Genomic DNA, 55,934 nt, shown 5'->3' with positions numbered 1-55,934 from the left:
GAGTTTGAGCAGGTTCATAAAATGCTCAACCGGAAAATCTACAATTTGGATCGTTTTTGTAAGTGACCCTAAAATACGGAATCAGTATTTACAATGCTTTGGGAGGTTTTTTGTTGCATATTGCGCATTTTTGAGGTTAAAAAACAGCCCCATATTAACCTATCAATGAAAGGAGGAAGAGATGAGTGCAAAAAGAATTATCGCAGCTGGATCAGTTCTGCTTTGGGTACTATTCATTTCTGTAAGCAGTGTTTCGCGTCTTGCTGCTCAGGTGCCAAAGTCAGAAAAGGAGATACCAGTTTTTCCCGGCGCAGTCCGTGATACGGACAAAGAGTCTGCCTTGAAGAGCGAACAGGGTGGGGAGATCAGTCCGAATGTGCGAAGCGGTGTGTTGAAGGTGTACAAAACGAGCGCATCGCCGGAGGAAGTGTTCCGTTTCTATCTTCAGAAGATTGGCGCAAAAGAGGGGGCGCCAGATATAGACCCAAGAGGACTCGAACGAGGTGCAATATCACCAGTAGTGCATCGAATTGACTACTATACGGATGAGGATTTTGACGACGCTAACTATGAACCCGAGGGATGTTTCTCCGGATCTGGATTAACCCAACATACAGGCACCTGGATGAAACAGAGCCTGATGAAAAATCGGAAACCGCGCGCACCCGGGAAATGGATCGAAGCCGGCTGGATTAGTTGGTATCAGAAGGAGAGCAACAATGATCTCACCACCTTTTACATAAATATCATGGACGAGAGTTTGGTGCTGGCGCCGAAGAAATATGCGACGGCCACAAGCATCCGGATTACCGCCACGACTGAAAAGTCGGAGGAGGCAGTGCGGGAAGAGACCGAGGTGCAAATGGACAAGGAGGTCGAGGAACGAGCTAAGTCTCTAAAAAGTAAGCCACCAACTGCAAAGGACCTTGGCGCTCCTGTGTATCCCGGCGCTAAATTTAACGCAGACGCTTCTGCCGGCATGTCGGCCGGCAACGATTATGCAATGTATTTGTATCTCACAACGGATCCACCGTCCAAAGTCGCCGCCTTCTATGGACAAAAGCTGAAGATCAAGCCGGCCGCTCAGGGGGGCCGATACATGATTCCGCTCAAAGGAAAACTGCCTATGCCCGATGAGGGTATCGTTATCGAACCAAACACCATGTTCGGCGGCAGCGCAAAAACCGTCATCACCATACAGAAAATGACTGGAAAGAGAGAAGAGTGAGGGAAGTCTAAGAGCTTACAGGTAGAGCTTTCCAGTGTATGAATATTCATTCCGACATGCGTAAAGCCTCAATGAAGAATTAAGAATAATAATATATAGGAAAGCGGCACGGTAGCTCAGGCGGTAGGGCGCCCCGATAAATCGGGGGCGTCGGCAGTTAAAATGAATGAATATTTTGTATACGTGCTTCGGAGCCTGAAGGATAAAAGATTTTACATAGGCAGCACAGCGTGTTTGCAAGTAAGGCTTTTAAATCTGGCGGCGTTATAGCCACAAGATATCGCAGGCCTTTGGAGATAGTATATACTGAAACATTTTCGGACAAGTCGGCTGCTCTTTTAAGGGGAAAATATTTAAAATCCTTAAAAAGCCATGAGGCCGTTCAAGAAATAATAGATAGTTGGCACGGTAGCTCAGGCGGTAGAGCGAGGGACTGAAAATCCCTGCGTCGGCAGTTCAACTCTGTCCCGTGCCACCATTTAAGACCAGGCGAAAGTCTGGTCTTTTTGTTTGGATTCCATGGGCCATAAAGGCCTGGCAAGTCTTTTTATTTTCATATTTGGAGTTGACAGATAAAGGCTATTATAGTATAATAAAAGGAAATATTTGCTAACAACAACCATCAATTTTATCAGGAGCCCGACATGAAAAAGACTCTATTATTAGTTCTTATTCTGGCTGCCGCCCTAGGCACCGGTTTTGCCCAGGTCCTGCCCGGGGCCGTCAATGACAGCACTTCCAGCTTCACCGGAGGCCTGGGCTTCACCATGATCGACGGAAAACCCTATTTTACCCTGCAGCTGGCGCCGGAGCTGAGGTTCTCCAAGCTGGGGGTGGGCCTGGACGTAACTTTGCTGATAGACAAAGACGGCAACCTGCGTAAGAATGAATGGAAGCCGGCCAGCAAGATGGCGCGGTTAGTCCGCTATATCAGCTGGGGCAGCAAGCCGGACAAGTTCTACACCCGGGTGGGAGCATTGGATGCCACCACTCTGGGCAACGGCTTTTTAATGAACAACTACAACAACCGGGCCGACGATCTAAACCGCAAGATCGGGATGGAGCTTAATCTGAAGTTTCCTTGGGGAGATGCCCCGACCATGTTCGGCTTCCAGTCCATGATCTCCAACTTCGGGCGGTCCGAGCTTTACGGTTTCCGGGGCTTCGTCTGCCCCCTGGCCAACACCGGAATCCCCATCGCCAAAGGGTTTGAATTAGGCGGAACGGTGGTCAGCGACGTTGACCCCGACCAGGACAAGGCCAACAAGGATGGTGTGACTGCCTTCGGCGCCGACTTGGGGCTGCCCATCATCAATATCAGCATCCTGGCCAGCCGGATCTATTACGATTTCGGCCAGATAAAAGAGTTCGGACATGGCAGTGCGGTTGGCATTTCGGCCCTAATTTCTTTCCCCGGCAACGCAGTAACCTTGGGAGCCAAACTGGAGCAACGCTTCCTGGGACAGAGATTCCTCCCTCAGTATTTTGACATGTTCTACGAAGTGGACCGCTTCCGGGTGGTGGATTCCATTCCAACATGGAAGAGCGCATCGATAAACGAGGTCACCGAGGCCAGGAACGGCACCTACGGCGAGATCTCGGGCAACGTCATAGGCAAAGTCCGGATCATGGGCAGCGGTTACAAGACCCGGGGAGCGGACAGCACCGGCATCCTGCACATCGAGGCCAACGCCCCGGACCTGATTCCCAAGGGCGATGTCCGGGCCTATTACGACCAGAAGAATATCCAAAGCCTGTCAGACCTGTTCGCCAAAAAAGAGAACATGCTGGTAACAACCGATATCGGCTACCAGGCTTATTGGAAGCTGTGGATGTATCTTACGTATCAAGTCGCTTATGAAAAACAGGACGACGACAGCTATCTGACCAGGAAGAAGTTTTCCACCAGGCTGGCTTTAAAATTTAACTTTTAACTCCGGCTGAAAACAGAGAGAAGGGAAGGCGAGAAAAGATTCTTGCTTTCCCTTTGTTTTTAACCTGACTTCACTTTTTTAAAAACGTATAATAACTCAACCCCTTTCATTCCCCTTCTCTGGAAAGAGAAGGGGGCAGGGGATGAGTTCAAACAGTCCAGCGTAGCTTCGATCGCCAGATGCTCAAATCACTATTTCACAGCCTGCTGAATTTCATCTTTCCCCCGTTCTGCGCTTCCTGCCACAAGAATATGCTGCAGCAAAAGAGCGGATTGATCTGCGATACCTGCTGGGATTCCCTGGAAAGATGGGAAGCCCAAAGTTGCCAGCGCTGCGGGATGCAGGTGCCGTCGGTATCTGAAGATCAAGCTCCCCTGCTTTGCCCCAAGTGCAGGGTCCCGGACTGGGCCTGCGCCGACATTCGGGTCATCGGGCCTTTCAAGGCGCCGCTGGCCGATGCGATCCATCTCCTGAAATACTCGGACCGCCGTTCGGTGGTAAAGAAGTTTTCCGGTTACATGGAACAGTTATTGGCCGGGGCGGGCCATTACCAAACGGCCGATCTGATACTGGCGGTGCCGCTGCATCCGGCCCGCAAAAGGGAGCGGGGCTACAACCAGGCCCAGCTTCTGGCTCAGGCTTTGGGAAAGCTTTTGAACAAGCCCTGCCCCGAAAAAATAATTTTCAGAGCCAGGCATAACCGGACCCAGACCAAGCTTAACAAACAGCAGCGGCTGGAAAATGTCAGGGATATTTTTACCGTCAAGAAGCCGGAATTAGTCAAGGGCAAGCGCATAATTTTGATAGACGACGTGCTGACCACCGGAGCCACCATAGGATCATGCGCCTCGTCTCTTCTGGCTGCCGGTGCCTCGCAGGTGCTGGCCCTGACCGCGGCCGCGGCTCCTCTGGATTGAATACGCTTTTCGTCCACAGATTAACGCAGGTTATAACAATTATATTTCCGTTAAACTAGTTGAATTAACGTGGGTAAATCGTGATAATCTGTGAAAATCTGCGGATTATAATTTCCCAGGTGGTCATTCAAATTTGTTACCGATTTTTATTGACATAAACCTTTGGTAGTGTTAAACTAAAAGGTTGTTAAAATCGTCATTTCTTCCATAAAAATAGGAGAACCAATGTCAGAAATCTCCGTTTTACAAAAACACCGGGCTGGTTACCGGCCCAAACTTCCGAAGATCTTCATCCAGAACGGTCCCCGGCTGAGGGCTGTCGAAACGGGCAAACAGGCCTCCCAGAACGAGATCATTTCCAGGGCTTTTCCCAAGAGCGTGGCCTTCAAACCGGTGCTGTTTGAGCCAGATCAAAAGCGGCAGTACAAGCCGCTGAATGTGGGGGTGATCTTTTCCGGAGGTCAGGCTCCGGGCGGGCACAACGTGATCGCCGGATTGTTTGATTTCCTAACCACCGCCAACCCCCAAAGCAAACTATACGGTTTTCTGGGGGGCGGCGGGGGTTTGGTGGACAATAAATATCAATTGTTGACCTCCGGCCTGATTGACGAATACCGCAATACCGGGGGATTTGACCTGATCCGCACCGGGCGCACCAAGTTGGACCAGGAGGAGCAGTTCGTCAAAGTGGCCCAAAACTGCCGGGACTTAGGGATCACCGGGCTGGCGATAGTGGGCGGCGACGACTCCAACACCAACGCCTGTCTCTTGGCCGAATATTTTCTCCGGCACGAAGCCGAGATCAACGTAATCGGCTGCCCCAAGACCATAGACGGCGACCTGAAGAACGGGCAGATCGAGATATCCTTCGGCTTTGACACCGCCACTAAGGTCTACACCGAGTTGCTGGGCAACATCCTCAGAGATTGCAACTCGGCCCAGAAATACTGGCATTTTGTGCGGGTGATGGGCCGTTCTGCCTCGCACATCGCCCTGGAATGCGCCCTGCAGTGCCACCCCAACCTGACCATAATCTCCGAGGAAGTGGCGGCCCAAAACCTAAGCCTAAAGCAGATAGTAGAGCAGATCGCCGGCCTGGTAAGGGACCGGGCCGAGGAAAGAATGAATTTCGGGGTGGTGGTGGTGCCGGAAGGCCTGATCGAGTTCATCCCCGAGATCAAAGTCCTGATAACCGAGCTCAACGAGATCCTTTCGGGACATCACGAATATTTCAACTTCCTGCCCACCACCAAGGACAAACACCAGTTCCTGAACAGCAAGCTGTCGGCGGCCTCGGCCCAGGCCTACGGCCAGCTGCCCGACGAACTGCAGTGGGAGCTGTTGGAGGACCGCGACCCCCACGGCAACGTCCAGGTCTCCAAGATCGAGACCGAGAAACTGTTGATAGACATGGTGGGCGATCTTTTAAGGGAATGGAAGGCCGAGGGGAAATACCGGGGGAAATACGCGGCCCAAAACCATTTCTTCGGCTACGAGGGACGGTGCGCCGCGCCATCCAACTTCGACGCCGATTACGCCTACAGCCTGGGTTACACCGCCGGGGCTCTGCTGGGAGCGGAGAAGACCGGCTACATCGCTATGGTCAAAAATCTGATGAAACCGTCTTCCGAGTGGGTCCCGGGCGGGCAGTCCCTGGCCTCAATGATGGCGGTGGAGCGCCGCCACGGCCAGGACGTGCCGGTGATCAAAAAGGCCCTGGTGGAACTGGAAGGAGAGCCGTTTAAGGTCTTCGCCAGGCAGCAGGACAAATGGATGTTGTCGGCGGACTATATTTATCCCGGCCCTATCCAGTATTTCGGCCCGGACGAGGTCTGCGACCGGACCACCATGACCCTGGTGCTGGAACAGGGCGAGGAGATACTGCACGCTCTGTCCACCGTTAATGCCCTGAAGGACAGCGACTTTTTTGGCCGGCTGGCCCCGGATTCGCTGACCAAGCTGTTGGGCATGGTCCAGTATCTTTCGGTGAGGCCCGGGCAGGTGGTGATCCGCCGAGGCGAGATCGGGCAGTGTTTTTACGTGGTGATGGAAGGCGAGCTGGAAGTGCTGGGCGGCGATGATTCCTCCGTGGTGGCCACATTGAAAAAAGGCGACCCCTTCGGCGAGATCGCCCTGCTGGCCGATGTGCCCCGCACCGCCACGGTGGCGGCCAGGACCGAGGGAGACCTGATATTCATCAACAATTATGATTTCAAGGATTTTCTGGCCGAGCACCCGGAGCTGGAAAAAAATTTGTCGGAACTGAGCCAGGCCAGGCTGGCGGAGTTGAAGGAGAAAGGGAACTGATTTCCCCTTTGGACAAATATCGTAAGGGCAATTGCCCCTACAGGTAAAACCGAAACATAGAAGGAGGCACCAAGGTTAGAAAGGTTCTGACCAAGGTTATAAGTTATAACCTTGGTCAGAAGGGTTATTACCAAGGTCAGAATGATTCTTACCTGGGGGAGAATGGTTCTTACCAAGGTTAGGAAACATCTGACCTGGGTTGGCAAGGCTGTAACCTATGTTAGAAGGTCTGCAACCAAGGTCAGGAAAGATATAACCGGGGTTGCCAAAGATATTACCAGGGTTAAGTACCCTCTAACCGGAATTCAGTAAAAAACAATGGCCGGCGTTTGCCGGTCGTTGTTTTTTTATGGCGTTTTAAAATTGACATGGGTTTATTTTATGGTATAATGTAACCAACAAGATTGAATGCCATGCCTCAAATCTCCTTAGTCAAATGCCAATCATACAACCAACCAGAGGTTGACGCCGCGGTAAAAAAGGCCGTGGATTTTTTGGGCGGCATATCCGCCTTTGTCAAGCCCGGCCAGAAGGTGCTGCTTAAGCCGAACCTCCTTTCGGCCCAACCCCCCAACCAGGCCATCACCACCCACCCGGCGGTGGTGGAAGCGGTCATCATCCTGGTAAAAGGGGCCGGGGGGATTCCTTTGGTGGGCGACAGCCCGGCCGGGGCTTTCAAAAGCCTGGATGAATTCTGGAGCATTACCGGGATGCTGGATGTTTGCCGCAGGCATCAAGTGGAATTGGTCAGTTTCGAGAAATCCGGGGTCAGTCAAAAGGAGTTTAACGGCAAAAAATACCACATCGCCAAACCGGTGCTGGACGCCGATGTCGTCATCAACCTGCCTAAATTAAAGACCCACAGCCTGACCTTGATGACCGGGGCGGTTAAGAACATGTATGGAGTGATCCCCGGCCTTAAAAAATCCATGTACCACAAGCAGGCCCCCAAACCGTGGGATTTTTCCAAACTCGTGGCGGATATATACGCCCTGGCCCGGCCGCATTTAAACATCGTGGATGCCGTGACCGGCCTGGAGGGGTTCGGCCCTTCGGCCGGTAAGCCGCGCCAGTTGGGCATGATCCTGGCCGGATCCGACGGGGTGGCAGTGGATGCCCTGGCGGCGCATCTGTTGGGCAAAAAACCGCTGGACATCCCCACTACAAAAATCGCTTACCGCCAAAACCTGGGGGAGGCCGATCTGAAGAATGTAGAGGTTTTAGGGGACCGTTACGATCCGCTCAAGGACTTCATCTGGCCGCCCAACTGGTTCTACTCGTTCATTCCCGGTTTTCTGGCCAAATACGCAGCTAAATTGTTCTGGGTGCGGCCGGCCATCGATCCAACAATGTGCATCAACTGCGGTTACTGCGTGGAGAGCTGCCCGGTCAGCGCTTTGGCCTCGGTTGGCCCGGTGCCCGAATTCAACTATAAACTGTGCATCAATTGCCTGTGCTGCAGCGAGGTTTGCCCCCGGCACGCCGTCTATCAGAAACGCAGCCCGGTGGCCAAGCTGCTGGGACGGTGAAACCGAATGGGACGCGCTTACGCCCCGGGGGCTGCAGCGCGCAGGCGCGGATTGACGCAGATACGCGCTGATTTTATACCACTTTCTAAATTGGGAATTAAGTTGTTTTATAATGACTCATGTCATTCCCGAGACATCGGGAATCCAGGAAATATTAATGAAAAACATCGGCTACATACTGCAATACTGGCTGCTGATCTTTCTGGGTTGGTGGGTAAACCTTCTGCCTGAGAAAACAGCTTTGAGTGTCGGCGCTACCTTGGGCAAAATGGCCCTTGCCCTGAGAGTGCGGCGTAAAATGGCCCTGGATAATTTAGCGCGGGCTTTTCCCGGTAACAACCATGCTGAAAATCTCCGGATAACGATCAGCCTTTACCAAAATCTGGGAAAGAATTTGGTGGAGTTGTTGCGTTTTAAAAAGTCTGACTGTCAAAGAATTAAGGATAAAGTAGAACTTAGAAATACCGAATATTTTGATCAGGTTGTAAAAAACGGCCGGGGAGGGATATTAATAAGCGGGCATTTTGGCAATTGGGAAGCGCATGCCGCCGCTATCGCTAACAGCGGTTATCATTTTTCGGTAGTGGTCTATCCCCAGCATAATAAATATGTTGACGAGGCGCTCAATTCCCTGCGCCAGTCAAAAAACGTCAATATCATCTTCAAAAAAGACGCTGTCCGGGAAGTGCTGACCGCTTTGCGGCAAAACCATTTCGTGGCCATGCTTTCGGACCAGGATGCCGGACAGGACGGAGTTTTCGTCGATTTTCTGGGGCAAAAAGCCTCCACCACCAGGGGCCCGGCCGTCTTTGCCCTTAAGACCGGCGCGGCTCTCATCACCGGGGCCATCGTCCGGCAGGAAGGAGGAAGGCATATTGGGTATCTTAATCCGCCTTTTTACGCCGATACCAAAAACGAAAAACAGGCGGAGATACTGCGCCTGACAAAACATTTCACTTCCCAGCTGGAACAATTTGTGATCAGCCATCCCGACCACTGGTACTGGGTGCATAAAAGATGGAAGACGAAACAGCCGGCGGCCTGAAAGTAGATACCCACAGGCGGAAGCCCGTGGCACTTGACCTAATTTACCCGCCTACGGCGGGATTACACGTCCTCGGTAAACAACAATTTTATACCGATAATTCACGACACGCATTCATCCATGGGTAGCACCCGGGGTCTGCTACGCCTTTGATAAAATATCAAGGCTTATAGACGAGAGATAAAATGAAAGACCTGAAAAATCCCTTATCGCCTGAAACCTATATCCAACGGCTTAAGGCCCGGGAAGAGGATATCCGGGGGCCCTATTTCCGGGACCAGACGGCCATCATCCATTCCATGCCGTTCCGCCGGCTAAAACACAAGACCCAGGTCTTCTTCTCGCCCGATAACGACCACGTCTGCACCCGGATGGAGCACACTCTGCACGTGGCCACCATCGCCGCCGCCATCTGCCGGGTGCTGGGGTTGGATGTGGACCTGGCTCAGGCCATCTCGCTGGGGCACGATCTGGGCCATGCGCCGTTCGGCCACCGGGGCGAGGAAGTGCTGGACGATTTGCTTAAAACTTACGGCGGGTTCAATCACGAGCTTTACGCCCTGCGGGTGGTGGACAAGCTGGCCAACGACGGGGCCGGTCTAAATTTAACCTACGGTGTCCGGGACGGGATCATCTGCCACTGCGGAGAAAAATACGAAAAGCAGATCCATCCCCGCCAAGAGCAGGTCGATCTGAGAACCATCAAAAAGTTGGGCATTTATCCCAGCACTTACGAAGGCTGCATCGTGCGGATGTCCGACAAGATCAGCTATCTGGGCCGGGACATCGAGGACGGCATCCGAGCAGGGATCATCAACGAGGACGAAGTTCCGGCAAATATCAAGGAAATACTGGGCCGCAAGAACGGCGAGATCATAGACACATTAGTCAACGACATCATCGCCGAATCGCAAAAGACCGGGGCCATCTCCTTCTCCGGCCGCCACCGCCCGCTGATGCGGGCCCTGTATGATTTCAACCTGAAGAACATCTACACCTCGGCCCCGTTGGAGGAGTACGGGATGTTCTGCGAAAAAATATTGAGGACCCTGTTTGATGAACTCAACCAGGCATATCAGAAATACGGCCGGGATTACCCGGAATACGATGCCGACCCGGTGCCGCTGTTCCGCCGCTTCGGACGCCACGTCCAGAAGCTGGCCGACGTTTACGACGAGGAGCAGCCCCCGGTCGCAGTGATCGTCAGCGATTACATCGCCGGGATGACAGATAACTACGCCCTGGCCTGCGTGCACGAGGTATTCATTCCCGAACCAATTAAATTTGACCTGCCCCGGTCCTCCAACTGATCAATATTTAACGAGAATGATATGACCGTTTCAACTCACCTTACCCTGGAACAGGTGGCCCAGATGCTGCTTAAATGCGGCCGGATTACTCCTGACCAGCACCGGGAGATACTGGTAAAGGCCCCGGCCCAGTGGGCCAAGCTGCAGAAATACCAGGAATCGGCGTACAGCCGCAGGCTGCACCAGGCCGCTAACATTATCACTCCGGCCGAGGTCATCTCCTCGCTCAATATCCAGGTCCCGGGGCAGCCGGGCAGGTATCTGACCGAGGATATGATTACCCAGGCCGTGGCCCAGGAACTGAACATTCCCTACCGCAAGATAGACCCGCTGAAACTGCAGTTAGACGTGGTCACTTCGCACGTGGCCCGGCCCTATGCCATCCGTCATCTGATAGTGCCCCTGGAAGAGGAGGGCGGCACGGTGACCATGGCGGTGGCCGACCCTTCCAATATGGAGATAGTGGAAAGCCTGCAGAACGCCCGGGGCATCAAGATAAAAATCGTGCTCAGTTCCAAGACCGACATCCTGAAGATCGTCCGCGAATTCTACGGCTTCAGGGCCTCGGTGCGGGCGGCCGAGAACGACCGGATCATTTCGGACGAGTTCAACAACCTGGAACAGTTCGTAAAGCTGAAGGGGCAGGAGGATTATCGAAGCCAACGATCAGCACGTCACCAGCGCGGTGGAATACCTGCTGCATTACGCCTTTGAACAGCGGGCCAGCGACATCCACATCGAGCCCAAACGGGACAAATCATACCTCCGGCTCCGGATCGACGGGATGCTGCATTACATTTACACCATCCCCCGCAACCTCCATGCCCCGATCATTTCCCGGATAAAGATCATGTCCCGGATGAACATCGCCGACAAACGAAGGCCCCAGGACGGCCGGATCAAGACCAACTATGCCGGCAAGGACATCGAGCTGAGGATTTCCACCGTCCCGGTGACCTTCGGAGAAAAAATGGTAATCAGGATCTTCGACCCCCGAGATACTGATGCAGGACCTGGACCAGCTGGGTTTTTATCCCCGGGAATACCAGACCTACAGCGCCTTCATCCGGAGGCCTAATGGAATAATTTTGGTGACCGGCCCCACCGGTTCTGGCAAGACCACTACTTTGTACTCCTTGCTAAAAGCCCTATCCTCGCCCGAGGTCAACATCATCTCGGTGGAGGACCCCATTGAAATGGTGATCGAGGAGTTCAACCAGATCGGGGTCCAGCCGGCGGCCGGGGTAACATTTTCCACCATTCTTCCCAGCATCCTGCGCCAGGACCCCGACATCATCATGGTGGGCGAGATCCGCGACCGGGAAACCGCCGAACACGCCATTCAGGCGGCCTTGACCGGACATCTGGTGCTTTCCACTTTACATACCAACGACGCTCCTTCGGCCATGGTCCGTCTTTTGGATATAGGCATACCCTATTATCTGATCTCCTCGACCGTGGTGGGCGTGATGGCCCAACGTTTAGTACGCCGGATCTGCCCTAATTGCCGCCGGGAGCGGACAGCCAATCCCGAAGATTTCGAGGGCTTTTCTGCCGGGGAGCATCCGGCCAAGATTTACTACGGCGAGGGCTGCGTGGACTGCCGGGGAACGGGCTACAAGGGCCGGATCGGGATATTTGAAGTGATGGAGATGACCGACAATTTGAAATCGGTGCTGACCTCTGATAACACCAGCCTTAACGAGATATACAAGACGGCCGCCGCCGCCGGCATGGTTCCCCTTAAACAAGTGGCTTTGCAGAAAATGATGGAAGGTTTGACCACCTACGAGGAAGTGATTTCGGTAAGCGGCTGAGAACAGAAAATCATAATGGACAACAATAAAAATCTGATCGATGACAAGGGATGTTTTGCCTGCGGGAGAAAAAATCCCGACGGCCTGCAACTGAAGTTCAACTATCCTCAGCCGGGAACCTGCCGGGCAGCGTTTGTCCCGGAGCAGAAATACCAGGGCTGGCAGGGGATATTGCACGGCGGCATTGTTTCCACCCTGCTGGACGAGGCCCTGGCTCACGCCGTGGGCGGTTCCGAGGGCGGAGGCGGGGCTTCCGGCGCGGTGACCGCCGAGCTGACGGTCAGGTTCAAGCGTCCGGTAAAGATCGGTCAGGAGGTAATTTTAAAAGGGCAGGTTATCCAAGACAAGGGCCGGGTAGTCGAAGCCTATTCCGAGATAACCAGCCGGCAGGGAGACATACTGGCATTTGCCAGCGGGAAATTGGTGAGGCCGCCTAAATGAGCATCTCTAATGGTCTTGAATTCATCACCGACGGACAGATATACCAAAAGGTCATTTTAGAGCAAATACCCAAGGCCCAAAAATACCTGTGGCTGGCCACTTCGGACCTTAAGGACCTTTATGTAGCGGAAGGCAAACGGATGGCGCCTTTTTTGAAAATATTGTCAGAACTTTGCCAAAGGGGGGTGGAACTAAGACTGATCCATGCCAAGGAGCCGGGGCCGAACTTCCGGAAAGATTTTGACCGCTATCCCGACCTAATAGAAGGATTGGAGAGGTTGCTTTGCCCCAGGGTCCATTTTAAAGCGGTCATTGTAGACGGCAGTTTTGCCTACTCTGGCAGCGCCAACCTGACCGGGGCCGGGATGGGGGCCAAATCAGACGATAGAAGGAATTTCGAATCGGGCTTCATTACTTCGGATAAATATCTGGTTGACAAAATCATGAAGCAATACGACGAATTATGGATGGGGAAGCATTGTGAATCCTGCCAACGCAAAAGATATTGCGCCGAATACAAGGACATCCTTGATCAATGATTAACTATGAGTAATTCTGCCAGGCCATTGTATAGCCGCAAGGCATATCTAGTTTCACTTGGCTGTTCCAAGAACCGGGTGGATACCGAGGCTATGATCGGCCAACTCTTTCAGGCCGGGTATCAAGTAACCAGCGACCTTTCTCGGGCCGACGCAGCCATTATTAACACCTGCGGTTTTTTGCGGGAATCCGTCAGCGAGGCTTTATCCGAAATTGCTATCATAGCCCGGCATAAGGGAAAAATCGGTTTTCGTTTAGTGGTCACCGGCTGTCTGGTGCAACGAATGGGCAAAAAACTGTTGCGCGAAATTCCGGAGATTGACTCACTGGTCGGAGTGCACGGCTACAATGACATCGTTTCAGCCGTGGCCGGCACCAAAAAACTGTCTGTCTCCAAAACCAGCTGCGATTATTCAGGCCAATTCTATCACAATCGCGTTTTGACTACCGGGCCGGGTTGGGCCTATCTCCGCCTAGCCGACGGCTGTGATAACAATTGTTCCTATTGCCTCATTCCAAAAATTAGGGGAAGATTCCGCAGCCGGCCGATGAAAGATCTCGTAGCTGAGGCCAGAATACTGACATCCCAAGGCGTCAAAGAAATCAACCTGATCGCCCAAGATACCACCAACTACGGACTGGACCTGTACGGGGAAAGAAAATTAGGGGATCTGCTGTCACGGCTGGATAAGATCAAAGGCCTGGAATGGGTCCGACTGTTGTACACCCATCCGGCCCATTATGACCAAAAACTGATCAGGTCACTCAAGAATAGTTTGAAAGCCGTTAAATATCTGGACATCCCGATGCAGCACAGCGAAGGCCCGATTTTAAAAGCCATGAATCGCAGAACGGATAGCGAAAAATTGGAATCATTGATGTCTAAGTTGCGGAGCGAACTGCCCGGCCTGGCAGTAAGAACGGCCTTTATGACCGGCTTTCCCGGCGAAACCAAAAACGAATTTGAGAAACTGCTGGATTTTGTTTCCCGGCAGAAATTTGAAAGGCTGGGGGCCTTTGCCTTTTCTGCCGAACCAGGTACGAGGGCCTGCAATTTTAAAAAACAAGTGGCATTGTCCCTCAGGCAAAATCGGCGCGATGAACTGATGGGCCTGCAACAGAAAATATCTTATCGCTGTAATAACATCAGAGTTCGCAAAATATTCCAGGTGTTGGTGGAAGGGACGGTTGAAAAAAACTCGGTCGTTCCGTTTAAAAAAGGCTACAGTTATTATGGCCGCAGTTATGCCGAGGCTCCCGAGGTGGACGGCAAGATATATATCCAAACAAATAAGGTGCTTACCCCGGGGAACTTTGCTGAAGTTAGGATAGACCGGGCCTGGGATTACGATCTTGGCGGGATCATCGTTCCACAATAAATAACGGAAGTTAAAACTCATGGCAATTACATTAATATTTTTTTTATTCGGGCTGATTTTCGGCTCCTTTGCCAATGTCTGCATCTGGCGGATACCACGACGGGAGGGGGTGGTGGTCAAACCTTCGCATTGTCCGGACTGCGGCGCAGCCATCAAATGGCACCAGAATATTCCGGTTATCAGCTATCTGATCTTACGGGGCAAATGCAGCCAGTGTCAAAAGAGGATCTCCGTACAATATTCGTTAGTAGAGCTGTCGGGAGGGCTGCTTTTTGCCGCCGCTTATTTAAAATTCGGCCTTGACTGGAGGCTGGCCGGTTACCTGCCGTTCTTGTGGGCATTGCTGGTGATCTCGGCCATAGACATCCGGCATTACATCATTCCGGATATCTTGAGCTTTCCTGGTATTAGCCTGGGTCTGGCTTTCGGGATGGCAGGGACATTCTATCCTGCTCTTAACCTTTCTCTTTTCGGTTTTGACGATCCCTTCGGTTTCTGGCCCTGGCTCGACAGCCTGACGGGTATTTTGGTGGGAGGCGGGCTGATCTGGCTTTCGGCTTGGGGCGGGGAAAAGATATTCAAACAGGAGGCCATGGGCGGGGGCGATATCAAACTGGCGGCCTTCATCGGTGCTTTTGTGGGCTGGCAGGCTGTGCTGATGGTCTTGTTCCTATCATTTCTGCTGGGCACTTTGGCCGGAGTTCCCCTGATGTTGCTAGGAAAGCTTAAAAAGACCTCCGAAGTATTTGATGTCCAAAATCAAAGCCAGCCTGCCAAAGCCATGGTTCCTTTCGGTCCGTTTTTGGCAATGGGGGCTGTTATTGCTCTGCTGGCCAGGAAAATAATTTGGGGATTTTACGCTAATTTGTTGATGCGATAACAGAAAAAATAATCGCCACAAACTTAAAGTCAGACCCTTGACAAACCGCCTGTTTTAGGTTATAGTTATCATGTTAACAAAAGAAACCATAAAGAGATATTTGTATTAGAGCCGTTCAATGTCAGGGATTAAACAGGGATTTAAAATTTATAGAATCGCCTTTTTACCGTACCCTGATATCGGCTCGGCAGTATCTCTTTTTAGGCAACGAATTTTGCCTTATTTAGCCGGTATCAATCAACTGATGCCGGCTTTTAATTTTTATCTTTTATGACCAAAAAACAAATCATAATCATCTGTACCATTGGGTTTATGTCCGTTCCGGCCCTGGCCCAAATAAAGCTTTTGAAGTCAGGCGACAGCGAAGCTTTGATCTCCTGCCATTTTGCCCCAGTCAGCTTTACACTAAACGACCTGGGACAGACCAGACCATCAATATCCGGCTGTCAAACTGAAGGGGAGCCGGGCCAGCCTATCAGTTTGTATCGGCAAGTGATGGTAGGAATTCCCCAGAACGCCCGGGTTGAAGTCAAAATGCTTTCCGGTGAGTATGACGAATATTCCGGCATAGATCTGGCCCCGGTCCCATTCTTAGAGGCAAAGGGGCAAAACGATTTGGGCAGTTATGTTTATCGCAAAAACGATAACTACTATCAAAGCAAGGGGTTATTTCCGCAAACTCCAGTACTGCTTCATTTCGTGGACATGCTAAGGCGTCACCGGGTGGCTTGGGTAAAAGTTTATCCCACCCAATATGACCCGGTCTCAAAAAAGTTAAGGATTTATCGCAGTATTCAGGTGCAGGTAACCTGGGATATTCCCGGCCGCCCCAGTGTGATCAGTGATGATGAAGTCTACGGGCCGATCCTGGCCGATCAAATAATCAATTACTCCCAATCCAAAAGCTGGCTGGCAGAATATTCCAAGTCCGGAGCCAAAGCTGACGATCCTTTTGCCGCTGCTCCCGTTTGGTACAAACTGTCTGTGGTCAGTCAGGGAATTTACCGGATGGATTACAATTACCTAAAACGGAACGGCATCAATCCGGACATCATAGATCCCCGGACCATAAAAATATACAACGGCGGATCGCGGGCCTTTTCAAAGTCATACATTCCGCCGACTGCTGACAGCCTGAAGCAGATGAGCATCATGGTAAAAGGAGAGCAGGATGGCAAGTTTGATGCCGGCGACCAGATAGTTTTTTTCGGCCAAAGCCTGGCCGGATGGGATAAAAACAGCGCCTTGCTCAACGGCCATTTTTATAATCCTTACGGCGAGACCAACAGCTACTGGCTTTGCTGGGGAGGTACCGCCGGCTTAAGGATGGCTGAGCGCGATTGCCGCCCGATTTCCTTAAATTACATCGCTCCTCAAAGTTTCAACGACACCCTGCACTTTGAACAGGATGCTTTCAATCCCTTCAATTCCGGAGAACTGTGGTACTGGTTAAGTTTGAAGCGGATGACCGGGGAAGCTTACCACGACTACAGCCTGCCGTTTGATTTATCTTATGCCATGCCGGGTTCGGCAAGGATAAAAATAGATTACAGGTCTGGTACTAATGGCAATCATCATTTAAACTGGGGTGTTAACGGAATACTTTACAATGGAAAAAAGTGGACCGCCGGTCCTGACTCAGGTCCCTTTTCCGATTCTTTAATTCTACCAGATATACCTGCTTCTAATAATACAATTAATCTGCAGTTGGACCGAGACGCTGCCGATACAATGGATATAGTATATTTGAACTGGTTCGAAGTTTATTACCGCCGCAATTATCAAGCCTTTAATTACAATCTGAAATTTCGGGCCGATTCACTGGCCGGACAGCCTTATCGATTCCGCCTGACCGGCTTTGCCAGCGACAGCTTGACAATTCTGGATATCAGCAATCCCGAAAAACCGGTCAACATTAAGAGTGATCGCATCTATCAATCATATTCTGAGTTTGAAGATGTCTGGCGGAAAGGCCGCTTTTATTGGGCGGCCGCAAGTCCTGGCTGGCAGAGGCCGGTTAAAATCGAGCCTTATGCGTCTCAAAATTTAAGGCAGAAGTACTTAACCGTTAATTATCTGGTGATCACAGCCGATGAATTCTGGCCCCAAGTCCAGGCCTTGCTGAACTTGCATGCCGGCGAATCCCGCCTACAGCCAATGGCGGCTGTCAAACTCTCTTGGATTTACAATGAATTCAGCTTCGGCTTAAAAGATCCCTCGGCCATCCGTAAGTTTCTGGATCATATTTATTTGAACTCCAACGGCCCCAATCCCAAAAGATGCCTGTTGTTCGGGGACGGCAGTTACGATTACCGGGAAATAGACAAAACCTGGGGCCGGCATAATTTTATTCCCACTCACCAGGAAGATGGATTAAGACTGGAGTTGGGTGAATACCTCTTTGATACATTCGACGACTGGTATGTGCGCTTGAACGGCTTAAACCTGCCGCAGCTTATATTGGCCCGGATACCTGCCAAGAACGCCGATGAAGCCTGGACGGTTGTGAATAAAGTTTTCCGTTACAAATCAGCATCCGGGGATATGCAATGGCGCAACCGGGCTATTTTGGTGGCCGATGATGAGTTTGTATCCGGCGGCTCCTACAGCGGTGAAACAATTCATACTACCGATTCGGAATCTTTGGCTCAATACAGTCTGCCGGACAGTTACGACATAGAAAAGGTATATGGGGTAATGCGGGAATATCCTATGGATTCGGATAAACATAAATCGGATGCTCGCAATGCCCTGATCAGCAATTGGAATATAGGGGCCGGGATTATCAACTTTTTTGGCCACGGGGCATATTGGGTCTGGGGTCATGAATGGTATTTCCGGGATACAGATGTGGCCAACCTGGCCAACGGCGACAAATTGCCTTTGGTGGTCATGGGAACCTGCGGAACTTCCCGGTTTGACATGAACCGTTACGAATCCATCGGCACCTCCCTGGTGGTCAAAAGCGGCGGGGGAGCCATTGCTACCGTAGGCGCTACTCGGGGGACTGGTTCTAATGGCAATTTTAATTTGGCCAAAGGTATTTATGACAGCTTATTCAAACGTCCATATGATATAGGACAGGCTGTTTACAATGGCAAGTTAGCCTCAGGGGGTAATCATCTCTACATTTTAATGGGGGATCCGGCTTTGTATTTGGCCAAACCGGCCGGAGTTTGCAGTCTGGTTTTAAATGATGATACCTTGAAAAGCCGGGGGCTTTATTCGGTAAAAGGCAAAATAAGCGGGTTGACAAGCTCCTTTAACGGTCAAGCCCTGCTTACTCTTTACGATGCCGTCCGGACGGACAGTTCTTTATATACTCACTCGCTAAAGTTCAAAATTCCAGGTCAGCCGTTAGTCAAGTTTGGAGCCATGGTCCAAAACGACAGTTTAAGCGCAAGTTTTATCCTGCCAAATATTTCTTCTCTAAGGTCCGAGACTCTGTCCGGCGCAAGGCTTGGTGTTTATGCCTGGGGTTCAAATGCCGACGTCAGCGGCGTTTTGGGCGGCGACCTCTGGATCGGCGGAACCGACACTGCTGCTTTGTCCGACACCGTCAAACCAAACATAGAATTGTGGGCCAATGATGTAAAGCTGATCAACGGAGATCCGGTGGGAACATCCTCCCGGCTGGCCGTAAAAGTAAGAGACGACGCGGGACTTAATGTAATTCCTTTTTCGGCATCTCAGACCGACCAGGTGCAATTGCTGATAAATGACAAGGAATTAAAAAATCTCAGCGATGATTTTATCTTTGATATAGGCAGCACCAATTCCGGGCAAGCCTTGTGGACTGTTCCTGAAAATTTTAAAATTGGGAGCAATAAATTAAGGTTGTCGGCCTGCGATCTAGCTTCCAATAAAGGCGTTTTGGAGATTAACTTGAATGTCCTGGCTTCATCCGGAGAAAATAAGATTGACGGGGTTTACAACTATCCCAACCCGTTCAGGCAGAGCACCTGCTTTACTTTTAATCTGTATCAGGAAGGCGATGTTACCATAAAAATTTATACCATCGGCGGCCGGATGATCAAAACCCTGGCTCAAAACGGCAGAAGTTTTGGCTATCATCAAATATACTGGGACGGACGCGATGCCGACGGAAGCCTTTTAGCCAATGGCGTCTATTTTTACAAAATCACGGTCAAGGGACAATCGGGGGAAGCTAGTGCCATCGGCAAAATGGTTGTAATGAAATAATAAATTTAATAATTAACGGGAGAAAAGGAAATGCTAACCACAAAAATCAAACTTTTCCTGACTACGGCGATAATATTGTCGTCGACAGCGCCGGCTTGGGCCATATCGGAGGGCGGGGCCATATTTTTGCTGATCCGGCCCGGCGCCCGTCCCAGCGGCATGGGCAGCGCCTTCTGCGCCATTGCCGACGATGCCACCGCCACCTATTATAATCCGGCGGGCCTGGCTTTTTTAAAAAGAAACGATCCCCGGTTGAACTCTCATGACATCAGGGATTGGAACAGGTTCTTGAACAGCTTTAAGAATTTGCCGGAGAGAAATGTTTTTTCCCGGGATGATTTTAAAGATCCCGAAGGAATGGTAATAAAACTTTCAGGAACCCCATTATTATGTATATCCGACATCGCCGACTGGAATAAACTAATTGCCGCGCTGGCCGACACCGCGGGTCTGGCCGGTAAAAACATATTGCCTTTGTTAAACGAAGACGCCAGAGCCATCATCACCGGGCATCAGGCGGGCGATTCCTTGGACAGCCAGGCCAAGGCAAATTTGGCGTATGCGTTGAATAAACAAATCAACGGCCGGGCTGTTTATAAAACAATTAGCTGGGGTGATATCGCCATCCCGGAACAGGCGACAGAAGTATTGGCCAAATACCGTATGCGCCCGGATAGTCTGGGCTTTGCGGTTTCAAATATAGTTGATCCTCAGGTATTGGCCCAGAAAATCAAAGGCCGGGCCAATCCGGTTTCCCAGTATATTTACGGCCAGATGACGGGAAAAGCCAAAATCTTTTTATCCCGAAAATACCAGGACAGCCATGCGGACAGCCTGAAGTCAATTTTAGCCGCTGCCCTGAACAATGTCTGCCGGCAGTCTGATTTTTACAAGGAACAAAGATTTAAAAATGTAGCCTTAAAACCAGAAACCTCAGTTCTGGCCGACAAAAGTCTCAAAGGCGGAGCGCTTTACTCTTGGAATCAGGATCTCTTGCTCCAAGCCTATCCAGATTTACTTAAACTCCAGACTGCCGAACTTTCGCAGGAAGACATGCGACTGCTTAACCGGGTAGCGATGGAATCCTTGTTGAATAGAACCATAATATTGAATGAAACCATAACGCCATATAAAGCATTTGACATGGGAGATTCTCTGGCCGCTTATATTCAGGCAAGAACAAAAGAAACCATCGGTCAGATATTTTTACAGTATGCCGGCGAAGGCCCCCTGGCCGAAGCAGAACAAAGGCTTTGGTTGGATGAGATTAACAACAATGTCCTCTCCGATTCACAGCTCGTCCGCCAACCGGCCCCGGGCGGCCGCAACCCAAGCCAACATCTGCAAAACCTTATGGGACTGGGTTCCTCAGGAAATACCGCCGTTCTAAACCGGGCTCTGCTTGCCGAATATTATCCGGAATGGTTCGTGGCCTCCCAAAAGAAATCCAATCCTTTTCAGTATCTTAAAGGCCTGATGGGGCCAAAAGCTTTGGCCGAGTTAGACAATCATTTTAATGGCCAGGGAGTACCCATCGAAGGCCGGCAGTTATTGCTGGCCGAAATTAACCTAAGCCTATCCCGGACTGATTTTTACCAGCAGGAACAGTGGGCAAATAATCCGTTCCCGGTCGAAGCCCAGGAACTTTTGGCAGAAGGCCCCGGGAATCTGAGCCAGAATGATTTGCGCAAATTGAACCGGATGTTATTGGAAGCATTATATCCCTCAGATCTGGTGAAAATCGGAAAGGATAAGAGCTATGCTTCTTTGATGCATTCCCCCTGGCTTTCCGATATCTGGGCCGATGTGGGCGATATGTATTATGAGTACATCTCCTATGTCCAGCCCTACAAGGACTGGGGCGTGTTTGGTGGCAACGTCATCTTTATCTCCGAAGGCACCAGTCAGCATACCGGTCCCAATAGCGAAAACTACGGCGAGTTTTCCAGTTATGAATTTTCCCCCAGTCTTTCTTACGGCAACGAGATATTCAAAGACCTGGCTGGCGGAGTAAATTTAAAATTGATCCATTCCCATCTGGCGCCGTTCGGGGCACCGGGAGAGGAGGGCACGGGTGTGGCCACCACCTGGGCTTTGGATTTTGGATTACTGTACCGGGGGCCATTTAAGGGACTGTCTTTCGGAGCCAATCTTCAAAATATCGGTCCCAAGCTGGAATACATTGACGCCGAGCAGGCCGACCCCCTTTCCCGCAATCTCCGGGTCGGCACTGCCTATAAGATCCTGGACGGCCGCTGGGCCAAACTGACAGCCGCTTATGATATCACCAAGATGCTGGTGGTTAACGACCGGCCTTGGAGGGAAGAACTGGAAGAGACTGTAAGTCATCTGGGTTTTGAATACAGCTATATGGGCGCCGCTTCATTATCTCTGCGTTATGGTTTGGTTTATGACAGAATTGGCCGCATCGGTACCGACGATAAAGGGAATTTCGATTTAGGCCCGGCCAATACTTTTGGCGCCGGAGTGGGGTATAGAAATATAACATTCGATTTTTCCCTGGAGCCCGGCGGTGAATTACAGAAATACAATAAAAAATTCTCACTTTCAGTCGAGTTATAATATGATCGCCATATTTAACCGGCGTTGGCTGAGATTGCCGTGGCTGTTGTTCCTCATGGCATGTACCGTAGCCGGCGCCGGAGACCTGCAAGATTTAAAACAGCAGTGGAAAACCTCTCGTCCGATTTTGGATAAAATCAAACAGCAGCCCCGCCAGTACAAGGATGCCGTATCCAAAATGAACCTGCTGGGCCGGGTCAGGGAAGTTTCCAAAAGCAAAGGCCGGAGCAAGGCGGCAAATGTGGACACCATTCATGTTCTGGCTATCAAGGCCCAGTTCCAATTGGATGATGATTCCAACACAACTGGCAACGGGCATTTTGACTACGCGGGAAACGGCCAACCGATGTATATCGATAACAACTACCTTAACGGCCATAATCTGGATTATGAGCCGCCTCACGACAGCCTATACATCCATAATCAGATGCTGGCCTTGCGCAATTACTACTGGGCGGTATCCGACAGTCAGTTGTGGATAGAATTTGAGCAATGGCCCAAGGCCGATACCGCCGCCTATACTTTGCCCCATCAGATGTCCTTTTACAGCGATTTTTACAACGGGGGAGCAAACTGGGGGGCCGGGTTGTATGTTCTGCTGCGGGATGCCGTGGATGCCGCCGGCAATGATTCCGGTAACTGCAGTTTTAGCACCGGAAGCGGGTCCACAAAAGTCCCAAAAGCCGTGATGGTGTTCCATGCCGGTTCCTGCTGGCAGACCGACCCCTACGGCGCCGACATTCCATCAGTATTTTTGCAGATGGACAGCTCAAGTCCAATCATAATCAAGGCCGGAGCCGATACAATTTATGAAGGGATAATCGCTGCCGAGACCCAAAGCCAGGACGGGATGGTGCTGGGTTCACAGGGCGAGATAGCCCACGAGTTCGGCCACCAGCTGGGTTTGCCGGATCTTTATGATTATTCCATGTATTCGGTGGGTTTGGGCGAATGGGAGTTGATGTCCTGGGGATCGTGGAACATGAACGCCTTTGTGCCGCCGCATCTTTCGGCCTGGTGCAAGGTTTTTCTGGGCTGGTCGCAGCCCTTGACTCTAAAGCCTGGCGATAACAACCAGATCGCTTTTGACTGGGTAGCCAAAACCCCGGATGCCATCGTTAAAATACCGATCAATTCACACGAGTATTACCTGATTGAAAACCGCCGGGCTTGGGTGGACCCTAACAGCGCCATAATTGATTCTATTACGGCAGATTGCAATGGGGCCAGGGAATGGCGCAACGGAGTCCTGGTGAAAGTAAACGACTACGATATGTCGCTGCCCTTTGAACTGGATGCCGGAGGGCTTTTGGTTTACCATGTGGACGAAAATCTTATCAGCCAAAGGTGGTTTGACAACAGCCTGGAAACCGGTGACATCAAAGCCATTTATCTGTTGGAGGCTGATCACGTCCAGGATCTGCAGCGCTGGGGCGGCTCGCCTTATTCCACTTTTGCCAGTCCTTACGACGCCTACTATGCCGGCAACAATGACAGGTTAGATGACGGCAGCGATCCGCCCACCACGGCCAATGACGGTTCGTATACCCATATTTCCATCTCCGGAATCACTGCACCGTCCGAGAGCCTGAGCGCTCGGGTGAAAGTAGGATGGAGCCTGCCGGGTTTCCCGTATGACCTAGGTCAGACGGTGGATTGGAACAGCCCGAATTATATTACCACTTCGCTGGGTACGGATACCATAATGAAATTATTGTTGCTCCCCGGCAATAACGGATACCTATATGCCTTGAAGAGCGATGGTACACCTTGTGGATCTAACCCCGATACAGTAATTGTCGCGACAAATGATACGGTTTTTCTTAGAGGCGTAATTGCAAAGGTCCGGGGAAACATTTACTCATCTCCTGCAGTTGGATCATTGTATGCATTCCAAGAGCAGTCAGTGTTCATCTCGGCTGCCTACTCGAACACAGAGGGGTGGCTCTATGGGTTCCGCCTTTTCCCTGAAACTACTATCGTCGATACGACCAGATATTTAAACACTTACGATTTTATAGGCGCCAGTTTTAGCAGCGGTTTTCCTGTTAAAACCTCCGGCCCGATATTTTCCTCGCCGACTTTGGCCGACATCAACGGCGATGATACCTTGGAGATCATAGTAGCCTGCGATGACGACAGCCTTTATGCCTGGCACCATGACGGCCGCCGGGTAACCGGCTTTCCAAGGGGTTTAGACATGGAAACCAGGGCTACTGTTTCGGCAGCAGAGCTTGACCCCGCTTCTCCCGGTCAAGAAATCGTAGTTCTTTCCGGTGACAGCAGGATATTTGCCTTCAAAGGGAATGGTGATTTGCTTCCCGGTTTCCCGTACCATCGAGCATTTGTAGATTGGGTCTCGGCTTCCACCGCCATCGGTGACGTAAACCGGGACGGCAGCCCCGAGATAGTGGCGTGTCCCAAAGCACCTAGTAATGAATATGAAAATGAAATTGTGGTTGAAGTTACAGTAATTGATAAACTGGGGCGAACCATTACCGGCTGGCCTGTTCAAATCTATAACCAAACCCAGACCGCCGTGGCGTCTCCGGCTTTGGGCGATCTGGATGGAGACGGCTATCTGGAAATAGCGGCAGCCATCGGAACCAAACTTTACACCTATAACTATAACGGCACGCTGATTTCTGGTTTCCCAAAAGTAATTTCCGAATCGCTGAATGTCCAGTCATCTCCAGTGACAGCCGATGTGGACAACGACGGTTTGCCTGAGATAATAATAGGTTCTCCCGACGGCCGGGTTTACGCCTTCAATGGCAACAGTACCAATGCGGCTGGATTCCCCCTGACGGCTGGCGGAAAGATATATTCCACGCCTTTACTGACCGACCTGGACGGAGACAGTTCAGACATCGAACTGGCGGTAGGATGCGACGACGGCAATTTATATGTTTGGAGCATCGGATCCCCGGTAACTGCTTCCCGCCTAACCTGGCCGATGTTCTGCGGCAACCAGGCCCATACCGGATTTATGAACTGGGACCCGGCCGTGCATCCTTTGCCGGTCAATTCGGGCGAGCTGATTAAAAATGCCTACGTTTACCCCAGCCCGGCCCGGGGTGAAAAAGCGGTCATCCGGTTCTACCTGGAAAATAAGGCCGAGATCGACGTTAAAATATTCAACCTGGCCGGAGAACTGGTCCGCCAGTACAGCCAACCGGGACAGGCTTTGACCGAAAACGAAGTTATCTGGAGCCTGGAAAATATTGCTTCCGGCGTTTATATCATACGAGTGGAGGCAAATGACGGAGCCACTGTCAAAACCAAAATTTGCAAAGCGGCGGTGATCAAATGAAAAAGACACTATTTTTAATAACGCTGATATCTTTTTGCATTTTTCAGGCCTATGGCCAGACAGACCAATCTTCCGACAGTTCCAAAGTAAGCCCCACCGCCACTATTGAGAAGACGATTCCTGATACCGCCGCCTCTGCGATGGGGCCTGACAGCAGTAAACCTGTTCTCCCAAGGAAATACAGGAAATCCGCCCGGAAGGCATTTTTTCTCTCTTTATTGGTCCCGGGTTCCGGCGAATATTATGTTGGCAAAAAAGCGTATACCAAAGGCTTCGTAACCACCGAAGCAGTGATCTGGTCGGCCGCCTGGTACAATAAATTTCAGGGCGACATGCGGCGCCGCGACTATATCGCTTATGCTGCCCAGCAGGCTGGTTCCAATCCCGGCCGGACGGATGATTTTTATTATCAGAACGTTTATGAATGGCCCAACAGTTATTGGTATAACGAGGACCAATGGCGGCAGGCCCGGGAACTATATCCCTACGATCCGGCTGCCCAGCAGGCCTATGTGGCGGATAAACTTTATCCTTCCGAAGACTCCTGGGAATGGCAGGATTACGGCCAATGGTTTTATTACCGCGGGTTAAGGGTCAAAAGCCGGACTGCCTTGCATCGGATCAGCTATTCGGTCGGCGCTTCCGTGCTTAATCATATGTTGTCGGCCGTTAACGCCGCCAGACTGGCTAAACGCTTTAACAAGCAAAGGACCAAATTGACACAGGAACCTGACTGGCGTTTGGAATGCTATTCCTACCAGCCGGAGACTATTACCCTGACGCTTTTGCGTAATTTTTAAAATAGACGAGCTATCAAAGTGCAGAGCATCCTCCGTCAACAAAAAGAAGAATCAGGACGGAGGATTTTCTGTGTTAATGAAAGTGAAGGATTTTATGAGGCGCTGGTTTTATATTCTGGTTTGCCCGCTTGTTTTTATATCCTGCACGGCCATTGTGGAACAACGAAGGCCGGAACCAGGCGATAACAAGATCAAAACGGTTCAGGCATTCAAGATTGCCCAGCTAATCATCAATGATGTCGGGCCTTCCATGTGTTCCAGTCTCCGGGGGGATATATTTTTGACCGACGCCGGCGGCTGGCGAATAGTGAGTTATAAAAACGACGGAAGCCTGAACTATGAATCTGCCATCTCCTCGGCCCGCAGTTTTTTGCTTAACGGACCGGCCAATGGCATTTACCTGGTTGATGACCTGAACAAGCACATCCAGTATTTTGACAGCTGGGGCCAAAAACAAAATATCGTTTCCTATTCGGGAAGTTCTTTTGTTTCCGGAGCGGTCCTCAAGGACGGCAGTCTGTATTTGCTGGATAATCTGTCAAACACAGTGGCGGTATTGGACAATCAGGGCCAGGAGGTCCGGCGTTTCCGGCTGATGGCCGGGAATTCAGGTTTGCAGTGGCCCAATGCCCTGGCGGTTGATGGAACAGGCACAGTCCTGGCTACTGCCGACGCCCGAGCAAACAAAGTCACGGTGTTCAACACCTACGGCAGTTATTTGGGGAAGGTGGATGTTACGCCATCAGCTTCACCGTCCGCCATCTGTTTTGAGCCGGGAACATCTGTGCTCTGGATCTGCGAAAAGGACAAGGGCCGACTGAGTTCGTTTGAGATCAAGCCTTCAGGGATCTACCCCGGGGCGGGCTGTGCCATTGCCAACCCCTTGTCCGTGACCTGCAGCGCCTTTGGCAGTATTTTTGTAGCCTCCGATCAATATTTGCTGAATGTCAGCGAAGAATGAGAACGGCTGTAACAAAATATGTCATAATGATCCTAATGATCCCGATCTGGTTTTCCTCCTTAACCGGGCAGGGAGCAGCAGGGAGAACCAAGGTCGTCATACCGGGAGGGTTTGCCGGCAATTCTTATCGGTTGCCGCACAGGCATATCATTAAAGACAGCGATTCCCTGCTTTTGAATGACAGTCTTTTGGTTCCCAACCGTGATTATGCCCTGGACTGCCGGACGGGCGAAATATATTTTTCCGTTGCACTTGAAACATCCGACACGGTGCGGGCCTATTACCGCGCTTTGCCTTTTAATCTTCCGGACAAGATCGTTTATCTGCCGTTGTCCGTATCAACCGCCAATATGCCGGATACGATTGAAGCCGTTGTCGGCTTTGATCCCTCATCCACCCAGTCCTATAGCGGCTGGATCAATGAGAAAAGCGGGCAGGTCCGTTTCGGCGGAAGCAAGTCTCTGGGGATCTCGGCCGGATCGGGCCGGGATTTTTCCCTGGAACAGGCCCTGCAGGTCAGCATCGACGGCCAATTGAGCCCGTCCCTTAAAGTAAACGCTTTCCTTTCGGACCAAAACATGCCATTGTCGTCATCCGGCAGCACCGAAGACCTAAGCCAGATCGAGAAAGTATATATCAAAGCCCAGGGAAATATCTGGGAAGCTGTTTTGGGGGACTATGAACTGGATTACCATGGGACCGGATATTTCCAACTGAAACGGCAGCTCCAGGGGGTTAGGGCTGCTATTGTTAACAAAAAAAACAATCTGGACCTGGCTGCAGCCGTTACCAAAGGGCAAAAGGCCAGGTCAGATTTCACGGGGCAGAACGGGAAGCAGGGGCCCTATCAGCTTGCAGCCGTTCCCGGCGAATCCGGCTTGAAAATATTAGCCAACACCGAGAAAATATGGCTTAACGGCCAGTTGCTGAAAAGAGGCGAGCATCAGGATTACCAGATGGATTATGAGTCCGGGCTTTTGTCCTTTAACCCGCAATGGCTGATCACCTCCGACTCCAGGATCATGGCCGAGTTCGAATACTCGGGCCAAAATTACCAAAGGCCTTTTTATTCGGCCGCCGCTGCCACGAGGCTGGGGAAAAATATTCAGGTCAAAGGCGGGTACCGGCAGGAAGGCGATGATTACAACTATCCTTTGGCCGGAGAGTTAAGCCGGTCCGACAAAAATATCCTTGATCTGGCTGGAGATGACACCTCCAGATATTGGGCCGACGGCGGCACTGTCGTTGAGGCAGGCCAGGGGAACTATTTGTTCCGTGATTCGTTTTATGTCTATGCCGGGCCCGATTCCGGGAATTATCTGGTCTCCTTCACCAAAGTGGACAGCGGCCGGGGCGATTACCGTGACAGCCTGGGCATCATTGTATATGCCGGAAAGAATATGGGAGACTACCTGGCCGTCAAAAAACTGGCGGCTCCATCTCAAACGCGGTTATACACTTTGGGGGCGTATCTGACCTGGCCGGGAGGTCAGGCTGATCTGGAGGGAGCCGGGAGCGATCTGGATAAAAATCTGCTTTCGGCCCGGGACGATGGAAACAACCGGGGTTACTCTGGGTCGGCGAAATTTCACTGGCAACGGGATACGCTGTGGGGGGGAGGTTTTGAGATCAAAGGCCGAACCCTGGCGGTAAACCCTGATTTTGAAAAAAGCGTGGTTCCGGTCGATCCAGATTTTACCAAGCGTTGGGAACTGTACAACTGGAACGAAACAAAAGCCCTGAACGTCGGGATGCTTAGGAGAACTACTGAATATGAGATAAGCCTGGGTCCGGAGATGTTGAAGGCCGAAGCCGGATGGGGACGTCTGGATATGGAGCAGTCCGTCTGGGCCAGGAACTACAGGGCCGGCTTGCAATTTCGTCCCGTTCCGAAGTATCTTTTAAAATACGGCTTTAACCGGCATTTGCTGGGCCAAGCCTGGCCGGAAAATGCTTCCTTGGGACGGCGGGATGTTCACCAGGCCGAGGCCGGTATTTCATATTTACGATGGAACTACCTGGCTGATTTTTCCGCCGGCACAGATCAAGTGGAACGAGATTCGGCCAATGGTTACGGTCAGAAATATTATTTGGCCGGATTGGGGATGGAAAGACGGGGTGATATTACCGAAGGCAGGTTGGCGCTTTCCCGAAGGGAGGACTATATAAAAGATTCTTTGGATCAAACCTTTAAGCCAAAATCCTATGCCACCGATCTCACCACTAAACTGGGGCTGCTGCCGGGACGGGTTTTATCAGGCGATTTGGAGCATCGTTACCGCCGTCTGGTCTACCGTCCGGGAGTGCCGGGACAAAGCCTGAACACACACCTGGCTGTGCTCAGGGCTAATTATCGGGGCTTGGCCCAGGCGCTGAAAGCCGGTTTGGATTATTCCATCAACAGCGCCGAGACCCGTTTGAAGCGCGAGACTTTTTACCGGGTTTCGGACCGGGCCGGTGATTACAGCTATGATCCGGCAACCCAATCCTATTATCCGGATACAGCCGGCAATTACCTGAAAAAGATCGAAGAAGCACCGGCCGGCACGATCGCGGCGGAACTATCGGCCAAAAGCTACCTCAGTTATTCTCCGGGGATCTCCATTCCTGGGCCCTGGCATCAAAAATTAAAATTGGATCTATGCGGAGCGGCCGGCCTGAAAACAGGACGCAAATTGTCCGGGGCCATGATGATGTTCACCCCCGGCGCGCTTTGGGATAGAACTGCCAATCTTTCGGCCAACCTGGATTTGTCCGGTGACCTTTGGTACTACCCGGCCGGCAGTTATTTCTTCAAGTTCCACTACCGTACCAGGCGGAACGACGACAACCAGTACCTTAACCGCAGGATCACGGTAAATTCCAAAGAGGGGCGGGCCGAAATCACCGCCCAGCTTGGGCCTGTGGCCAGAGCCTTGTTTTTTGGCGAACTGAATTATAACAGCACCCTGTCAATGGAATCCGGTCTGGAAAGCGAAAACAGGGAGACCAAGGCGGGCGCCGAGATCAGCTATTTTCATAAAAACCAGACTGAGTTGGGGATCAAGGCCAATATGCTGTGGGAGAACCTTTTCAGGCAGAATTATTATGTCACTATCCCCAGAATGAATTACCGCGATATGGTACTATCTCCTTTTGTCAGGCACCAACTGGGTCTTAAGGGCAGTCTCCGGATGGAATTCAGTCAAATATACCGCCGGGCCGATCAAAATGAAAATGTCATTCCCCTGGAGTTCTCGGTCAGCCGGTCTTTAGGCCAAAGCCAAAGCTGGAAATTGCAGACCGATTATAAACTGAACAATTACTTAACTGCCTCCGCTTCCTACGAGGGCCGCAAAGAACCGCAAAAAAAAGTCCTGCACAATGCCCGGACTGAGATCAGGGCCAACTTCTGATATGAGATTAAAAATATTACATATTATTTTTATTTTATTTCTGTCAACTGCTGGTATTTTTGGCCAGTCGGTCAGTATAGATAGCATTGGTTTCGGCGGGAACAGGGCTTTCACCCGGGAGCAGCTGCTGGATACTTGGACTTTCCGGGGAAATTTCGTTACCCGGGAGGATGTCGATTCCAGCTGTAAAGCCATACTGGGCAGTTACCGGCGGGCCGGCTATTATCAGGCGGAATGCCGGGCCGAGTTCGGTGCTGACAGCAGTTCTGTCCTGGTCCGGATATCAGAAGGTCCCCGCTATCTGGTGGGCGACATTTTGTTTGACGGCAATAGCTACCTTGGCAGCGTTTTTCTACAAGGTTTGATGACCACCGGCGGGAATGAAGCATTGGATAGCACCACCATCACCCGTGATATGGAGGCCATCAGCCTGGCCTATGCCGATAACGGTTTTCCCCAGGCGGAAATATCCTTGAAAGAATTGAAATATGAAAATAATCATCTACAGATCACTTTCGGCATAAAGGAAAATACCCGAGTATTAGTAAGCAAAATAACTTTTAAGGGGAATCTGGCCACCAAAGAGGCGACCCTGCTTAAAATATCCGGCCTTGATCCGGGTTCGCCTTTCAGCCGGTTGGATCTGGAAAAAGCGTTGAAACAGTTGAACAGTTCCGGCCTGTTTATAGAGGTTAATCAGCCGCTGCTGTTGATCGGATCCGAAACGGGACAGCAGCAGATCCTGATCCGGGTTAAGGAGGACCGGTTCAATCGGATATTCGGGGCAGCATCTTACATTCAGCCTTCAGCCGGACAAAAGGGCTGGCTGGCTGGATCCCTGGACCTTTTTCTGGGCAATATTGCCGGAACGGCCCGTAGCGCCTCTGTCCGGTGGGAGAGGCCGCAAAAGGAGAACAGCCGGCTGGAGATTGATTATTCCGAACCATTTTTATTTGGTTTTGATGTCTCCGCCCGGGTGGGGCTCAAGCACATGGTTGAGGATTCTGCTTACGTGAAAACCTCTGCCGGGTTGCTGGTCAAAATGCCGGTGGGGGAAGGCTTTAAGGCTGGGGTCGGCGCTGAATACGAAAGAATAGTCCCTGGTGCGGCCCTGATCTACCAAAAAAGCAATAAATACAGCACCACATGGCTTTTAGAATGGCATAAGCCCGAAGAAACTACCTTTTCCAACGATGTTTTCCTTAAAGTTCAAGCCGATTACGGCCGCAAGAGCTATTATCAGCCTTCACAACAACTGACGGTTAGCAAAATTACCGGTGATGGGGTTATCAGTAAAAAAATCTTTGTCAGACAGGAAATATTCTTGGCCATCAAGGGCAGGATGGTGATTACCGGAGAAAAACCTGTTCCCCGCTACGATCAGTTTGCCATGGGCGGGACAGCATCGCTCAGGGGGTATTACCAGGAACAGTTCATCGCCAATCGGATTGCCTGGAGCAATCTTGAATACCGGTATAAACCAGTCAAAAATTTGATGGTGTTTCCCTTTGCAGATCTGGGATATTTCTTCGACCGGGAAAGGAGCCTGCGCGGTTACCGGTTTGGTTACGGTTTTGGGTTCAAACTGGATACCAGAATAGGATGGATAAACATTGTTTACGGTTTGGGCCGGGATGATAGTTTCTTGAACGGCAAGGTGCATTTTGGACTGGAAAGCGAGTTTTAACGGATAGAATCTTCGCAAGTTCATTTCAGCACCTTAAAATACTTATAGTCCTGTTATCTGATTGTAACCGAAAATATTACCGGCTTGCATATTTACTGCTTTTTTGTTATAATGTTGAAAGATGTGCCCCTGTAGCTCAGATGGATAGAGCAACGGTTTCCTAAACCGTGTGTCGGCCGTTCAACTCGGCCCAGGGGTACCAATATTGAAAGCATAAAAGGAAGAGATAAATAACTTTATCTCTTCCTTTTCATTTAGGTCTATTGACTTTGCAGGGTTAATACGGTATTATTGAAAATCAAATTCTGAATTTCAAATTCCATAAAAGTCTGCTCAATAAACTTTATTCAGACAACAAACGGAAGTTTTAGTTATTAATGATATCCATCATCTAATTGGCGCACTACCAGTCAGACTATGAGAAAAATCACAATAATATTATTTGTTGTTGTAGCTTGTCAAACTTTTTCTTATGCTGTCTTTGAGGACTGGCAGACGGGGAGCCGGGCCAACGGAATGGCCGGAGCCTATACCGGCATGGCCTACGGACTGGATGCCATCCGCTGGAATCCGGCCGGGCTTACCGGACTGGAAGGCTGGCAGGCCCAGGCAAATGTTGAAAGCCAATCGGGGGGCGCCGGATGGATGAACGAAACAGTCAGCCTGGGTAAAAATATGGGCCGGTGGGGAGGGATGGCTTTGGCGGGACAAAAGGCCGGCTGCGACTGGGAGTCCGGCCAGTCGTTAACTTTTTCCAACGGTTTCAGCATGACGGACCAGTTCTCATTCGGTTATAATCTGAATCTTTACCGTCTTTGGCAGAACCGGCTCGGCTCGGCCATTACCGGCGGAGTGGACGTGGGGCTTTTGGCCCAGGTTCACCGCAAGTGGAGGATTGGATGTTTCGGACGCAACTTGAATCATCCAACCTTGGGAGTTGAGACTCAATACGAACTGCCCAGCAGCATTTCTATCGGACTGGCTTACGAGCCGCTGTCCGGGCTGGTTGGTTCGGTGGAAGCTAGTAAAGAGCCGGGTCACACCGTCTGCTACAAAGTTGGGACAGAATTTGCAATAAAACCAAATGTCTTTAACCTGCGCGGCGGCCTGTCCAGCCAGGGCAGAGAGGCCCGTTACTCGCTGGGTACGGACATCACCGCATTTGGACTCACGGCTGGTTATGCCTATGAAGGCGAACACCAGCCGCTGCCGGGAAATCACCAGATTGGACTGGCATACAAATGTGGGCCGAAATGAAACGATCATTACAAATTGGCCTGATCCTCTCGTCAGCATTTTTGCTATTTGGAATAGCCAGGGCGGAGCTTAAATGCTTTTATGGCAATCTGGGGAAAGCACTCCCGACACCGCCTTCGCCTATGCCCGGGACAGTGCCCTGATTGATGTTCAGGCTTTGACCGATCATAATAATTATACCGATTATTCCATAAGTTCTAACGAGTATCAGAACCTACGTTTAACAGCCGATACATTTTCAACCCCGGGGCAGTTTTTGGCTTTAGCCGGGCAGGAGGTCGGGCGTTGGAGTTCCAACGGCTTCGGTCATATCAATATATTCGATGCTCCAAAACTTTTATCTTATAATTACGGCGATCTTTTGGAGACCTATAAGTTAATTTCGGCTTTAGACCGTCCGGCCATGTTCAATCATCCAACTCCGGGATCATACGATTGCCCCAATTTTAACAATCTTCGTTATTATGCGGATTACAGCCAGACCAGGGACTTGCTGGAGGTGATGAATAACGATTATGTTTACGAGAAGGCTTATTTGTTGGCTCTTAACAATGGCTGGCAGGTTGGGGCCTCGGCCAATCAGGACAACCATGACCGAACCTGGGAGACCGGGCAAATACTGTCGGCAGAATACCGTTAACCGGGATCTGGGCAGACACTCTTACCAAAGCCTCTATTTTAGAAGCGCTGGAAGCCCGGCGCACTTTTGCCATGATGGTATACCCAATCAATGACCGGATGGAGGTAACATTGAAATCCGGAGAGCGCTGGCAGGGAGAGCATTATGTAACATCCAGTTCCAGTCTGCCGTTCCAGATCAGGGCCAGAGCCGTTTCCGTAAATTATAAAAAGATCCTTCGTTTAGGCTATGACGGAGACGATACCAAGCCGGAACGGTCCCAATTAGGTTTGGGACTTTGCTTTAAGCAGGCAGGAAAACAGGACTATTCCGTGGAATACGGCTACCGTTCGTGGGGACAATTGGGGACGATCCAAGCCGTATCCGTCGGAATGAGTTTTTAAATGCAATTTTATTATTATGGATGGGGGCTATCAATAAATTACACGGATTATTTTCTGAGCATCCACCAACGCCAACGCTGCGGCTGACCGGCGCTGATCCCAAACCGTGTAATGACTGTTCCCGGCAGTTTTTTAGAGGTCAAACTAAGAAGCCTATCAACTAAGTGAATAAATGGAAAGGTTTTTTGAAGAAACCGGCCTTTTGAAGCAACCGGTTGAAGCAACCGGCTTGACAGTGTCGGTGGTTTCAGATATAATTAAACTTTACCAGCACAAATGAATAATTCTTAAGGAGCGCCAAGTGTCTCATCAGGTCAGCAAACACACATTGAAACGCGATGAATTCGCCGACGATGCCATCAAGATGGTCACTTTCGTCCGCAAACATTCCACCGAAGCCATGGCGGTAGCGGCGGCGTTCATTGTCATAATTGCCGGTTTGATTTTAATGGGGCAGAACCAGGCCAAAAGCGAAAAGGAAGCCGCCCTGATGATAGGCATGGCCCATGCCGCCTATTTTAACGGCGATATGGCCAACGCCCAAACTGCTTACGAAGAGATAGTTAGCAAGCACGGTTCCAGTTTGTCCGCCAAAGAGGCGCTGGTCTATTTGGGCAATATAAATTTTATCCAGCGTAAAAACGAAGAGGCCATTAAATATTATGAACAAAGCATCAAATCCGGAGGTTCCAATCCTCTGATCACGGCAGCAGCGGTAAGCGGAGTGGCAGCCTGCTATGAACAAACCGGGCGTTTGGCCGAGGCCGGAGAAAAATACCTGGAGATCGTAAAAAAATATTCAAAAGACCAGTATCTTGCAACCAATGCTTTGTTATCGGCCGGACGCTGTTTTACCGCCGGCAACCTTAACGACAAGGCCAAAGCCGCCTATCAACAGCTTATCAAGGATTATTCCGGCACTGCGGCCGCCGCAGAGGCAAAGGCACAATTGGCGCAGCTTCCGGGCTAACATCTTAATCCCATGTCGAAACTGAACGTAGCCTTCTTATGGCACATGCATCAACCCTGCTATCTCATCCCCGATAGCAGGGTTTTTCGCCTTCCCTGGGTGCGGCTGCATGGACTGAAGGATTATTATGATATGCTGTCCACCGCCCTGAAATACCCGGAGGTCAAAGTGTCTTTCAACCTGGTTCCCGGGCTGCTGGAGCAGCTGCTGGATTATACCGAAGACCGGGCCGCGGATTATCATTTTATCATATCGCAAAAGCAGGCCTCAGACCTGACCGAGGAAGAGCGTTGTTTTGTGCTCAAAGATTTTTTTATGGCCCACTGGCCCAACATGGTAGAACCCCATCCCAGGTATCTGGCCTTATTGGAGAAAAGGGGGAGGCATTTTCATTCTTCGGGCCTGGCTAAGATCAGCCAGCGCTTTACCGATCAGGACATCCTGGATCTGATGGTCTGGTTCAACCTTTGCTGGATAGATCCCCTGCATTTTAAGGAACAACCGGAATTGGCCAGGCTTAAAGCCAAGGGAAAAAACTTTACCCCGGAGGACAAGGATTGGCTTTTAAAGCAGCAGATGGATATCCTAAAAAGCATTATCCCGGCTTATAAAAAGGCCTGGGGTCAAAAGGCCATAGAGATATCCGCATCGCCGTTTTATCATCCCATCCTGCCTTTACTGTGCGATACCGAAACAGCCCGGGAGTGCATGCCGGCGGCACCTCTGCCCGAAAGATTCAGTTATCCGGCTGATGCCAAGGCGCAAATAGACAACGGGCTGGATTACATGGAAAAGTTATTCGGCCGGCGGCCGGCGGGGATGTGGCCCTCCGAAGGCAGCGTCAGCGAAAAGACGGTGGAACTGATTCGGCAGGCCGGAATAAAGTGGCTGGCCACCGATGAGCAAGTATGGGAGCAAAGCCAGGGCAAAGCCGGCCGCAACCGGGATAACCCGGGCGAAGCCGGACTGTTTTACCGTTCCCACCTCTGGGAGCAGGCGGACGGCGCCCGGTTATTCTTCCGCGACCAGCAGCTTTCCGACCTGATAGGTTTTACATATTATGGATGGGACGGCCAGGCTGCGGCCCGGGACCTGGTGAGACGCCTGGAGAAGAAAGCTGAATCGTTCGGCAGCAGGGCGGGGGATCACATCGTCCCGGTCATCCTGGACGGTGAGAATGCCTGGGAATCTTATCCCGCTGACGGGCAGATATTCCTGGAGCAGCTGTATCAGCAATTGTCCCGAAGCCCCAAACTGAACTGCTGCACTTTCAGCCAGTACCTGGAACAAAATCCCGAACCAGGGACAATGAAAAAGATTTTTCCTGGTTCCTGGATCAACCATGATTTCTCCATCTGGATCGGCCAGGAGGAGGACAACCGGGCCTGGAACCTGCTGCTGGCAGCCCGGCAGGCCATTGAACGGAAGAAGGATGCGGTAGACTCAGCAGTAATGGCGGAGATCACCAGGGAACTGCATATCGCCGAGGGCAGCGATTGGTGCTGGTGGTACGGAGGAAATTTTTCCAGCGAGAACTTGGAGGGTTTTGATATCCTTTACCGCAGTCATTTGCAGAGGATATACAAACTGCTTAATGTGGAAGCTCCCAAAGAGCTGTTCAGCCCTATTTCCCATGGCAAGAGCCTGGATATTCTGATAAACCAGCCAATAGATTTCATTTCGCCAGTCATAGACGGCCGGGTCAGCGATTTTTATGAATGGGCGGGATCCGGGATGTACAACATTAAACAGGACGGCGGGACCATGCACCGGGGACAAAGCCTGCTGGAAACTGTCCATTTTGGCTTTGATCAGGACAATTTATATCTCCGGCTTGACCCCCATAAAAAGGCTGATGAAAACGAGATCCTGGGTTTGAGCATAAATCTGGAATTTCAGGGCCAGCCGGCCAAGACCATCCCCGTAAAATTTAATGACCCGGAGAATGAGAACGGAGTTAAATCAGTTCTCGGAAAAATAATAGAGGTCATGATACCATTTACGGCGATCGGAGCCGGGCCGGGAGAAACTATCAGCTTTTATGTGGCGATTGCCCAGAACGGCCTGACTGTTGAAAGGCATCCCGTGCAAAGCCCGGTAATATTGCAAGCGCCCAATGGAGAGTTTGGGTCCCGTAATTGGGACGCTTGAGGAATAACTTCAAACTTTTATACAAGAAAACGGAAACTATTCATCAAATAAATCTCACACAAAGATCAAAAGTCGCAGAGAGGCTTATCAATTATGTTTCAAGGCGGACACTCATGTGCAGGTTAATCGTGGCAATTTGCCAAAGAAATATCTTTGCGTGCTTGGTGGCTTAGTGTAATGAATAAAAGGCTTAAAAGTTACGAACAATGCATAGTCATAAAACAAACCAAAATAGATTTTCGGCCAGGGCATTCAGCCTGATCGAAATGATGATAGCGCTGGTTGTATTTTCCATCGTGGTCGGCGCCATAATCAGCGTTATGGTCAATTTCAGCCGGTCGGTGCAAAAGCAACAGACCAATATCCTGTTGGGTAATGAGTGTAATGCAGCTTTTAAACGCATTGAAAACCAGCTGTCGTCATCGTTCGGTTGGATCGGAGGAACTGCAAGCAGCCTGACCGTTATCCGGCAAAACGGGGATTCCGTGATCGCAGTCTGGGACTCTGCCGACAGCATGCTTTATCTTGACCAGGCCCGGCAATTCCCGGCCGGGGTAAAAGTTATCGAGTGCCGGTTCCTTTATATGCCCAAGAAAATGGAAGCCATGTCCATGGCCCCGGAATTATGGCTGGAGGAAGTGGATCTGGACGATAACGGGGTAATTGAGGGCAATGAGCTTTACAATGTGGTATTGGTTCAGATAAAGATCAAATTAGCCAAGAATACCGGTTGGTACGAAGGCAGTAAGAATTTTCGGTTGCCGCCGGTTATTACGGAAGTAAAGGTGATTGAGTAATAGCGATAAAGGCACGTGAAACAACAGTTTAGTGGAATTAGACACAACCGTATTGTCCCATAATAAATATTATGTAAACTATGACTGTAAATAGGTGGATAAACTTTTAACTCTGAAGATTCCAAGGTCTCTCTGCTTCCAGGTCTCCGAATATGTCTGCCACTGAATTCCGGAAACATAATTGCCGTTCTATCCTCAATCTGGGTTGCGGCACCGGCCGGGATTTTTTCTTTTTAATAAAAAAGCCCTCATAAATGAGGGCTTTTTCGTTAATCACTTGACAACTATATTTATTAGCTTGCCTTGTATTACTAATGCTTTAACTATTGTTTTGTCTCTAATATATTCTTCTATTTTTTTATTTTCCAATGCTTTAGCCTTTACGATATCTTCATTAGAATTGGCAGGTATGACCATTTTATCACGTACTTTGCCATTGACTTGAATTACCAGGGTTATCTCATTGTCTTTGGCAATGTTAGCATCAAATATAGGCCAATTTGCCTTGTAAATAGTGCCTTTGCCTCCTATAGCCTCCCATAGCTCCTCGGCCATATGCGGGGCGAAAGGAGCCAGCATCAGCGTCATGTTTTCCAGTATTTCGGATAAAACGGACTCATTGACATTTCCCTTGCCACCCTGCTCCGACGGCTGCCAGTAGTCGTAGATCTCGTTCAAAAGCTCCATTAAGGCCGCTATGGCCGTGTTAAATTGAAATCCATCGATATGTCCGCCTACTTTACGGATTGTCTGGTGGAGCTTGCGGCGAACCTGGGCCTCCCTCCCGGTCGTTTCAACGGGCAAAGCCTCCCTCCAGTCCTTCCGGTAGTGCTGCAGGGCCCCATCCAGCCACTTCCAGGTCCGGTTCAGGAAGCGATAGGAACCGTTGAGGCTTTCTTCGGACCACTGGACATCATCCTCGAACGGGGCCACGAACATCTCAAAGATCCTCAGGCTGTCCACCCCGTACTTATGGGCGATCTCCTCCGGGGTGACCACATTACCCTTGGACTTGGACATCCTGGCCCAGCGCCAGACGATCTGGTCCTTGGGAAAACCCTCCAGGTCTTCGGGCTTGAGCACGATCCAGTCCAGTATCTTTTCCGATCCTTCATCCGGGTTGGCGCCATCGCTGCCTTTGGGCTTTCTTCCCGGGGTATAAGCCAGCAGGGAACCCTGGTTCTTTAATATCCGGAAAGATTCCTGGAAGCCTATATAGCCTTCATCGTACAGCACCTTGGTCCAGAACCTGGCATACAGCAGGTGGGAACGGGCGTGCTCTATGCCGCCGGCATACAGGTCAACCGGCATCCAGTAGGCCATCTTGTCTTTACTGGCAAACTCCCGGTCATTGTTTGGGTCGGCAAACCGGAAAAAATACCAGGATGAGCAGGCATAGCCGCCCATGGTGTCGGTTTCCCTTTTGGCGTCTGTACCGCACTTGGGGCATTTGGTATTTACGAATTCCGGGATAGCCGCCAGAGGCGATTCCCCGGTCCCGGTGGGCTTGTAGTTCTCCACCTCGGGCAGGGTCACCGGCAGTTGTTCTTCGGGCACCGGCACTTCTCCGCATTTGGGGCAATGGACTATCGGGATCGGCGCGCCCCAATAGCGTTGCCGGGAGATCAACCAGTCGCGCAGCCGGTAATTGACCGTATGATGCCCGATATTCTGTTCCTCCAGCCATTTGGTGATGGAAATTTTGAACTCAGAAGTCTTCAGCCCGTCGTATTGGCCGGAATTGACTGCTATGCCTTCCTCGGGCTTGGCCTTGGCCAGTTCATAGGCCTTGCCGTTCTTGCTGACCACCTGGATTATTGGAAGGTTGAACTTCCTGGCGAACTCAAAATCCCTGGCGTCGTGGCCCGGCACGCACATGATGGCCCCGGTGCCGTATCCCATCATCACGTAATCGGCGATCCACACCGGGATCTCTTTATTGTTTACCGGATTGACGGCGTAGGCTCCGGTGAATATTCCGGTCTTGGCGCGCTCGGCGTTCAGCCGGTCCATCTCGGTCTCGGACTTGGCCTTTTTTATGTAGGCCTCCACCTCGGCCATTTTGCCGGGCGCGGTGATGTCCTTGACCAGTGGGTGCTCGGGAGCCAGGACCATGAAAGTGGCGCCGAACAAGGTATCAGGCCTGGTGGTAAAGACCTGAATTCTGAATTCTGAATTCTGAATTCTGAATTCGACCTCGGCTCCCTCGCTCCTTCCGATCCAGTCCCGCTGCATCTCCTTCATGCCAGCGGACCAGTCCAGGGAATCCAAGTCCTGTAGCAGTCGGTCGGCGTAGGCCGTGATCCGGAAGAACCACTGCATCATCGGACGCTTTTCCACCAGGCTGTCGCAGCGCCAGCAGCGGCCCTCTTGCACTTCCTCGTTGGCCAGCCCGGTCTTGCACTGGGGGCACCAGTTGATGGGCGCGGTGGCCCGGTAGGCCAGCCCTTTCTTGTACAGCAACAGAAAAAACCACTGGGTCCAGCGGTAGAACTCAGGCTGGCTGGAGCTGAATTCACGGTCCCAATCGTAGCTGCAGCCGGCCAGCTTCAGCGTTCTCTTGTAATTGGCGGCGTATTCCGGCACCATCTCCCGGGGATTACGGCCGGCGGCAACCGCCGCGTTCTCGGCCGGCTGGCCGAAGGCGTCCCAGCCCATGGGGTGCAGCACGTTAAAGCCTTTCATGCTTTTGTAGCGGCAGAAAGCATCCATTGGCACATAGTTCTTTAAATGGCCTACGTGCAGGCCGGAGCCTGAAGGGTACGGGAACATCTCCAGAGCGTAGTATTTGGGCTTGTCCGAGGAATCGGAGGTCTTGAATACCTTCTCCTCTTCCCACTTAGTCTGCCACTTGGGCTCGATTGATTTTGGATCGTAAAAGTTCATTGTAAAATATTTTTTGATGATTTTCTAATTTATGCCGTGAATAATTATGAAACTAATTATTTATTCTACCAACGTAATACTATGTCCGTAAGGGCGTAGATATAGTGAATTCTGCAAAGCAGGACAGACGAAATCTGAAATCAGGACAAAGATGCTATGGCCGTAAGGCCATAGCCATTCACTTATTAATTTCAAACCGGCTGCTTCCGGCATAATATCTCCAGCACCTGCCGCAGTTCCCCCGCAATGCTTTTAAGTCCCGACCGGCTGCGCCACTGGTTAAAGGGAATTTCCAGCTGGTCCCGCTCCTTTTCCTTTATTTCCTTCAGCCGGTTGCGGGCCCCGGCGATGGTGTATCCGTCCTGGTATAAAAGCTTTTTTATCAGAAGAACTATTTTAATGTCGTCCACCTGGTACAGGCGGCGGCCGCCCCGGGTGGTCTTGGGCTTAAGCGCCGTAAATTCGCTCTCCCAGAACCGCAGGATATAGGGCTCCAATTCCGCAATCTGGGAGACCTCACGGATATTGTGGTAAACCTTCATCCGGTCGAGTTTTTCCTGCCTGTTCCTGATTGCCGGCTGTTCCGTGGCCGGTGCTGTTTGCTCACTCATTTTCTAAGCCTCCATAAAAGAAATCATTTGGCCTTTAAGCTCTTTTTCTCTCCGGTATGAGTGAAGCAGGCTGTTCTGGCAAAAAGTGCAGAGTTCCGAAACGTGAATGTCATTCGCGGAAAGTCCGGCTTTGATCAGCTGGCGCCGGTTCTCAGACCTAAGGTCCAGCCGCCACTTGCCCCCGCCCTCGGATATTTTAACTTCGGGGTCTAACCTGTCCGCCACACCGGAAGAGACCTGAGAGCAACTTTGTTTGATGGCCGGGCCAATCACCACCGCGATCCGTCCCGGTTTCAGCTCGTAGCGGGACATGAACTGTAGCAGTCCTTTGTGCGCGATGCCCAGGGCGGCGCCCTTCCATCCGGCATGGATCAGACATACCGCCTTAGCTTCCTTGTCCGCCAGAAATATTGGGACGCAGTCAGCGGTATGGATAGTGATCACAACCCCGGGAACTGCGGTCATCAGCCCGTCAGTCTCGATCTTTTGAGGATAGAATCCGGAATATTCCGGCCCGATGATTTCTATTTGATCGCCGTGGACCTGGTGGGTCACCGCCAGACGGCCTCCGGGATTCAGTTTTTGGCAGACCAGCCCCCTCGTCTATGTCCCGGCCATTCAACTTTACCACCATCCCGTGTCTTATGGCATATCGGTTCAGGATATCGAAACTCAGGATGTTCAGGCCATTTTGCTCCAGGATCAGTTCTGCGCCCTTCATTTTTCGGACTTGGGATCGCGGGTCATCAGGGCCTCCACCGTCTGGCGGGGCGGTTTTCCCTGGAACAGCACCAGGTACATCTGTTCGGTGATCGGCATTTTGATCTTATGTTCTTGGGACAGTTCGTAGGCGGCCTTGGCGGTGTTAACCCCTTCGGCCACCATCACCATTTCCTTTAAGATGTCATCTATCTTCTGCCCCCGGCCGATCCTGGTCCCCACGGTGTGATTGCGACTGTGCTGGCTGGAGCAGGTGGTGATCAAATCTCCCATCCCGCTTAGCCCGGCAAAAGTGGCCGGATCGGCTCCCAAAGCTGTTCCCAGCCGGGTGATCTCGGCCAGGCCCCGGGTCAAAAGCGCTCCCTTGGTGTTGGCCCCCAGTTCCAGACCGTCTATGATCCCGGCCGCGATGGCAATCACGTTCTTTAAGCTTCCGCCCAGCTCGGCCCCCACCACGTCGCTGCCGGTGTAGACTCTAAGATAAGGTGACATCAAGGCCGACTGGGCCTCTTCGGCGGCCGCCGGATCGTGCGAAACAGCCACGGTGGTGGCTGGCAGATGACGGGCGATCTCCGAAGCAATATTGGGACCGGAAAGCACAACCAGACGGCCGGTCTTCTCTTTTAATGTCTGGACAATGACCTGGGACATCCGCAGATGGGTCTTGTCCTCCAGCCCTTTGATGGCGCTGACTATTACGGTGTTTGCAGGCATCAACGGATATGCCTTAAGACAGACCGGTCGGAGCACAGGCGAGGGCAGCGCCAGGAAACATATCCCGGCGCCCTGCAATGAGTGCTCCAGGTCGGAGCTGATGGTGACCCCGGCCGGAATGGTTATCCCCGGCAAGAACTGCCGGTTCTGGCGGGTCCGCTGAATTTCTTCCGCGGCCTGGGGCAGATATTCCCAAAGCCTGACCCGGTGGCCCTGCTCGGCCAGTATAACGGCCAGGGTGGTGCCCCAGTTGCCTGCGCCCAGTACGCAAATATTCTTACTCTTGGTCAGCATATAAGTAAAATATCCAAATACGAAATCCTAAACACTAAATCACCGCCTTTGGCGGGATCCCGATATTGCGGGACAAATACCAATATCCAATAGCTAAATACTTTGAGCCGTTTTGCATTTAGAATTTTGTATTTTGAAATTGTTTAGAAATTCGTAATTAGAATTTAGTGTTTTCATTACCCGTTGGTTTCTTTTTAAAGGAGATTCTGTTCTCCTTGCCCTGCAGCAGCCGCACGATGTTGGCCTTGTGGGTCACTAATATCAGCAGCACTAAGATCCAGCCCACCGCCAGCATCGGCACTAGTGGGTTTTTATTTTCTAATATTTGCTGGACGGCCACCGCGATGGGAAAGACGATCGAGGCACAGATGGAGCCCAGCGAAACATAGCGGGTGGCGCCGAAGACCAGGACAAAGACCAGCAGGGAGACCAGCAGCGGCAGCGGCGCCAGCCCCAGCATGGCCCCGGAGGCCGGGGCCACGCCCTTGCCGCCTTTGAATTTCAGATACGGAGCGAAGACATGCCCCAGGATGGCGGCCAGGGCGGCGGCAATGTGGAACCATTGCTGCTGGGGCAGTTCGGCCGGCCAGAGCAGTTTGGCCAAAAGAACAGGAAGCAGGCCTTTTATGGCATCCAGCAGGTAAACCGCTATGCCCGGGCCTTTGCCTATGACTCTGATGACATTGGTGGCGCCCACGTTCTTGCTGCCGTGCTCCCGGATGTCGATGCCCTTTAGTATTTTCCCGGCCAGGTAACCGAAGGGTATTCCTCCGGCCAGGTAAGCGCCTATGATGAATAGTATTCGGTATAACATGACTTATTTGCTTTGCTGATTTATTCGTGCTACAAATTTACAAATCGTGCTACCAATTTTCGAGATATTCCTGGTTTCCTTATTAAAAATGAAAAATGGTTTACCTCTCCTTGTTCTCCTCCGTCTCCGCCCGGAACTTGGGCCGTTTCCCGAAGTCCACCATCTGCCGCTTCTTCCAGCCCGAAGGCGCCTTGGACTTTTGGAACATCAGCCTGATGGGCGTGCCGGTGATGGCCAGCCTGGTGTGCAGGCTGCTTTGGAGGTATCTGAAATAATTGGTGGGGATCAGATGCGGCATGTTGCACTCGATCGCAAACCGGGGCGGGGCCTGGCCCTCCTGCCTGATGGAGTACAGGGTGATCTCCTTGCCCCGCACGGCCGGCGGGTGCAGTTTTTTGATGGTCTCTTCAAAGGCTTGGACCACCACCGCGGGTTCAAAGACCTTGTTCCAGTGATGATAGGCGTTCAGTATCTTCTGCAGCAGGTTGAACACGCCTTCGTTGTTCAGGGCCGAGGTAAAAACGTATTCGGCGAAGTTGACAAAGGCCAGCTGGCCTTTCAACCATCCCAGGTAATTAGCCTTGTTCTCGGCCGGCATCAGGTCCCATTTGTTGATCACCACCACCAGTGCCTTGTTGGAGTCCTCCAGCATGGCCACCAAAGTGGTGTCCAGATGGGACAGTCCCTGGGAGCCGTCCAGCACCAGCACCCCCACCTGGCAGCGTTCCACCGCCCGTTCGGTGCGCAGGCGGGTATAGAACTCCACGTCCTCGTGGGCGCTGGTCTTGCGCCTTAAACCGGCGGTGTCTATCAAAACGAATTCCTGGCCGTTCCAGTTGAAGATAGTGTCGATGGAATCCCTGGTGGTGCCCGGCACTTCGTCCACAATCACCCGCTCCCGGCCCACGATGGCGTTGACCAGCGAGGATTTCCCCACATTGGGCTTGCCCACCACCGCCATCTTGATGGCCCGGTTATCCAGGACCGGCTCCGACCTTTCCGGCAGATTCTTGACCACTTCGTCCAGCAGGTCGCCGATGGACAGGCCCGGTCCGGCCGCTATCAGGATAGGGTCGCCCAGACCTAGCTTCATGAACTCATAGGACTCGGCCTCGTCCTTCAGCTTGTCCACCTTGTTGACCGCCAGTATGAACGGCTTTTTCTGCCTGCGGACCATCTTGGCTATCTGGGTGTCGGCGTCGGTCAACCCTGTCTTGCGGTCCACCAGGAACAGCAGCAGGTCGGCCTCTTCCACCGCCGTCTCCACCTGGTGCTTGATGGAAATCTCCATCCGGTCCCTGGTGTTCGGGACCAGTCCGCCGGTGTCTATCAGGTAAAAATATTTCCCGTTCCAGTCGGCTATGGCGTAATTGCGGTCCCGGGTCACCCCGGGCATGTCGTCCACGATGGCGGCCTTGGATTTAAGGATCCGGTTGAACAGGGTGGACTTTCCCACGTTGGGGCGTCCGATGATGGCTACGATGGGATAATTCATTTATTTCCAGGTTGGTTTTTGAGCGAAGATTTAGGCCTAAACTAAAAATATTTTTCAAGACAAGCAGACGCACAGGCATGGAGATGAGCGCTGATATCACAGGTCTGTTTTGTTATTTTTTGTTTTTTGCCCGCGCCTGAAATACTCGATCACCGCCGGCATCACCGAGATCACCACGATGGCGATGATCACCAGGCTGAAATTCTTTTTGAGGTACGGTAGGTTGCCGAAATAATAGCCCATCCACCCGAAGATGTTGATCCAGGCTATGCCCCCGACCACATTGTAGCTCATGAAGCGCCAATAGGACATGGTGCCGATTCCGGCCACAAAGGGCGCAAAGGTGCGGATGAAGGGCATGAACCGGGCCAGGATGATGGTGATCCCTCCGTATTTCTCGTAGAAGGCGTGGGCCTCCATCAAATGTTTTTTATTCAGGAACTTGACGTTTTCCTTCTGAAAGATCTTCGGCCCCACCCAGTAGCCTATCCAATAGTTGACGGTGTCGCCGGCCACCGCCGCCAAACACATCAGGATGATCAGCCACTTGATGTCCAGGGCTCCCAGCGCGGCCAACGTCCCGGCGGCGAAGATCAGGGAATCTCCCGGCAGGAACGGCAGCACCACCAGCCCGGTCTCGCAGAAGATGACGGCGAAAAGCATCAGATAGGTCCAGGTCCCGTAGTTCTGGATGATGACGGTCAGGTATTTATCCAAGTGAATGAAAATATCTATGAGCCTTAAGATCATATCCTTCCTCTGAGTTTAGACCAGGCCAGGCCCAGGTATTCGTGGAACAGGGTCTCGGCCGCTTGGATGTTGCCGGAATTGGGAAACAACCGGTTAGGTTTGAATTTTGGCGCGTCCTTGATCAAAAAATGGGTGGGCGCCGGGATCAATGCCACCCCCTGCTTTTTGAACAAAGATACCGAGCGCAGCATGTGGGCGGCCGAGGTGACCAGGATTATTGTATCCCCTTTAACTATTTCTTTAATCAATCGGGCCTGGTCGTCGGTATCCAATGATTTATCTTCCCTGAGCAGCCCCGAATCCGGTACTCCCAACTGCCGGGCCAACCTGGCCATGCCATAGGCCTCGGACTGGGCATGGAAGACCGCGCCCCCGGAGAAAATAAGTCTTGAGCCCTTCATCTGGCGCCAGATCCTGATCCCCTCTATGGCGCGAATGACCGAGCCTTCGCTTAACTGCGAAGTCAAAGGAATTTTCGGGTCGCTGGTCATGCTCGCCCCTAGCACCACCACCCACTTGGCCCTGGTAGCCTGGGAAACATCCAGCAGCGGCGGATACCTGTTTTCCAACCCCTTTAGCAGGCTGTTTCCGATGAATCCGTAACTGGCAAAGATAAAAGCGACCAAGCCCAGCAATAAGAGATACAAACCGGCCTTTTTATGTTTCTTTTGCCACAGCAGAAAAGCGCTAAAAGCCAGTAATATTAAGATGATGGTCAACGGATTAAGCAGATAGCTTAATATTTTTTTAGAAAGGAATAGGATCCAGTGCATTTATTACTTTAAGAAATATTTCAATTGTTACTGGTAACTACAAACCAGATGGTATGTTATAATATCACATTTTAGCAGGAAAAGCAAATAAAAACGGGGCTACACTCTTTCGTACAGTCCCCGTTTAAAAAAATTAGTGACGGAACGATAATAATTTAGTTTTTCGGTTGATTTTACTACCGCAGCACTTGTCCTGAGCGATACACTGAGTTAGGCTTGCGGTGAGCCCTTCGGTTATACTCAGGGCAGGCTTGCCGAACCCGTCGAAGTGTTTATCGAAGGAATGTCATCTTCTTTACCATGCTTCTTCCTCCTGTTTTAAGTTGATAAATATATATTCCATTGGAAACCCTGTTTCCAGTGTCGTCTCTGCCGTCTCACTTGATGCTGTATTCTCCTGCCCCCTGAACCCTGTCCCCTAATACGCGCACTACCTGCCCGGCTATGTTATACACTTTAAGGCTTACTCGCCCGGCCGGCGATAATTGATATTTGATAATTGTTGATTGGCTAAACGGATTGGGAACGTTCTGTAACAATTTAACCTCTTTAACGTTTTCAACATTTTCAACATTTTTAACATTTACGCTCTACGCTGTACGCTACCCGTTATCCGTTAGCCCCGGCCCACGCCTTATACAACCCCTGGGCCATCGGCTTCAGCGCGTCCCCGTCGGTCAGGTAACCCAGGTGCGACAAGGGATTCCAGCTGCTTAAGAATCCCCCGGCGTTGATCTCCACGTCCTGCTTCACCGCCCGGTTGTAAAGGGAATTCAGGTTTTTCAAGGGATAGCCGATCACGTCGTCCCGGTCGTAAAAGTTCACCCATTCCCCGGCGATATTGGGATAATGTTTGGCCAGCCTGGGATCCGGCGCCGCCACCGGCACCCCGAAATCCGCATAGCGCAGGCTCCAGATGGCGATGGGGCTGCCCAAGGTGTAGAACAGGCAAAGGGTCTCGCCCTTCTCTATCGGCGTGGCCCCGGCAACGGACTTGACGGTCTCGGGGATCAGCTTCTTCTTTGGCGCGGCCTGCAGGTCGTAGATGTAGTTGCTGGCTATCACCGTGCCCAGGCTGTGGGCGATGATGCACAGCGGGGCTTTTTCCCCCGCCTCCTCCGCCAGGCCTCTTAGACTTTGAGCGAATACCCCGTGCACTTGGTCGTAGACCTCGCGGTCGGATCCGGCCGGCTGGTAGGCGATGGCGTCGGCGGCGAAGTTGATCATGAACCGGCGCAGGGAGATGAAATCTAGCGTCCCGCCTTTGAGCATGGCCCGCCACAGATTGTCCTCGGCTTTTTGCAGCAGCGGCGCCCAGTATACCGGCTTAATGCACAGCTCGGCGCCGGAGAGGCGTTTCTTGTCCTGTTTGACGAACTGCTCTCGCAATCCGATGGTCATCTCATCGGCAAAATCCGGTTTCTGTTCCCCTATGCCGTGGATGACGGCTATGGCGATCTTGTTCATTGGCGCTCCTTGTCTATTGATTCTTTTCAAACCATTCCAACCTTTCAAACATTACCAGGCGAATGGCTGGATAAATCATAACTTCATCTTTCCTTGACCTCGCTGGTCAGTACCACCAAAAAACAGCAGGCCGCAAAGCATATAGCCAGAGTTACCGATACCGAATCCCTGGGTCCATTGGCGATGAAAAAACAGATATACGCCGCCAGAAACGCCAACATCACGGCCAGGCCCGCCCGGTGCAGGGTCCGCCGCAAGCCAAAGGCCCGGCCGTTCATTTTCATCCCGTCTCTCCGGTTAAGTTTACCCCGGCCCCGCCGGTCCGACACCGGGCCCTAAACTCTTCCACCAACTCCTCCCTCTGGCCTGGCGGCAGGTTGTGATCGTAAAACACTGCCCACATCAGGATGTTTTTGGAGTCCCCGGCCGGTTTTTCCCGCTCCCGCTCTATTCCCGACCGCACCGCGTGGGAATAGCCGACCCCCAGCGCCCGGTAGCGCCCGTCGGACCCGGCCAGCAGCACAAAGACCCCCGGTTTGTCCTCCACCTGCCCGGTGTCGTAGAACGGCCCCTTAAAGGCGTGATGGCATAGGATCAGTCCCATAAACCTCCCCCTGTTCGGCGTTCAGCGTTTAACATTTGGTGTTTGGTGTTTACTGGCTACCGGCTGCTGAGTAGTGTCTCCCGGATAGTGTCTACTGGATACTGTCTACTGGGTAGTGTCTCCCGGGTAGTGTCTACTGGATACTGGATAGTGGATGGCTTTCACAATTCACGATTCACAATTCACGCTGTGCGCTTTACGCTATATGCTTCGTGCTTTTCAGCACTTCGTGCAATTTCACGCTCAGCTTGTGCAGACTGAACGGCTTCTGCAAAAAGTCCACCCCGTGGCTCCTGATCAGCGGCCGGCTGCTCTCGTCGGAATAGCCCGAGGCGAACAAGGCCTTAAGTTCCGGCTTTTGTTTTTTGAGGTTCATATACAGCTCCCAGCCCGAAAGCCCCGGCATTATCATGTCACTCATCAGAAGATCGATGTTCCCCCGGCGCTGGGCAAAAACCTCCAGGGCCTGCTCGCCGTTGCGGGCCGGGATCACCTGATACCCCAGGCTGGTCAAAAGCTGAACCTCCATCTCCCGCACCGCCTTCTCGTCTTCCACCAATAGGATTATCCCGTGGCCGAAGCGGATCTGGGTCTGTTGATTGGCGCGCCTGCCCTTGCGCTGGTCGGCCGCCGCCGGCAGGTATATCTTGAAAGTGGTGCCCCGGTCCTTTTCGCTGTAGACATAAATATGCCCCTTATGCTGCTTGACGATGCCGTAGACCACCGACAACCCCAGGCCGGTTCCCTGTTCCTTGGCCTTGGTGGTGAAGAACGGATCAAACAGGCGCTTTTGGGCCTCGGCGTCCATCCCGGCCCCGGTATCGGAGACCGAGATCAGGGCATAGTGCCCCGGCTCCGCCTCGGGGTGGGTCTTGGCATAGTTTTCGTCCAGAAATTCCTCCCGGGTGGAAATGGAGAACAACCCACCCTGGTCCATGGCGTCCCGAGCGTTGACCGCCAGGTTCATCAATACCTGCTCTATTTGACTATGATCGGCCATCACCAAGGGCAGGCTGCGGCCTAGTGTGATCTCCACTTTTATCCGCTCGCCCAGCAGCCGGGAAATCATACTCTGGAATTCTATTACTAATGGGTTCAGGTCCAGCAATTTGACCTCCACCTTGTTCTTCCGGGCAAAGGTTAAAAGCTGCCGGGTCAGCACCGCCGCTTTCTCCCCGGCCCGGATGATGTCCATAATCCGCTGGCGCCAGGGATGCCCGGCCCCGGCCTCGGTCAGCATCATGTCGCCCGAGGTCAGGATCACCTGCAGGATGTTGTTCATGTCGTGGGCCAGCCCCCCGGCCAGATGCCCCACCGCCTCCATCTTCTGGGCCTGAAGCAGTTTGGCCTCCAGTGTCTTGTTATCCGAATTGTCGCTCACCAACTGGTACAGGGCCGTCAGCCGGCCGTCCCCGTCCCGCACCTGCCCGTGATAGGTTTGCACCGGGATCATTTTGCCGTCCTTGCGCTGGAGACGGCACTCGCAGGCCAGGGCGCCGTCGTGCCTGGCCTGCAACATCTGCTGGACCATTTTCTCCTTATCCCCGGGCGGCCAGTGGGGGTAGGGCGGCTTGGCCTCCAGCATCTCGGTAGGGGCAAACCCGGTTACCGTTTCCCAGGCGGGGTTGACATAGATCACCCGGGAATCATCCGGATTACAGGCCATCAGCCCCTGGGGTATGTTGCGTAAAAAGCTTTGCCCCAGCAGTTGCATGTCCAGTTGATGTTCGGCAGGCAAGGTTCAAGTCCTTTCGACTGCGTTGCGTGGCAGGATGGATGATGAATTAACTATAACTGTAGGGGCAGGTTTTAAACCTTCCCTACAGTTATGTTATGGAATACATGGTTCAGGAAAATAACAAAAAAGCCCTGTAACTCTCGGACAGTTCGCACATCCGAAAGCCAGGGTATTTCGTGTCAGATATTCATCAGGACAGGCCATAAAGCTCAATCAAAGCAGATGATTTACATCGGCCCCCTTCTATAGAAGGATCCACCAGTGCCATGGCGCTGAAGGCGGCCTGCATATCCCGGCAAAAGGCAATTTTCCTGCCTTCTCCGCCTTCGTTGCACTTCCACCTTCGTTGCTACTACGGCGGACAGGCTGGCTTCCTTATAAATGTCCTGGCAAGCCGCTATTTCACTGGCATTGCCGGTGGCATTCCTGACACAGTATCTCGCAATTGGCTGGCACATCCGGCGCCTTGCCGCTGATGACCAACCGGGGCAGGGCGATCCAGCCGTCCGGATATTTGATCTCAACCGTTGTATTTTTCTTTTCCCAAAACAGCGGCTTGCCGCAAATTTCCTTTCGGCCTCCGGCCAACACCGAACCCTCGCATTTGCCGCCAGCCCGTCCCCAGGCCTTCTTAAGCGTCTCTTCAGAGAAATACATCTTAAAGCTCTTTAATATTCAGTTTCCTCGAAGATCCCGGTCAAAAAGACAAAAAATGTCATTGCCCAGATGCTTCTTCCAATAGCAATCGCGGGCATCACAGCACTTGTTTTTGTAAAGCCCTTTTGCATCCACCGCTGATATTTTGATTCTGTGTTTTAGGTCGCAGACCGGTAATTTGTTTTCCGGAGCAACTTGGTTGTTTAAAAGCATACTCCGCCTGTTAACATGGTTGAATAAAAGGCGTTTTGACCGTCTCGGCCATCAGCATGGCCTGGTGATAAATGATCAGCCTCCGGGCAGGTTTGCTGTCCTTGGCTGTGGCGACGATCATTTTAAGGTCGTCTTGGGCCAGGACTTTTCCGTAAAAATCCTGGCCCGTGTTCAGAATAAAGTGATAGGTATCTATCTTGTTGTACATGGAATTTATTGTACATGGAATTTAAATTTTTGGTTCTATTTGCAATTGAACCTGGCAATACTTATAGGGGGGGCGGTGGAGTGGGTACCGGGTCTCCATCCAATACCACTATGGGTTTCTTGATAATGGCCGAATACGCCGGAATGGCTATGGCGCTAACTAAAAGGAAAGCGGCCAGGGCAAGAAATACTGCCTTTTTCATTTTTATCTCCTGTGGTTAATATTGAAGTTTACGTTACTATATACATTCAATTTATGTGCCAAGGCTAAATATTTAAAACACAGCGTTTATAACAAGCGGATTTGCATTGTGTTAAGAATATAACAGCTTCCAATTATTTGGTTTGATATTTTGGCATAAAAACAAAAAAGCGGGACATACCTGTCCCGCTCGTTTTTCTAAAACTTCAATATTAGCCGCTTAAGGGCTTATTTAGTTCTCCCTGAAAAACCCAGTTTACCCCGCTTGCCCCGCAAAACGGTGGTTTACCCAGCTAAAAGCGGTGGCAATGGCGGGGCTAAACACGCGAAAAGGCGCGAAAGGAAGTGATGTAAAAAATGACAACTACGTCACGCTATTTGACATTTTTGTCCCGCTTTATCCCGTGCTTACCGGTTAACCGGTAAAAATGCCTCTTGGAAACGCCATAAATTTTGGCCGCTTTGGTGAAATTATACCCGGCGCTTTCTAAACTCCTTATTATTAGCTGCCTTTGGCTGCCCTCATGGTTCTCCCTAATGCTTTGGGCGTTATCAACCCGGTAACCTTCAATTTCCAATTCATTCTCGGTAATTCTTCTTTGGGAAGTCAGTAAAACCGCCTTTTGAATGGTATTCTCCAACTCCCGAATGTTTCCCGGCCAATTGTGCATCACTATGGCCCTCTTTGCCCCTTCGTCAAAGGACAAACTGCCTTTATTGAATTTTTTTTGATATTTGTTTTTAAAATACTCGGCCAATACCAGCACATCCTCGCTCCTTTCCCTTAAAGGAGGAATGCTTATCCTGATCACCTTCAGCCGGTAATACAGATCTTCCCTGAACCGCCCCGCGTTGATCTCAATTTCCAGGTCCTTGTTGGTAGCGCAAATCATCCGGACGTCCACCAAGCTTACCGTTTCGCTGCCGATCCGCCTGATCTCTCCGGCCTCTATCACCCTTAACAGCCTGGCCTGAACACCCGGGCTGGCGCTGGCGATCTCATCCAAAAATACCGTGCCGCCGTCGGCCGCCTCAAACAACCCGGCCTTGTCCTTGTGGGCTCCGGTGAAAGACCCTTTGATATAACCGAACAGCTCGGATTCCAGCAGCGTTTCCGGCAGGGAGCCGCAGTCCAGGGCCAGGAACTTTTTATCCCGGCGGTTCGAAAGCTGGTGCACTATCTGGGCCGCCATTTCCTTGCCGGCGCCCGATTCCCCGTCCAACAGCACCGTTACATCGGTGGGGGCCGCGGCTTTGATCCGTTTGATCATTTTTTTTACCGCGGCCGAATTCCCAATCAACCCGGCCAGAGCTTTGGAGCCTGTTTCCTGCTGTTCCAGGTTCTTGGAACGCAATTCTTCCAGCAAGCGATGGCTTTCTATGACCGCGCCCAATATCTGGGCTAAAGCCCTGGTAAAATCCCTTTGGGCCTGGTTGAATATTCCAGGTTTCAGCCGGGAATCCAGATAAATGGCGCCCAGCGTTCCTTCCCTTGATTTTAATGGCAGGCACAACAGCGAACGGATGGCATTCCGTTTGACGCTTAAGCGCGATTTAAGAGACTCATCTAACTGGGCGTCGTTGGATACCACCATGGTTTCGCCGGCGGCCGCCGCCATCACGGCATGGGAAGAAAATTCCAGCGCGTCGTTCTGGGTATCGGGATCCAGGTCCACTTTGGCCGCCAGGAAAAGTTTTGAATTTTCATCGGTCAAAAACAGGCCGCCCCGTTCGGCATTGAGCAGCTTTACCGTTACGTCTAAACAGCTTTGAGCCAACTCGGCCTGATTTTTGTCGGGATCCAGCAAAGCGGCTATTTGATAAAGCCCTTCCAGCATTTGAGCGCCGGGCAGTATATTTCCCGGGGCAAACAGCCTGCGGACGGCCGTTAGAATCAGATTTCTGGCGCGTTCCAGATAAACAGGCGCCCCCATTTTTTGAAACTCGGCTTCGGCGGTTAAAAGACCCGGCATCAGTTTTTCCGCATCGTTAAAGCCATCCGTTCCCAAGGCGAATTCACCCGCCTTCAGCCAGGCCTTGGCCGATTCGGCAGCATCGCCGCTGTCTTTTAGCTCACCGGCGGCTTGCATGGCCAGATCCACGCCTTTGTTAATATCGCCATTTTTAGCCATATAAAATCCTTCCAGCATTTTAAGCTGCGCTTTTTCTATTGCGTCGCCGGCCTTGTCTTTTGCCATAATCAAATAATTGTTCATAGATATAAGATCATTGAGGCTCCCTGCCGCCAAAGCCCCGTAATAAAGGCAATCCCAATGTATTTTCAGATTCTTTTGCGATGAGACCGCCATAGCTTTTTGGATGCAATCAAGGCCTTCGCCATATCGGTCGTCTTCTATACAAACAATTCCGATGTCTTTTCTAATGATAACTTCAGCATAATCCAACTTGTTTTTTCGGGATAAGTCCAGGCAATGAATTAATGTTTTTACGGCGTATGCCGTTTTACCTAATATCTGATCCTGCAAAGCAGAGTTAGATAAGCTTATTGCCATTCCCGTTATATCAGCAATTTCACGATAAACTCCGCTTGCTTGTAGATACTTTTCTTTTGATAGCTTAATCTGGTTTAGCTTCTCGTATACCAACGCTAAATTAACTATTATATTGGCTTTTAAGGCAAAACTATCATCCACATTAAAATTGTTTTCCGCTTTCTGGTAACACAAAAGAGCATTGCCCCAATCTTTTAGGCTAATGTTTATTAGGCCTAAGTTGCACAGGGCATAACATAAAATATTATTCTGCCCTTCCTGCTCCAACAGGCTAATGCTTTTATCTAAATATGTTTTGGCCTTAATTAACTCGCCTTCCTGCCATAAACTATAGCCTAAATTATTAAATAATTTCGCCTTTTCTATCTGGTCGGATATCTCTATCCCGGCGGCTTTTTCGGCCCAATATACAACCTGCTTGAAGTCGTTTGTGGATTGGTGATGCCTGGCCAACAAATTATATATTTGGAAAAATGTGCCGTCAGAACAGCCTCCGGAATTAGCGGTTTCCAAAGCTCTATTCAAGATGTCCCCGCCCTCTTCTTGCCTTCCCTGCAGGCCCAGCGCCCAGCCTTTATAGGCCAGGTAAAGGTACTGCTGGTCGTCATTTTTTGCGGTTTTTGAGCCTTCTTCCAATGCTTCCAGCGCCTTAGCATAATCGCCCTTATTGGCATGCAGCTTGGCCAGGGTCTGGTGATATTCCCATTCGCCGGACAGTGATCCAGCCAGTCTTTCCCACAACTCTATGGCCGGGGCCCACCGGCTTACCCGCTGGTAAAGGGCTGCCAATTGCCTGGTCAACTGAATTT

40 protein-coding genes, 2 tRNA genes and 1 pseudogene are annotated in these 55,934 nt (G+C 51.4%); 27 read left to right on the top strand and 16 right to left on the bottom strand.

Going from position 1 to position 55,934, the window contains the following annotated elements:
• Window positions 1-181 precede the first annotated feature (181 nt).
• From HY768_02930 to HY768_02800, 27 genes and pseudogenes are all read left to right on the top strand, one after another.
• Window positions 182-1,228 (top strand): hypothetical protein, encoded by a 1,047-nt coding sequence (locus tag HY768_02930; protein ID MBI4726171.1) that lies wholly within the window; start codon window positions 182-184, stop codon window positions 1,226-1,228.
• Window positions 1,229-1,630: 402 nt separating this feature from the next.
• Window positions 1,631-1,706, top strand: a tRNA-Phe gene (locus HY768_02925).
• 166 nt (window positions 1,707-1,872) lie between these two features.
• The gene (locus HY768_02920; GenBank protein MBI4726170.1) at window positions 1,873-3,162 is read left to right on the top strand and encodes a hypothetical protein; all 1,290 of its coding nucleotides are present in this window, start codon (window positions 1,873-1,875) and stop codon (window positions 3,160-3,162) included.
• Between the two features lie 179 nt (window positions 3,163-3,341).
• Entirely contained in the window at window positions 3,342-4,079 is a 738-nt protein-coding gene (locus tag HY768_02915) for a ComF family protein (GenBank protein MBI4726169.1), read from the top strand.
• A gap of 225 nt (window positions 4,080-4,304) precedes the next feature.
• Window positions 4,305-6,386: a diphosphate--fructose-6-phosphate 1-phosphotransferase gene (locus tag HY768_02910; protein ID MBI4726168.1), complete on the top strand. Its 2,082-nt coding sequence runs from the start codon at window positions 4,305-4,307 to the stop codon at window positions 6,384-6,386.
• Between the two features lie 413 nt (window positions 6,387-6,799).
• Window positions 6,800-7,915, top strand: a complete 1,116-nt coding sequence (locus HY768_02905; protein MBI4726167.1) for a DUF362 domain-containing protein — start codon at window positions 6,800-6,802, stop codon at window positions 7,913-7,915.
• Between the two features lie 157 nt (window positions 7,916-8,072).
• Window positions 8,073-8,960, top strand: a complete 888-nt coding sequence (locus HY768_02900) for a lysophospholipid acyltransferase family protein (protein ID MBI4726166.1) — start codon at window positions 8,073-8,075, stop codon at window positions 8,958-8,960.
• A 185-nt stretch (window positions 8,961-9,145) separates the two neighbouring features.
• On the top strand, window positions 9,146-10,270 hold the full coding sequence (locus tag HY768_02895) for an HD domain-containing protein (GenBank protein MBI4726165.1): 1,125 nt from the start codon (window positions 9,146-9,148) through the stop codon (window positions 10,268-10,270).
• 21 nt (window positions 10,271-10,291) lie between these two features.
• Window positions 10,292-12,087, top strand: a pseudogene (locus HY768_02890) (type II/IV secretion system protein).
• A 15-nt stretch (window positions 12,088-12,102) separates the two neighbouring features.
• Complete coding sequence (locus HY768_02885; GenBank protein MBI4726164.1) at window positions 12,103-12,528, top strand: PaaI family thioesterase; 426 nt, start codon at window positions 12,103-12,105, stop codon at window positions 12,526-12,528.
• Entirely contained in the window at window positions 12,525-13,067 is a 543-nt protein-coding gene (locus tag HY768_02880; GenBank protein MBI4726163.1) for a phospholipase D family protein, read from the top strand. The genes HY768_02885 and HY768_02880 overlap by 4 nt, the downstream gene beginning before the upstream one ends.
• A 6-nt stretch (window positions 13,068-13,073) precedes the next feature.
• Window positions 13,074-14,447, top strand: a complete 1,374-nt coding sequence (gene rimO / locus HY768_02875; GenBank protein MBI4726162.1) for a 30S ribosomal protein S12 methylthiotransferase RimO — start codon at window positions 13,074-13,076, stop codon at window positions 14,445-14,447.
• A 19-nt stretch (window positions 14,448-14,466) separates the two neighbouring features.
• The gene (locus HY768_02870; protein MBI4726161.1) at window positions 14,467-15,327 is read left to right on the top strand and encodes a prepilin peptidase; all 861 of its coding nucleotides are present in this window, start codon (window positions 14,467-14,469) and stop codon (window positions 15,325-15,327) included.
• A 270-nt stretch (window positions 15,328-15,597) separates the two neighbouring features.
• Entirely contained in the window at window positions 15,598-19,530 is a 3,933-nt protein-coding gene (gene porU / locus HY768_02865) for a type IX secretion system sortase PorU (protein MBI4726160.1), read from the top strand.
• Between the two features lie 30 nt (window positions 19,531-19,560).
• Window positions 19,561-22,113: a PorV/PorQ family protein gene (locus HY768_02860; GenBank protein MBI4726159.1), complete on the top strand. Its 2,553-nt coding sequence runs from the start codon at window positions 19,561-19,563 to the stop codon at window positions 22,111-22,113.
• Between the two features lies 1 nt (window position 22,114).
• On the top strand, window positions 22,115-25,426 hold the full coding sequence (locus HY768_02855; protein ID MBI4726158.1) for a T9SS type A sorting domain-containing protein: 3,312 nt from the start codon (window positions 22,115-22,117) through the stop codon (window positions 25,424-25,426).
• The gene (locus HY768_02850) at window positions 25,423-26,226 is read left to right on the top strand and encodes a hypothetical protein (protein ID MBI4726157.1); all 804 of its coding nucleotides are present in this window, start codon (window positions 25,423-25,425) and stop codon (window positions 26,224-26,226) included. The genes HY768_02855 and HY768_02850 overlap by 4 nt, the downstream gene beginning before the upstream one ends.
• Before the next feature lie 94 nt (window positions 26,227-26,320).
• Complete coding sequence (locus HY768_02845) at window positions 26,321-27,187, top strand: hypothetical protein (GenBank protein ID MBI4726156.1); 867 nt, start codon at window positions 26,321-26,323, stop codon at window positions 27,185-27,187.
• Window positions 27,184-30,582, top strand: coding sequence for a hypothetical protein (locus HY768_02840; GenBank protein ID MBI4726155.1), 3,399 nt, complete (start codon window positions 27,184-27,186; stop codon window positions 30,580-30,582). The genes HY768_02845 and HY768_02840 overlap by 4 nt, the downstream gene beginning before the upstream one ends.
• Window position 30,583: 1 nt before the next feature.
• Window positions 30,584-32,269 (top strand): BamA/TamA family outer membrane protein, encoded by a 1,686-nt coding sequence (locus tag HY768_02835; GenBank protein ID MBI4726154.1) that lies wholly within the window; start codon window positions 30,584-30,586, stop codon window positions 32,267-32,269.
• Between the two features lie 125 nt (window positions 32,270-32,394).
• Window positions 32,395-32,471 (top strand) — tRNA-Arg (locus HY768_02830).
• Window positions 32,472-32,686: 215 nt separating this feature from the next.
• Window positions 32,687-33,526 carry a hypothetical protein gene (locus tag HY768_02825; protein ID MBI4726153.1) on the top strand — a complete coding sequence of 280 codons (840 nt, stop codon included), beginning with the start codon at window positions 32,687-32,689 and terminating at the stop codon, window positions 33,524-33,526.
• Between the two features lie 73 nt (window positions 33,527-33,599).
• On the top strand, window positions 33,600-34,166 hold the full coding sequence (locus tag HY768_02820; GenBank protein ID MBI4726152.1) for a hypothetical protein: 567 nt from the start codon (window positions 33,600-33,602) through the stop codon (window positions 34,164-34,166).
• Window positions 34,167-34,237: 71 nt separating this feature from the next.
• A complete protein-coding gene (locus HY768_02815) occupies window positions 34,238-34,549 on the top strand; it encodes a hypothetical protein (protein MBI4726151.1) in 312 nt (103 codons plus the stop codon).
• 301 nt (window positions 34,550-34,850) lie between these two features.
• Entirely contained in the window at window positions 34,851-35,519 is a 669-nt protein-coding gene (locus tag HY768_02810; protein ID MBI4726150.1) for a tetratricopeptide repeat protein, read from the top strand.
• Window positions 35,520-35,531: 12 nt separating this feature from the next.
• Entirely contained in the window at window positions 35,532-37,670 is a 2,139-nt protein-coding gene (locus HY768_02805; GenBank protein MBI4726149.1) for a hypothetical protein, read from the top strand.
• A gap of 206 nt (window positions 37,671-37,876) precedes the next feature.
• Window positions 37,877-38,467, top strand: coding sequence for a type II secretion system protein (locus HY768_02800; GenBank protein MBI4726148.1), 591 nt, complete (start codon window positions 37,877-37,879; stop codon window positions 38,465-38,467).
• Window positions 38,468-38,740: 273 nt separating this feature from the next.
• On the opposite strand, the gene HY768_02795 is transcribed toward HY768_02800, so the two are convergent.
• The 16 genes from HY768_02795 to HY768_02720 form a co-directional block, all read right to left on the bottom strand.
• Window positions 38,741-41,353, bottom strand: coding sequence for a leucine--tRNA ligase (locus tag HY768_02795; protein ID MBI4726147.1), 2,613 nt, complete (start codon window positions 41,351-41,353; stop codon window positions 38,741-38,743).
• 191 nt (window positions 41,354-41,544) lie between these two features.
• Window positions 41,545-41,964, bottom strand: coding sequence for a MerR family transcriptional regulator (locus HY768_02790; protein ID MBI4726146.1), 420 nt, complete (start codon window positions 41,962-41,964; stop codon window positions 41,545-41,547).
• A gap of 3 nt (window positions 41,965-41,967) precedes the next feature.
• Complete coding sequence (gene pgeF, locus HY768_02785) at window positions 41,968-42,519, bottom strand: peptidoglycan editing factor PgeF (protein ID MBI4726145.1); 552 nt, start codon at window positions 42,517-42,519, stop codon at window positions 41,968-41,970.
• 162 nt (window positions 42,520-42,681) lie between these two features.
• Window positions 42,682-43,692, bottom strand: a complete 1,011-nt coding sequence (locus tag HY768_02780; GenBank protein MBI4726144.1) for an NAD(P)-dependent glycerol-3-phosphate dehydrogenase — start codon at window positions 43,690-43,692, stop codon at window positions 42,682-42,684.
• Between the two features lie 157 nt (window positions 43,693-43,849).
• Window positions 43,850-44,506, bottom strand: coding sequence for a glycerol-3-phosphate 1-O-acyltransferase PlsY (gene plsY / locus HY768_02775; GenBank protein ID MBI4726143.1), 657 nt, complete (start codon window positions 44,504-44,506; stop codon window positions 43,850-43,852).
• A gap of 100 nt (window positions 44,507-44,606) precedes the next feature.
• Window positions 44,607-46,001 carry a ribosome biogenesis GTPase Der gene (der, locus tag HY768_02770; protein MBI4726142.1) on the bottom strand — a complete coding sequence of 465 codons (1,395 nt, stop codon included), beginning with the start codon at window positions 45,999-46,001 and terminating at the stop codon, window positions 44,607-44,609.
• A gap of 96 nt (window positions 46,002-46,097) precedes the next feature.
• Window positions 46,098-46,751 (bottom strand): DedA family protein, encoded by a 654-nt coding sequence (locus tag HY768_02765; protein ID MBI4726141.1) that lies wholly within the window; start codon window positions 46,749-46,751, stop codon window positions 46,098-46,100.
• Window positions 46,748-47,524, bottom strand: coding sequence for a YdcF family protein (locus tag HY768_02760; GenBank protein ID MBI4726140.1), 777 nt, complete (start codon window positions 47,522-47,524; stop codon window positions 46,748-46,750). Before HY768_02760 ends, HY768_02765 begins: the two co-directional genes overlap by 4 nt.
• A 609-nt stretch (window positions 47,525-48,133) precedes the next feature.
• Window positions 48,134-48,991, bottom strand: coding sequence for a hypothetical protein (locus HY768_02755; protein MBI4726139.1), 858 nt, complete (start codon window positions 48,989-48,991; stop codon window positions 48,134-48,136).
• 83 nt (window positions 48,992-49,074) lie between these two features.
• A complete protein-coding gene (locus tag HY768_02750) occupies window positions 49,075-49,275 on the bottom strand; it encodes a hypothetical protein (GenBank protein ID MBI4726138.1) in 201 nt (66 codons plus the stop codon).
• Entirely contained in the window at window positions 49,272-49,595 is a 324-nt protein-coding gene (locus tag HY768_02745) for a hypothetical protein (protein MBI4726137.1), read from the bottom strand. Before HY768_02745 ends, HY768_02750 begins: the two co-directional genes overlap by 4 nt.
• 196 nt (window positions 49,596-49,791) lie before the next feature.
• Window positions 49,792-51,333 carry a response regulator gene (locus HY768_02740; GenBank protein MBI4726136.1) on the bottom strand — a complete coding sequence of 514 codons (1,542 nt, stop codon included), beginning with the start codon at window positions 51,331-51,333 and terminating at the stop codon, window positions 49,792-49,794.
• 402 nt (window positions 51,334-51,735) lie between these two features.
• The gene (locus HY768_02735) at window positions 51,736-51,990 is read right to left on the bottom strand and encodes a hypothetical protein (protein MBI4726135.1); all 255 of its coding nucleotides are present in this window, start codon (window positions 51,988-51,990) and stop codon (window positions 51,736-51,738) included.
• Window positions 51,991-52,213: 223 nt separating this feature from the next.
• Window positions 52,214-52,411, bottom strand: coding sequence for a hypothetical protein (locus tag HY768_02730; GenBank protein ID MBI4726134.1), 198 nt, complete (start codon window positions 52,409-52,411; stop codon window positions 52,214-52,216).
• A gap of 61 nt (window positions 52,412-52,472) precedes the next feature.
• Window positions 52,473-52,613 carry a hypothetical protein gene (locus tag HY768_02725; protein ID MBI4726133.1) on the bottom strand — a complete coding sequence of 47 codons (141 nt, stop codon included), beginning with the start codon at window positions 52,611-52,613 and terminating at the stop codon, window positions 52,473-52,475.
• A gap of 373 nt (window positions 52,614-52,986) precedes the next feature.
• On the bottom strand, window positions 52,987-55,914 hold the full coding sequence (locus HY768_02720; protein MBI4726132.1) for a sigma 54-interacting transcriptional regulator: 2,928 nt from the start codon (window positions 55,912-55,914) through the stop codon (window positions 52,987-52,989).
• Window positions 55,915-55,934 lie beyond the last annotated feature (20 nt).

Source organism: candidate division TA06 bacterium (assembly GCA_016208585.1).
GTDB lineage: Bacteria > Edwardsbacteria > AC1 > AC1 > EtOH8 > UBA5202.
This window is presented reverse-complemented; position numbering and strand designations above follow the sequence as displayed.

Excerpts from the sequence above, each read along its gene's own strand:
- HY768_02930 (MBI4726171.1), top strand. The coding sequence starts at position 182 with ATGAGTGCAAAAAGAATTATCGCAGCTGGATCAGTTCTGCTTTGGGTA.
- HY768_02920 (MBI4726170.1), top strand. The coding sequence starts at position 1,873 with ATGAAAAAGACTCTATTATTAGTTCTTATTCTGGCTGCCGCCCTAGGC.
- HY768_02915 (MBI4726169.1), top strand. The coding sequence starts at position 3,342 with ATGCTCAAATCACTATTTCACAGCCTGCTGAATTTCATCTTTCCCCCG.
- HY768_02910 (MBI4726168.1), top strand. The coding sequence starts at position 4,305 with ATGTCAGAAATCTCCGTTTTACAAAAACACCGGGCTGGTTACCGGCCC.
- HY768_02905 (MBI4726167.1), top strand. The coding sequence starts at position 6,800 with ATGCCTCAAATCTCCTTAGTCAAATGCCAATCATACAACCAACCAGAG.
- HY768_02900 (MBI4726166.1), top strand. The coding sequence starts at position 8,073 with ATGAAAAACATCGGCTACATACTGCAATACTGGCTGCTGATCTTTCTG.
- HY768_02895 (MBI4726165.1), top strand. The coding sequence starts at position 9,146 with ATGAAAGACCTGAAAAATCCCTTATCGCCTGAAACCTATATCCAACGG.
- HY768_02885 (MBI4726164.1), top strand. The coding sequence starts at position 12,103 with ATGGACAACAATAAAAATCTGATCGATGACAAGGGATGTTTTGCCTGC.
- HY768_02880 (MBI4726163.1), top strand. The coding sequence starts at position 12,525 with ATGAGCATCTCTAATGGTCTTGAATTCATCACCGACGGACAGATATAC.
- rimO (MBI4726162.1), top strand. The coding sequence starts at position 13,074 with ATGAGTAATTCTGCCAGGCCATTGTATAGCCGCAAGGCATATCTAGTT.
- HY768_02870 (MBI4726161.1), top strand. The coding sequence starts at position 14,467 with ATGGCAATTACATTAATATTTTTTTTATTCGGGCTGATTTTCGGCTCC.
- porU (MBI4726160.1), top strand. The coding sequence starts at position 15,598 with ATGACCAAAAAACAAATCATAATCATCTGTACCATTGGGTTTATGTCC.
- HY768_02860 (MBI4726159.1), top strand. The coding sequence starts at position 19,561 with ATGCTAACCACAAAAATCAAACTTTTCCTGACTACGGCGATAATATTG.
- HY768_02855 (MBI4726158.1), top strand. The coding sequence starts at position 22,115 with ATGATCGCCATATTTAACCGGCGTTGGCTGAGATTGCCGTGGCTGTTG.
- HY768_02850 (MBI4726157.1), top strand. The coding sequence starts at position 25,423 with ATGAAAAAGACACTATTTTTAATAACGCTGATATCTTTTTGCATTTTT.
- HY768_02845 (MBI4726156.1), top strand. The coding sequence starts at position 26,321 with ATGAGGCGCTGGTTTTATATTCTGGTTTGCCCGCTTGTTTTTATATCC.
- HY768_02840 (MBI4726155.1), top strand. The coding sequence starts at position 27,184 with ATGAGAACGGCTGTAACAAAATATGTCATAATGATCCTAATGATCCCG.
- HY768_02835 (MBI4726154.1), top strand. The coding sequence starts at position 30,584 with ATGAGATTAAAAATATTACATATTATTTTTATTTTATTTCTGTCAACT.
- HY768_02825 (MBI4726153.1), top strand. The coding sequence starts at position 32,687 with ATGAGAAAAATCACAATAATATTATTTGTTGTTGTAGCTTGTCAAACT.
- HY768_02820 (MBI4726152.1), top strand. The coding sequence starts at position 33,600 with ATGCTTTTATGGCAATCTGGGGAAAGCACTCCCGACACCGCCTTCGCC.
- HY768_02815 (MBI4726151.1), top strand. The coding sequence starts at position 34,238 with ATGATGGTATACCCAATCAATGACCGGATGGAGGTAACATTGAAATCC.
- HY768_02805 (MBI4726149.1), top strand. The coding sequence starts at position 35,532 with ATGTCGAAACTGAACGTAGCCTTCTTATGGCACATGCATCAACCCTGC.
- HY768_02800 (MBI4726148.1), top strand. The coding sequence starts at position 37,877 with ATGCATAGTCATAAAACAAACCAAAATAGATTTTCGGCCAGGGCATTC.
- HY768_02795 (MBI4726147.1), bottom strand. The coding sequence starts at position 41,353 with ATGAACTTTTACGATCCAAAATCAATCGAGCCCAAGTGGCAGACTAAG.
- HY768_02790 (MBI4726146.1), bottom strand. The coding sequence starts at position 41,964 with ATGAGTGAGCAAACAGCACCGGCCACGGAACAGCCGGCAATCAGGAAC.
- HY768_02780 (MBI4726144.1), bottom strand. The coding sequence starts at position 43,692 with ATGCTGACCAAGAGTAAGAATATTTGCGTACTGGGCGCAGGCAACTGG.
- plsY (MBI4726143.1), bottom strand. The coding sequence starts at position 44,506 with ATGTTATACCGAATACTATTCATCATAGGCGCTTACCTGGCCGGAGGA.
- der (MBI4726142.1), bottom strand. The coding sequence starts at position 46,001 with ATGAATTATCCCATCGTAGCCATCATCGGACGCCCCAACGTGGGAAAG.
- HY768_02765 (MBI4726141.1), bottom strand. The coding sequence starts at position 46,751 with ATGATCTTAAGGCTCATAGATATTTTCATTCACTTGGATAAATACCTG.
- HY768_02760 (MBI4726140.1), bottom strand. The coding sequence starts at position 47,524 with ATGCACTGGATCCTATTCCTTTCTAAAAAAATATTAAGCTATCTGCTT.
- HY768_02755 (MBI4726139.1), bottom strand. The coding sequence starts at position 48,991 with ATGAACAAGATCGCCATAGCCGTCATCCACGGCATAGGGGAACAGAAA.
- HY768_02750 (MBI4726138.1), bottom strand. The coding sequence starts at position 49,275 with ATGAAAATGAACGGCCGGGCCTTTGGCTTGCGGCGGACCCTGCACCGG.
- HY768_02745 (MBI4726137.1), bottom strand. The coding sequence starts at position 49,595 with ATGGGACTGATCCTATGCCATCACGCCTTTAAGGGGCCGTTCTACGAC.
- HY768_02735 (MBI4726135.1), bottom strand. The coding sequence starts at position 51,990 with ATGTATTTCTCTGAAGAGACGCTTAAGAAGGCCTGGGGACGGGCTGGC.
- HY768_02730 (MBI4726134.1), bottom strand. The coding sequence starts at position 52,411 with ATGTACAACAAGATAGATACCTATCACTTTATTCTGAACACGGGCCAG.
- HY768_02725 (MBI4726133.1), bottom strand. The coding sequence starts at position 52,613 with ATGAAAAAGGCAGTATTTCTTGCCCTGGCCGCTTTCCTTTTAGTTAGC.